Origin of the sequence: Altererythrobacter sp. Root672 (assembly GCF_001427865.1) — a bacterium.
Taxonomy (GTDB): domain Bacteria; phylum Pseudomonadota; class Alphaproteobacteria; order Sphingomonadales; family Sphingomonadaceae; genus Croceibacterium_A.
The window spans coordinates 1,063,457-1,120,146 of record NZ_LMHH01000001.1; the positions used below are offsets into that span (position 1 = coordinate 1,063,457).

The window sequence follows — 56,690 nt, forward strand, 5'->3', positions numbered from 1 at the left end:
GACGCCAGCGGCAACGCGCATGACATCGCCCTCGCCTACGCTTCAGGCGTCGGTGGCGGCCGTTCGGGCGTGATCGAGACCAACTTCAAGGAAGAGTGCGAGACCGACCTGTTCGGCGAACAGGCCGTACTCTGCGGTGGCATCACCCACCTGATCCAGGCCGGGTTCGAAACGCTGGTCGAAGCCGGCTACGCGCCCGAGATGGCCTATTTCGAGTGCCTCCACGAAACCAAGCTGATCGTCGACCTGCTCTATGAAGGCGGCATCGCCAACATGCGCTACTCGATCTCGAACACCGCCGAATACGGCGACATCACCACCGGCCCGCGTATCATCACCGATGAGACCAAGGCCGAGATGAAGCGCGTTCTGGCCGACATCACCTCGGGCCGGTTCGTGAAGAACTTCGTGCTCGACAACCGCGCTGGTCAGCCCGAGCTCAAGGCTGCTCGCAAGGCCGCTGCGGCTCACCCGATCGAGAAGACCGGTGCCCAGCTGCGTGCGATGATGCCGTGGATTGGCGCCAACAAGCTGGTCGACCAAGAGAAGAACTGAGCATCGGAAATCCTCCCTGTCGGCGTAGCCGATGGGGAGGTGGCAGGCGCCGAAGGCGACTGACGGAGGGGCAAGTGGCGCAACGCCAGCCCCTCCACTATGCTACGCATGGTCCCCCTCCCCATCGCTTCACGACAGGGAGGATCTTGGGAAAATCTATTCCACCCCCAGAAACTCAAACGGCGCGCTGTCCTTGAACTCGGCCGTCGCGTTGCCCGAGAAGGTGTGATCCTGGTTCGGCCCAAGGTCGAGCGTCTTCACCCGCCCGGTCGCCTCCGAAAAATCGATGCCGTTGAGGTCCACCCAGAAGGTATTGGGGGTCAGCGCTGACTCGAAGAAATAGAGCTTCCGCTTGTGATCGAACACCGTGCGCCAGCGTGTGGACGAGATGTTCGGCTCGTCCGGCGTAGTGAGCCCGTAGGGTACCGAAGTGTTGCGGATCACGCTGAACACACTCGCCAGTGCCTTGTTAGGATCCTCGTCCTTCGGGATGGCATTCACGTAGAAGGAAGCGCGGGCAAAGCGGTCCGCGGCCCGGTTGGTCCCCGGCAGCATCACTGTTCCGCCGATCAGTTCCCAGTAGCGGTTGATGGCCAGCTGCTCGTCGAACGTCGGGGAGTTGGTCATCACCTGGAACTGCCGGCCGTGGTGGATGACCTGCTTGCCGCCAATATACTCGACAATCGCGCTATCGCCGGTGGCATCGGACAGCGACAGGTGAACGGTCGTCAGCCGATCTTCGCCTGGAATATTGTCGGTGACGATGGTGAACGGCTCCTTCTCCAACGCCGCGACCGCCTCGGCAACGGTGGCGAAGTTATCGAGCGCGTACTGCGCCCAGGCTGCGATGGTGAGTCCAGGTTTGCCGGTGCCGTCGAAGTGCGGATATTCGGATTCGACCAGCCACAGCATATTGGCCTCTAGCCCTGCCTCATTGACGCCGTCGGTCGTCGAAACATCGTAGCCGCTGACAACGACGCTCCCGTATTTGGCCTTCCAGTGGATCGAGTTGGGCCCAGCCTGCCCATTTCGCTCGATCCCGCGCGGGAGGATCCACAGGTTGCTCAAGATGTCGCTCTTCCAGTCCATCGACCGGGCGGTGATCACGATGTCGTTGGCACCGTGATAGACCATGCGGGTGCAGGCGGCGGCAGGAATGGCCGATGATAGCAGTATGGTGGAGATGATACCGGCCTCGAACAGGCGGCTCGAGAATTCAGTCAGACCCATGGCTTGTCCCGTGTGAACACTTCGCCCGCAAGCGAAGCGCGTGGTCCCCATCGAAGGCTCAAGCCTCGGCCCGATGACTGGTTCCAGGCTGGAACCTCAGCGGTAAGAATTAGGCGAGGTCGATAGGCTCGAATGGATCATCCATAGGTGAAAATCTCAGATAGGTTCCCAGTGGACATTGCGAAGCAGTCACGCCAGATTGCGCGCAAGCAAACCCCCGGGGAGACTCTTCATGCGTAAACTGACACTTACCCTTGCCGCTGCCGGCGTCGCGGCGCTTACGATCGGCACACTGCAGGCTCAGGGTGGTCCTCCGGGAGCGCGCGATCCGGGCCGTGTCACCGCTGGCAGCTACAAGACCGACCCGGCGCACTCGCTGGTTGGCTGGCGCGTCAGCCACTTCGGGTTCAACGACTACTTCGGGCTCTTCGGCGATGTTGAGGGCACGCTGACACTCGATCCCGCCAACCTCGCGGGCGCGAAAGTCGACGTCACCATTCCGATCTCCAAGGTCGTGACTGCCAGTGCAGGCCTCACCGAACACCTCACCCGCGCGGGTCAGGATGGCAAGAAGCCGGACTTCTTTGGCCCGAACCCGGCCCCGGCACGCTTCGTTTCGACGGCCGTCGTCGTCAACGGCCAGGAAGCCAAGATCACCGGCGACCTGACCATGAACGGCGTGACCAAGCCGGTCACGCTCGACGCCGAATTCACCGGCGCCGGCAAGCACCCGTTCAACCAGAAGGAAACGGTCGGCTTCGAAGCCGAGGCAACGATCAAGCGTTCCGACTGGGGCGTCACCGGCGTGATCCCGTTCGTCTCGGACGAGGTCAAGCTCGACATCACCGTCGCGTTCGAAAAGCAGTAAGCCTTCGCAGGATACTTCGGCAGGTCCGGGGAGGCGGCAGGCGCCTTTCCTGGATCTGCCGGAGTGCCGAGGGTGGACATTTGGTAACCATTCGCGCATAGGCTCGCACTATGGAACGTCGCGAGCTCCTTTCGCTGCTTCGACTTACGCGCCCTTAGGCGCGTCGTTCCGCCTGCGCGTTTGGCGCGGGCACACGCCTAAGGGTTTTTCGAACCACCAACGGTCGAAACGACGCCGCGGCCTCTTGCCCAGTGGCGTTCACGCGATAAGGCACGAACATGAGCATGCTGAAGGAACCGGGCCGCAAGTACAGGCCCTTCCCCCAAATCAACCTGCCGGACCGGCAATGGCCGAACCGCACCATCACGCATCCCCCGCGTTGGCTCTCGACAGACCTGCGCGACGGCAACCAGGCAATCGTCGATCCGATGGACGCGGTGAAGAAGAACCGCTTCTTCGACCTGCTGGTCCAGGTCGGCGTCAAGGAGATCGAGATCGGCTTCCCCGCTGCCGGGCAGACCGAGTTCGACTTCATCCAGGAACTGGTCCGCTCGGGCCGCGTCCCCGATGACGTGACCGTTCAGGTGCTGACCCAGGCCCGCGAGGACCTGATCAAGCGCTCGTTCGAAAGCCTCGAGGGCGCGCAACGGGCCATCGTCCACGTCTACAACGCGGTCAGCCCGGCTTGGCGCGAGATCGTCTTCCGCATGAGCCGCGAAGAGGTGAAGCAGATCGCCATCAACGCGGCCAAGCTGCTGCGCGACGAAGCCGCCAAGCGACCCAATACCGACTGGCACTTCGAATACTCGCCCGAAACCTTCTCGACCGCCGAGATCGATTTCAGCCTCGAGGTTTGCGAAGCGGTGATGGACGTGATGCAGCCGACCAAGGAACGGCCGCTGATCCTCAACCTGCCGGCGACGGTCGAGGCGGCGACGCCCAACATCTACGCCGACCAGATCGAATACTTCTGTCGCAACCTGCCCAACCGCGAGGCGGCGGCGATCAGCCTGCACACGCACAACGATCGCGGCACCGGCGTCGCGGCGGCGGAGCTTGGCCTGATGGCCGGCGCTGACCGCGTCGAAGGCTGCCTGTTCGGCAACGGCGAGCGCACAGGCAACTGCTGCCTCGTGACGGTCGGGCTCAACATGTACACCCAGGGCATCGACCCAGGGCTCGACTTCTCGAACATCGACCAGATCATCGAGACGGTCGAATACTGCAACCAACTGCCCGTCCACCCGCGCCATCCTTACGGCGGCGAGCTGGTGTTCACGGCCTTTTCGGGCAGTCACCAGGACGCGATCAAGAAGGGCTTCGAAGCGCAGGAACAGCGCAACGACGAGCTGTGGCGCGTACCCTACCTGCCGATCGATCCCGCTGACCTTGGCCGAAATTACGAGGCGGTCATTCGGGTCAATTCGCAGTCCGGAAAAGGCGGCTTCGCCTGGGTACTTGAGCAAGGCCAGGGCCTGAAGCTGCCCAAGCGCCTGCAGGTCGATTTCTCACGCCACGTTCAGCGCATGGCGGATGAGTTGGGTCGTGAGCTCAACTCCGAAGATATCTGGCACAGCTTCCAGGACTCCTATTTCCTAGCCGACCAGCGAGCGACTTTCGAACTGGTCGATTACGAGGAATCGCGGGCACACGACGGCACGCGGCTGTTCAGCGGCACGATCACGGTCGGCGGCAAGAAGCAGAGCGTCAGCGGCCGCGGCAAGGGCCTGGTGTCATCGGTCCTGGCAACGCTGCAGCAGACTTTCGGGCTCGAGATCGAGGTGCTGGACTATACCGAACACGCGCTCGGCAAGGGCACGGACGCGCGCGCAGCCGCCTATCTCGAATGCGCCCTCCCCGACGGGAAGGTCGTCTGGGGCGTCGGCATCGATGAGGATGTGGCCACGGCCAGCGTCCGGGCCATCCTGAGCGCGGCCAACGCCGCAGTGGCAGCCGAAGCCTAGACCGGCACCAAGGGACTGAGTTCCTTGGGCAGGAACTGAATGGCGATCGTGTCTCCGGGGCGGACTTCACCTCCCTGGAGCACGATAGCCATGACGCCAACCTTGCGGATCAGTGTGCCGTCTGCCGCGCGGTCCAGGACCGCAGCCATAGCCCCGCGCGCAATGTTATCGTCGATCTGATGGCAAGGATTGCGCAAACCGGTCAGTCCCACGACGGCCTCTCCACCCACAAGCAATTGAGTGCCGGTTGGCAGCGACAATAGGTCGATCCCCCGCGTAGTCAGGTTCTCGCCCAAGACCCCAGGACCCACCTCGAAGCCGGCGGCTGCCAGCTCTACAAACAGCTCCGCGTGAATGAGATGGACCTGCCGCAAGTTCGGCGCCTGGGGAGTGGTCCGCCTGGAGCGATGCTGCACCGTCCGCCCACAATGGGCGTCCCCGGCAACCCCGAGGCCGGGGAGCAGTGTGATGAAGTCGCAGGGCTCCTTGGAGAAGCGGTGTTCGGCATCCCGTGCGACGGCGATCACCTGGCCAGTCATTCCGCTAAGCCTCCCGGAACGGTGGCGCTGCCCGACCACAACGCTTCAGCCAGGCCATCAAGCGCGGTGAAATCGACCAAGTTCTCCACCCGATCAAGTCGGTTGAGGCGTACCGCCGGGCGTTTGTCCTGCAACAACCGCCTGCGGAGCGCGCGTTGAAGCAGGTCGATCCGCATCAGCGCCTGGCTTCGCGCAGGCTCGGGAATACGAGGGCGCAGGCGCGACCATTCCGCTTCGATCTGGCCAACGCGCTCCATCACCATGGCATTGTAGCCGCGATGCGGCCCGCGATGGAGCGGGAGCCCAAGACGTAGCGCCGACTCGCTCGTCGCCGGGAGGAGTAACCCGTTTCGCCGGAAGTCATCGAACGAGTGCTGGTTGCGGCCAATGGCCTCGAAGAACCGCGCGAAACTGCGATTCGATAGGAGCTGGCGCGGGAGCAGATGATGGCGCTGCATGCCCGATGTGTAGCCTGGATGGCCGCGGCGATTGACTGCCCAGAATGGCAGGCGATGGCGAGGCATCGCTCACTCCCGTTCACTTCTGTGATCCAGGGGCGAGAATGGCTAGAGTTGTTCAGCATTTACAAGATGATAGTCAGAAGAAGGTGTAAGCCGTAGTGCACGACCATCGGGGCCGGTGACGACCTGTGTTTCAGTCAAGCGGCCGTGCTCGACCAGCCAATGCGCAAGTCGCAGCGCGATTTTCGGATCAGGGGCGCTTCCCCCTTCCGGATCCGAGCCCAAGCGCAATTCCTGGCTGGTGAACAGGGCGAGCCCTTCGCTCAGAATTCCACCGTCCGGCGTCGGGGCGAGCGCGGCGAGGCTGAACATCGGAAAGGGACCGCCTTCGGTCCAGTAAAGCACCGAGCTTCGAAACTGCCGCGGTACCGACCAGCAGCCAGCAGGGTGCCACGCGATCGCCTTGATCCCAGAAAGCGCGGCCAATTGCGCCGTGAGCCCGGCGAGCGAGCGCACGATCGGTAGAATCGGTCCGCCTGCGGCAAGGTGAGGTCCGGGCCGCAAGGTGACCCCTTCCAGTTCCTCGACATCCGAGGGCAGACCATAACTGTGGCGTAATGCAGGGACTGACGACGACGTTCCGGGCTCCAGGCCAGTAAGATCGAAAGTCAGCCCGTTGGCGAGCAATTCCAGCCAGCGCGCTGGATCTGCACACTCGTCGTCCGCTGCAGCCACCTCAACACCGACGTGGCCTCCCACCGGATCAAAGCTGATCGAGAACGCCTGGCAAGCGAGGGAAAGTTCGGCAATCGCGGATACATCGGGCCGTTCGCCCGGGGCAAACAACAAGGTCGCCGCGGTTTCCGGTCTCCGTGCATCAGTGTCTTGGGGGTTCGAAATGGATATGCCTCGTTGCAGGACCTTGGCGCTCTGTCTGGCGCGAAAGCGCGCGAAGATCGAGTCTCCCGCGAGGGGATGACTCGGTATCGGATCATTCCCTTCATTGCTCCTTGCAGTTTGCCCCCGCGCGGTGTCTGTCGATTGCCCTCCCCCAGTGCTTCCAAGCTATACCCCCCTCGTCTAGGCATCTTTCATGGCCACCCGTCCCGCAGTTTTCGGCGTCGAACGCTCACTCACCGGCAAAGCCTGGCGTTGGCGTGGCGGCAATATGGAACTCGGTGGCGGTGTCGCCGGGCTGGAAGACGATGTGGTGACCCAACTGCTGCTCGCCCGCGGCGTACCGCGCGACGATCTAGCCCGGCACCGCAGCCCCAACCTCCGCAGCTTCCTGCCCGATCCGTCCGTCTTCAACGACATGGACCTCGCGGCCGACAGAATTGCCGAAGCGGTGCTCGCGAGCGAATCGGTGACGGTCTACGGTGACTACGACGTTGACGGCGCCACGAGTGCGGCACTCCTGATCCGGCTGTTCCGCATGCTCGGCCACCAGGCCCGCCACTATATTCCCGATCGCCTGCTCGAAGGTTACGGCCCGAGCGGCGAGGCTCTGGTGCGCCTCGGCGCCGAGGGATCGAGCCTGGTGGTAACCGTCGATTGCGGCGCCATGGCCTTCGACGCGCTGGCTGCGGCCCATGAGGCGGGCATCGACGTGATCGTCGTGGACCACCACAAATGCGCGACGGAGCTTCCAAAGGCGCTGGCCCTCGTCAATCCCAATCGGCTCGACGAAAATGACACTGCAGCGGCTCATGGGCACCTGGCAGCGGTGGGCGTGGCGTTCCTCCTTGCTGTGGCTGTGGTGCGGACCCTGCGCCGGCGAGGCTTCTTCGAAGGGCGCGCCGAGCCTGACCTGATGTCGCTGCTCGATCTCGTCGCCCTGGGCACCGTGGCGGACGTGGCGGCGATCCATGGCCTCAACCGGGCGTTCGTCGCGCAGGGCCTCAAAGTCATGGCGCGACGGGCCAATGTCGGCCTGGCCGCCCTGATCGACGCGAGCAGGCTGAATAGAGCCCCAAGCTGCAGCGACTGCGGCTTCGCTTTGGGGCCGCGAATCAACGCCGGCGGACGTGTCGGAGAGGCAACGCTCGGCGTGCGCCTGTTGACCACGGAAGACCCGGAAGAGGCGCGCGCCATCTCCAGCCAGCTTTCGCAACTCAACGAGGAACGGCGCGGTATCGAATTCGCGGTGCAGGAGGCGGCTGAGGCGGCCTTGTCCGGCCAGCACAACCGCGCTGTCCTGACCCTTTCCGGCCAAGGCTGGCACCCGGGGGTGATCGGCATCGTTGCAGGCCGAATCAAGGAAAAGACCGGCAAGCCCGCCTTGGTGATCGCGCTCGATCCGGAAACCGGTCAGGGCAAAGGCTCCGGCCGATCGATTTCCGGTGTCGACCTCGGCGCAGCGATCATCGCCGCGCGCGATAGCGGGCTGCTCGTCGCGGGAGGTGGCCATGCGATGGCCGCGGGACTCACGGTGGAGGCAGACAAGGTCGAGGCGCTGGGCGAATGGCTCGACGAGCGACTCTCGGCCGCCGTGGCGGCCGCTTCGCTCGACCGCTCGACTCTACTCGACATTTCGGTCGCTCCACGCGGACTCACCCCTGAATTGGTTGAGACGCTAGAGAGCGCGGGCCCCTTTGGTGTGGGTTGGCCCGGCCCGCGTGTCGCGGTCGGGCCGGTACACCTGATCAAGGCCGATATCGTGGGTGACGACCATCTGCGTCTGGTCGCGGGCGGCCAGGATGGCGGATCGTTCAAGGCCATCGCCTTCCGCATGGCGAGCAGCGAACTTGGGCAGGCTCTGCTTCACGGTGCAAAGGGACGCCGCCTGTGGCTCGCAGGGAGAGCGAAGATCGACGATTGGGGCAACCGACCCCAAGCCGAACTGCATCTCGAGGACGCCGCCTGGGCAGATTAATTGCCAGAGTTGTTTTTTGCTTAGGAGCGGGCTTGACCGCGCCCGCAGCCCCAACTAAGTGCGCGCCTCGCCTCCGGGCGTGGCCCCTTCGTCTAGCGGTTAGGACGCGGCCCTTTCACGGCTGAAACACGGGTTCGATTCCCGTAGGGGTCACCAACGGAGGTGCGATGCCGATAGGCATGGCCCCTTCGTCTAGCGGTTAGGACGCGGCCCTCTCACGGCTGAAACACGGGTTCGATTCCCGTAGGGGTCACCAGCGCTACCCACCAAATCGCGAAGACTTTCGAATAATCCTCAGTGAGGATTATCCGCTCCGTCACGCCACTTCCATCCCGGCGGGACTGGCTCTATGGCGACGCCATGATCCTGGTCATCGACAACTACGACAGCTTTACTTTCAACCTGGTCCACTACCTGATGGAGTTGGGCGCAGAGGTTGAAGTCGTGCGCAACGACGCGCTCAGCGCCGGACAGGCACTGTCTAGCGGCGCCAAAGGCTTCCTGATCTCGCCCGGTCCCTGCACGCCGAACGAAGCGGGCATCAGCCTGGAACTCGTGGCGGCCTGCGCGGATGCGGGACGGCCTCTTCTCGGGGTGTGCCTCGGCCATCAGGCGATCGGCCAGCACTTCGGCGGCCGCGTGACCCGTGGTGGGTTGATGCATGGCAAGACTTCGCCCGTCACCCACGATGGGACCGGTCTCTTCGCCGGCCTGCCCTCGCCTTTCATCGCCACGCGCTATCACTCGCTGATCGTCGAAGACATTCCCGAGACCCTGGTGGTCAATGCGCAGAGCGAGACACCCGGGCTCGACGGTTCGGCCGTCATGGGCTTCCGCCACCGCGAGCTGCCGATCCACGGGGTGCAGTTCCATCCAGAGAGCATCGCCACGGAACACGGCCACGCGCTGCTCGCCAATTTCCTCGAGATCTGCGGCGTTAGGGCGAAAGTCCCGGCGTGAACGCACTGCCCCCGGTCGATAGCCCGCTCGACGAGAGCGAGGCCGAAGCAGCGTTTGGCGCCATGCTCGACGGCAAGCTGTCGGACGAGGACATCGCGCAGTTCCTGATCGCGCTGTCCGACCGTGGCGAGACAGCCGCCGAGATCGCCGGTGCGGCGCGAGCCATGCGGGCACGCCTGGTACCGATCGCCGCTCCCGCCAATGCGATCGACGTCTGCGGAACCGGTGGCGACGGCCATCACACGCTCAACGTCTCCACCGCCGTCTCGCTGGTCGTCGCGGCCTGCGGGGTACCTGTGGCGAAGCACGGCAACAGGGCTGCCAGCTCCAAGGCAGGCGCGGCCGACACGCTCGAGGCGCTCGGGCTCAACCTCGACCGGGCTATGGAAACGGCCGAGGAAACGCTTGCCGACCTTGGCATCTGCTTCCTCTTTGCCGGCAAGCACCACCCCTCGATGGGCCGAATCATGCCGATCCGCCGGCAACTAGGCCGCCGCACCATCTTCAACCTGATGGGGCCGCTGGCGAATCCGGCTAACGTGGGCCGACAGCTCGTCGGCATTGCCCGGCCGGCGTACGTGCCGATCTACGCTGAAGCGCTGGCCATGCTCGGCACCGAGCATTCGATGGTCATTTCCGGCGACGAGGGCCTCGACGAACTTAGCCTGGCAGGCGGCAACGAAGTGGCCGAAGTGCGCGGGGGCGAAGTGCGGATGAAACGGGTCGAGCCCGCAGAAGCTGGCCTGGCAATCGCACCGATCGATGCCATTCGTGGCGGTGATCCGGCGCACAACGCCGCCGAGCTAGGCAAGCTCCTGGCGGGCGAACCCGGCGCCTATCGCGATGCCGTGCTGTTCAACGCTGCCGGCGCGCTGATCGTCGCTGGTGAAGTGAAGACCTGGGCCGAAGGTGTCGAGGAAGCCGCCGAGGCGATCGACAAGGGCCTGGCCAAGACACTGCTCGATTGCTGGGTGGCCCACACGAAATGACCGACAAGCTGACCGAGATCTGCGCCACCAAGCGCGACGAAGTGGCCGTCCGCAAGACGCTGGCGACAGTGGATGACCTCGACCGCGCCGCAGCGTCTGCTTCGGCCCCGCGCGGCTTCCACGCCGCGCTTCAGGCGAAGGCTGAGACGGGCTTCGGCCTGATCGCAGAAATCAAGAAAGCTTCGCCCTCGAAGGGATTGATCCGGGCTGATTTCCGTCCCGCCGAACACGCCGTCGCTTACGAGCAGGGCGGGGCCGCGTGCCTGTCCGTGTTGACCGATGCGCCCTATTTCCAGGGTCACGAGGACTACCTGATGGACGCCCGCGCCGCGTGTGCCCTGCCGGTGCTGCGCAAGGACTTCATGGTCGATCCGTGGCAAGTGGCTGAAGCTCGCGCGATTGGAGCGGATGCGATCCTGATTATCGTCGCAGCGCTTGAGGATGCCGAGATGGCCGAGATCGAAGCCGCGGCTATCGAGCGTGGCATGGATGTCTTGGTCGAAGTCCACGACGAGGCCGAGATGGAACGCGCCGCCAGCCTGCGTTCGCGCCTGATCGGGGTCAACAACCGCGACTTGCGGACATTCCGCACCGACCTCGGCACTACCGAGCGCCTTGCGACTCTTGCTCCGGCTGGCACGCTGCTGGTCGCCGAGAGCGGCATCAACCACCACTCGGACCTCGAACGCCTCGCACAAAGCGGCGTGCGCTGCTTCCTGGTCGGCGAAAGCCTCATGCGCCAGCCCGACGTGAGGGCCGCCACCCACGAGTTGCTGGGGACCTGACTTGACCCGCGAGGTCGTCGTCAACGACCTGATGCAGCGCGGTTATCGCTATGTCCGCACACGCCCCATGGGCAAGGAATTCGATCCCGATTTCCTACCCGAACTGACTCCGGCCGAAATGCTCGAACTGGGAGTGTTCTGCGGGAAGTACATGCGCGATTGCCGGGCTGAGTTCCCCGCAGACTGGTTCGCCAAGGCCAAGCTTGCAGCCACCTTGCCCGACTGCTCCTTGAACTATTTCGGTGTCCGGGCCGGTAGCTCGCTTAGCGTGTGGCGGGACAAGGGCTGGCTCCATCCTGACGATCCGCGGGGGTGGTTCCAGTGGTATTGCCGCTACTACTCCGGTCGCCGTTTGGAAGGCGAAGACGGGCGCCAAATCGCCCGCTGGCGCGCGTTCCGCCGGCACGTCCGCCAGGTCGAGACAAACTGTGAGCCCGGTGATCCGTTCTGCCGGCCGCGGCAGCGCCAAGCCCTGTTGCAATGGGCCTACGACAGCCGCCGGATCTAGCCGTTCGCCCGCATGGCGTTTGTCCTCGGACTGGCGTAAGCTGGCCGCGGGTCATGGGGGAGAATGGTAATGGGCGGAGTGTTTCACTTGGCGATGAAGTCAGTCAGCACCCTGCTCGGCGTGCTGATGGTCTGCATGGGCGGCATCTGGGTACTTCAGGGCCTCAACATCGCCTTCCTCGACAGCTTCATGGCGAACGATCCGCAATGGGCGGTCTACGGCGCAATCCTCGCGCTGTTCGGCGTTGGCCAGGTGATCTGGAGCGCCACGCGCAAGCGTTGACGCCCGGGTCTGTCCTACTCGCCCCGGTTCTGTCATGGGCGTGAGCGGATGAACAAACTTACCCATCTGGATTCGCACGGCCAGGCGAGAATGGTCGACGTCGGCGGCAAGCCGGAAACCGCGCGCAGCGCGACTGCGGCCGGACGCATTCGTATGTCGGCAGAAGCGCTCTCGGCAATCCGCGACGGTAGTGGTCCGAAAGGCGATGTGCTCGCCGCCGCACGCATTGCCGGGATCATGGCCGCCAAGAAGACCGGCGAGCTCATTCCGCTGTGCCACCCGCTGGCGCTTGATGCGGTCACGGTGGACTTCACCTTCGAAGGCGACGGGATCCGCGTTACCACGCAGGCTTCGCTGACCGGCAAGACCGGGGTCGAGATGGAGGCCATGACCGCCGCTTCCATCGCCCTGCTCACGATTTACGACATGGCCAAAGCGATCGACAAAGGCATGGTCATCGGTGAGGTCCGCCTGCTCGAGAAAACCGGCGGCAAGAGCGGCACATGGAGGGCAGAGGGCGCGGGCGAATGACCCCGCCCCTACCCCTGATCGAGGCGCAGCAGCGGCTCCTGGACCTCGCCCGACCACTCGGCCCGGAAACCGTGACGGCGGAGCAATCGCTGGGGCGCTACCTGTGGAATGATCTGAGCGCCCGGCGGACGCAGCCCGCAGCCGATCTGTCGGCCATGGATGGCTACGCGGTTCAGGAGCCGAACGGCGGCCCCTGGCGCATAGTCGGCGAGAGCGCTGCTGGCCGGCCCTTTGCGGGGCTCCTGGAAGCCGGTGAGGCCATCCGGATCAGTACTGGCGCGCTCATGCCCGAGGGAGCCGTGGCCGTCCTGTTGCAGGAGGAAGCTCTCCGCGACGGCAGCGACCTGACCATCGCCCCCGATGGCGAAGCCTCCGCTCGACATATCCGCCGAAAGGGGTTCGACTTTGCGATCGGCGACACGATCCTTCAAGCCGGCACCCGAATGGGACCGGCACAACTCGCCCTCGTGGTTTCAGCCGGACTGGGCAGCACTGGCTTGGAAACCGGCAGCCTGCCTCGGGTCGCGGTAATCGACAACGGGGACGAGTTGGCGGTCGATCCCGCGGCGTGGGACGACCACCGCCTCCCCGCCAGCAACGGGGCGATGATCGCTGCCATGGTGCAACCGCTGTGCTCGTCGGTGGACCGACTCGGACCGGTGCCCGACAGCAGGGAAGCGCTGGCCAAGGCCCTGGGAACTGCGAGCGATGCCGATGTGATTGTCACCTCGGGCGGTGCTTCGGTTGGCGATCACGACCTGGTCAGGCCGGCGCTCGAAGAGTGGGGTGCGTCGATCGACTTTTGGCGAGTAGCGATGAAGCCGGGCAAGCCGCTTCTGGTTGCGCGGAAAGGGGACGCCCTCGTGCTCGGACTGCCGGGCAATCCGGTGTCCAGCTACGTCACGGCGTTCCTGTTCCTGCTCCCGCTCTTGCGCCGCCTTGCAGGAGCCAACAGTGCCTTGCCGGTCAAGTTCTCTGCACGAACGGCGACGGCCTTGCCTCCTGGTGGCCCCAGACTTGAGATGGTCCGGGCCCAACTCGCGGGCGGCATAGTCACCCCGCTTGGCCAGCAGGATTCGAGCGGCTTGCGCGCGCTTGCCATAGCCAATGCCCTGATCGAGCGGCCGATCGATGCCCCTTCCGCTGCGGCCGGAGACGAAGTCTCGATCTATTGGCTCCAAAATGGTGGGATGGGTTGACGAGTTCGCAAGAGTTGCTTAATTGTTCCTTGTTCGTTCCGAAGTGGAACATTTGAGGGAGAGCGCCTCCATGTTGACGGCCAAGCAGCACGAGCTTCTTCGTTACATCCAGGTAAAGCTGGAAGAGACCGGCATCTCTCCTTCGTTCGAGGAAATGAAGGAAGCGCTGGACTTGAAGAGCAAGTCGGGCGTCCACCGGCTGATCTCCGCGCTCGAAGAACGTGGCTTCATCAGGCGGCTTCCGAACCGCGCCCGTGCGCTCGAAGTTCTGCGTCAGCCTGAAAATGTGAGCCCTGCCTCGGCGCGGTCTGCACCGGCCAATGATTTGATTGGCAGAGCACCCCCACCGGCTTCCCGCCCCGAACCGGCGAACGACGTGATCGAGATTCCGCTCCACGGCCGAATTGCCGCCGGTGTCCCGATCGAAGCGCTCGAAGGCCAGGCCACGCTTCCGGTACCCGCTGCCCTCCTCGGAGCCGGCGAGCACTATGCGCTCGAGGTATCAGGGGATTCGATGATCGAAGCGGGCATCTTTGACGGCGACTTTGCGCTGGTGAAGCGGACCGATGTGGCGCGCGATGGCGACATCGTGGTGGCACTTGTGCGCAACGAGGAAGCGACGCTTAAGTACCTACGCCGCGAAAACGGCATGATCCGCCTCGATCCGGCCAACGGTGCCTACGATCCGCAGATCTATCCAGCTCATGAAGTCCAGGTTCAGGGCAAGCTGGCAGGGCTGCTGCGCCGCTATCACTGAGCCTATCGGCGGTCGGGTACTTTTCCCTGCCACCATCCATGGCTGCCTTGGCTCTGGGCGACAGTGTTCACGCGTTTGCTTTCAAAGGTGATCGCTAGTCCACCTGTCTCGCCAAGCGATCTTCGGTCGGCTTTGAACCAACGGGGACGGCAACTTGCCGGAAGCCAGCGGTCGGAGACCACAACGTCCACTCGTTCACATGCCGCAGCGAGCGCGCGTTCGGTGACGATCTCTCGGCTTCGGCTCATGAGAATTCGCCATTCGCGCGCACCACGCTGGATGGCAACGATGCAGAAATCACGGCTGCATTGCGCTCCGGGCCATTGTTCAAGCGGTACGGGCGAGCCTGAAACGCCAGCCAGTTCCATCAAGTTTTCGAGGGTGAAGTCGCTACGGGACTCGCGCAGCACCAGTAGCTGCTCGCCCTCGCCGGTTATCCCGACATGACGCCCGTCGCCGGAGATGAGCAGGTCGGGAATGGGGGTCGTCAACAACAGTCCAGTCGCGGCAAGCGCCGGCAATAGGCCTAAGAGGCGAACTCGACCTCGCCACAGCGCCAGCCATAGCCCTCCCACCACGAACAGCGCGAAAGCCAGGCCGCTCATCTGCGGCATCAGCTTGACTGCTCCGGGCTGCCCGGCGGTGAAGTGGGCGATCTGGAGCAAGAGTTCGAGCGACTGCCCGGCGAGCCACCAGGCTGGCGCCCCCGCCCCCACCAGGTCCAGAATCAACCCCAACGCAATCAGCGGCATCGACACGAAAGTCACGAGCGGGATCGCCACCACGTTAGCCACCGCGCCATAGATTCCCGCGCGATGGAAATGGAACAGCACGATCGGCGTCAGCACGATCTCGATCACTAGCCCGGTTGCCAGCAGCATCGCCGCCCGTCGCAAGCTCCAGGCGAGCCAGCCCTCCTCACGCGGCGCCAGAAAGGCCCGCACGGGCGCACAGCCGTGCAGCGCGACGATCGAAACCACGGCGGCAAAACTCATCTGAAAACTCGGCCCAGCCAGCGCTTCGGGCCAAACCAGCAGGACCGCGATCGCCGTTACGGCCACCATGCGCAGCGACAGCGGTTCGCGGCCGAGCGCCAGGGCCACGAGGACGAGCATGGCACCCACACAGCAGCGCACGGTGGGGACTTCCGCGCCCGTCAGCAGGGTATACCCAACCCCAACCAAGGCGCCCGAGCCCGCGGCGACCAATGGCAATCTCACCCGCAACGCCATCCATGGCCACAGCGCCAAAAGCTTGATCGAAACGAAGTAGGCCGCGGCGATCACTGCGCTGACATGCAACCCGCTGATCGAGAGCAAATGGGTCAGCCCCGCGTCGCGCATGGCCTCCTCGTCCGACGAGGCGATCGCGCCTCGATCTCCGCTGGCGAAGGCGGCGGCTATGGCACCCGCTGAACCGTCGAGACGGGACCGGACATGCTGGGACAGCGAACGTTGCACGCTCGCCAGCAGAGCCCCACCATGGGCCTTCTCGAGGAGTTCGATGTCGCCCTGCGCGCTTCCGGTTGCCGCCAGCCCCTGAAACCAGGCCGTGCGAGCAAAATCATAGCTTCCCGGCAGCATCGGTGGTTGCGGCGGCATCAGTCTCGCCTGCACGCGAATCCGCGCGCCTTCATCCAATCCCGGCAAATCGCGATCGATCGGAACATTGATCCGTACTTTGATCGCCCGCGTTCCTCCCGGCTCGCGCGTGGCCAGGACGAGACGGATTCGCCGCTCGGCGGGCTGTTCGATCCGCTCGAGTACGCGACCCTCGATCACGGTAGAGACCGGGCGCTCGAGCGGCTCCGCGCCGATCATCTCCGACCGTGCCCAGGCACAGGACAGTCCCACCGCATAGAACAGTCCCACACCGATCACCGCGGCGAGAACTTGCGTGCGTCGCTCCTTTCCCCGCCAAAGGGCCACTGCCCCAAGGGAGCTCATGACTCCCAAGACTGCCGCCAGAAGCCACTCAACCGCCTGGTCGAGCACGAACCACGAGGCTATTCTCGCCCCGAATGCAACGGCAAGCCACGGCCCCCTATCGAACCCCGCGCGAGCCAGAATAGCCTCGGCTGCATCGCCCACGCTGGACAAGTTTGCGCGTATTCGCCAAGGCGACCGCTGCAACGCAGCATCCTCAGGGCCGTCCTGTAGCGGCACCCATGGCGATGGCTGTGGCGAACCCATTGATTTCATTGAAGAGGAAGCGGTTGATCATGGCAAGCGGTAGCGACAACGGGACGCAGCCGAAACGGCCGATCGTCACCCGCTTCGCGCCTTCGCCGACCGGTTTTCTGCATATCGGCGGTGCGCGCACCGCGCTGTTCAACTGGCTCTTTGCCCGGCGTAACGGCGGCAAGTTCCTCCTGCGCATCGAAGACACTGACCGCGCCCGTTCGACCGACGCCGCAATTGCAGCGATTCTCGACGGAATGCACTGGCTCGGCCTCGATTGGGACGGGCACGAATACTACCAGTCGCAGTTCTGGGCGCGACACGCCGAAGTGGCGCATGAACTGCTGGCACGCGGCCATGCTTATCGCTGCTGGATGTCGCAGGAAGAGCTGGCAGCCCAACGCGAACGCGCTCAGGCCGAGCGTCGTCCGTTCCGTATCGAAAGCCCGTGGCGCGACGCTGATGGTCGCGAGGGCGACGGCGCGTTCGTCGTCCGCCTCAAGGCCCCGCGCGAGGGCGAGACCGTTATCCAGGATCTCGTGCAGGGCCGCGTCGCGGTCCAGAATGCCGAGCTCGACGACTTCATCCTGCTGCGGTCGGACGGCACGCCGACTTACATGCTCGCGGTGGTGGTCGACGACCACGACATGGGCGTGACTCACGTCGTCCGCGGCGACGATCACCTCAACAACGCTTTTCGCCAGCTCGCGATCATCCATGGCATGGGCTGGCCGGAACCGATCTATTCCCATGTTCCGCTGATCCACGGCCAGGACGGCGCAAAGCTGTCCAAGCGCCACGGGGCACTAGGCGTCGATGCCTACCGAGATGAGTTGGGAATCCTGCCCGAAGCGATGTTCAACTACCTGTTGCGGCTCGGTTGGGGGCACGGCGACCAGGAAGAGTTCACCGTCGAGGAAGCCACGCAGGTGTTCGACCTCAGCGGCGTGGGCAAGGCGCCCTCTCGCTTCGACATCAAGAAGCTGCTCAGCCTCAACGGGCATTACATCCGTCTCGCCGACGACCGGCGCCTCGCCGAAATCGTCGCCGCGAAGATCGGTCCGCAGGCTGACGTGGAGCTGCTGACCGAGGCGATGCCGGTGCTCAAGACCCGCGCGCGCGACGTGAACGAGCTGGCCGATGGGGCCGCCTTCCTGTTCAAGAGCCGCCCCTTGCCGATGACCGAGCAGGCGCAGGCCTTGCTGACCGACGAAGCACGGACGCTTTTGTCTCGGATTTCGGCGAATCTCAGCACTGAAGAAGGCTGGACAACCGACGCGTTGGAAGCCAATCTCAAGGCCTACGCGGAAGCACAGGGTCTCGGCTTGGGCAAGCTGGCGCAACCGCTTCGGGCGGCGTTGACGGGGCAAACCACGTCGCCGGGAATTTTCGATGTACTGGCCCTCCTCGGCAAGGAGGAAAGTCTCGCGCGGATCGACGCGCAGGCTGCCGGCTGACAGACAAGCGATCGCAAGGAGATAGAATTTGGCGGACAACCCAGCAAAGTTGGCGGTCGGGAACCAGGATTTCGATCTGCCGGTGCTGAAGGGCACTACCGGCCCTGACGTGCTCGATATCCGCAAGCTTTACGGTCAGACCGGGATGTTCACCTACGACCCGGGCTTCACCTCGACCGCCAGCTGCGAAAGCTCGTTGACCTATATCGACGGCGAAGAGGGCATCCTGCTCCACCGTGGCTACCCGATCGGGCAGCTGGCCGAGCATTCGAGCTTCATGGAAGTGTCCTACCTGATGCTCAACGGCGAACTGCCGAACGGCCAGGAACTCGACGAATTCTCCCGCACGATCACCCGTCACACCATGCTGCACGAGCAACTGGCGACGTTCTACCGCGGCTTCCGCCGTGACGCCCACCCGATGGCGATCATGTGCGGCGTGGTTGGCGCGCTGAGCGCGTTCTACCATGACAGCACCGACATCTCGGACCCGCATCACCGCAAGGTCAGCTCGCATCGCCTGATCGCCAAGATGCCGACCATCGCGGCGATGGCTTACAAGTACTCGGTGGGGCAGCCGTTCCTCTATCCGGACAACTCGCTCAGCTACACCGCCAACTTCCTGCGCATGACCTTCGGCGTACCGGCAGAGCCCTACGAGGTGCATCCGGCGGTCGAACGCGCGATGGACCGCATCTTCATCCTCCACGCCGACCACGAGCAGAACGCCTCGACTTCGACCGTGCGCCTGGCTGGTTCCTCGGGCGCCAATCCGTTCGCCTGCATCGCGGCCGGCATCGCCTGCCTGTGGGGCCCGGCCCACGGCGGGGCGAACGAAGCAGCGCTCAACATGCTGCGCGAAATCGGCACGCCCGACCGCATCAAGCATTACATCGAACGGGCGAAGGACAAGAACGACCCGTTCCGCCTGATGGGCTTCGGCCACCGCGTCTACAAGAACTACGACCCCCGTGCGGCGGTCATGCAGAAGACCGTGCGCGAGGTGTTCGAGGCGCTGAAGGTCACCGATCCGGTGTTCGAAACCGCGCTGCAGCTCGAGGAAATCGCGCTCAACGACGACTATTTCCACGAGAAGAAGCTGTTCCCGAACGTCGACTTCTATTCGGGCATCATCCTCTCGGCGATGGGCTTCCCGACCACGATGTTCACCGCGCTGTTCGCCCTCGCCCGCACCGTGGGTTGGGTCGCGCAGTGGAACGAGATGATCTCTGACCCCGGCCAGAAGATCGGCCGTCCGCGCCAGCTCTACACCGGCCCGACGGAACGCGATTACATCCCGCTCGATAAGCGCTGATCACCCTCACCCAACCCTCTCCCTCAGGGAGAGGGCTTTGGGGGTCAATCGACAGCGGCAGGCAAATCCGCGGGTAAATCCAGCACGAAGCGCGCGCCTTGCCCGGGCGCGCTTTCGACGCTCAATTCGCCGCCCATCGCCCGTGCCAACTTGCGCGAGATGTAGAGGCCAAGGCCTGTCCCACCATCGCCGCTGCGGCCGAGCCGTTCGAACTTGTTGAACACCCGCGCCTGATGCGCTTCCGACAGACCCTCTCCCTGGTCCGCCACCACGATGCGAGCGATCTCGCCTTCGGTCTCGACCCGCAGCCACACGACTGAACCTTCGGGTGTATAGCGGATCGCGTTGCCGATCAGGTTCAGCAGGATCTGCAGGACTCGCCTGAACTCCCCAATCGCCGGGACCTTCTCACCCTTCTGCGGCGCATCAATGCGAATGCCCCGCTCGCGAGCACGCATACCCAGTATCCCGGCAGCCCGCCGAGCGAGATCGGAGAGGTCCACATGATCCGGGGCGGTGGTGAACTGCTCGTCCTCGACGACTTCCAGATCGGTCAGATCGTCGATCAGCGCCAGCAGGTGCTCCCCCGCCGAAGAGATGTCGGCTGCGTAATTGCTGTATTCCTCGGCGAGTGGACCCGCGAGCTGCGAGCGAATGGTCTCCGCATTGGCGATGATGCGGGCGATCGGCTGTCGCAAGACCGGCGCAATCTCTCCGCCCATGGCCGCGCTGAAGGTAGCGGGCGCTTCAACGGGAGGGACGCTGACCGGTTCATCCCGTTCCTCGGCCACGAAATAGAGCTCGAACCCAGTGCTTCCAGGCTCGGGAGCACCCAAGGGGATGAGATGCGCCTTCCAGTGCCGCACCGAACCCTGAATGCGCAGGCGGGCGCCATCCAACAGCCGCCAGTGAAGCGGCTGTTCGTGCGAGTTGCCCTCGAGCTCGACAAACTCCGTCCACGGGCGGCCGAGGCCCTGGCGCATTTCCGCGACAATGGTTGCCAGCTCAGGCGATTGGCTCTCCACGGACAACAAGTCCTGCCGCGGCCCCAAGCGGGCGGTCAGCTCCGCTATCTGTCGCGCGATCCCATTGCGGCGCTGAGAGGCTTCGCGCCCGTCGGAGTCCTGCAACGGAAGGATTTGCCAGTTCGACACGCCAATAGTGCACCCCTCCCCTTCGGGATCGGGTGAAATCTCGACCCAGGCCGTCACTTGCTCGTGGTCGTCCTGGGCCCGGATCGGCCGGGCGAGCCGCAGGCCGTAGAGCCGTGCCTTGCGCACCAGTTCGAGCAACGAAGGCGTGGCAATGATGCCGGGCAGTTCCCCGCCGCTGCGAAGCTGCAGGGTCGCCAGCGGTTCTTCCGCTTCGAGCAGCCAGTCGCGCCCGTCAGTGCGGGCGCGAGCTACGAAAGAGGTGCGCCGTACAGTCACTTCAGAAGGCCGCGCTCGCCCTGGGTGCCGAGAGCAGAAGCGCGGCGATCTCGGCCGGCATGGTTTCCACGCCCGCCGGCATGGCTGCTTCCGGATGCAGCGACAGGAGTTGCATGCGCACTTCCCGCGCGCTGAGACCGGCTACCCGCAAGGCGAGGCTCAGTCGGGCGGGCTGCCTGTCGACCATCGAAACGACCGCCAGGCTACGGTCCTGGTCGGATCGATAGGCCAGCGCCGTGGCAAAGGCTGATACGCCGGCTTGATCGACCGCGAGGGCGCGATCGGCTTGCTCAGCCAATCCTACGAGCAACCGCGTGAGCAGGCTGAGGCGCCCAGCGCCCTCATCGTAAGCCGCGCGTAGCGTTCGTTCGCCGTCTCCGGTGACGTCAGGATTGATTCGGCCAAGCATGAGAGCCCGGTGAAACAGGTCACCCGGCAATTCTCCGATCGGCAACTCCATCCGCCGATACTGTTGCATGAAGCGCGCCTGCGCAGCGAGCACCGCCATGGCTAGCGCCGCCTTTTCGGGGTTGCCGGAGGCCATGAGGTCCTGGATCAACGCCGGAGTGACAGGATCGAGACCGCTGCGGAACTGTAGGCGCTCGGCCAATTGGGCTTCGAGAACCAGAGTGTGCACGTGGGCCAGGAATGCCGGATCCTGAACGAGCGCCAAGGCCAGCGCATCCTGCCGCAAGGGGTCATGCCCTGCCTCAGAGGTCTCGTCATGCTCGGCCGCCAGGACTTGCGCCGCCACATCGAGTGACATTCCCCGGATCCGCGCGACCACTTCGTCGCTGAACAGGTCTTGCCCCTCGATCTGCAAGAGGTTCAGCAACACCGATCGCGCCCGCACGAGCGTGGCATCGCCGCGCGCGAGTTCGTCACGCAACGCGTGCGCGTTCGAGTCATCGGTTTGCCCAGCGATGGGAGCGTCGCTCATTAGCTCGCCATATCCGCATAGGGTTAAGCCCGCGTTAGCCGTGCACTGCGCCTATTCGCGCGGCATTCAGCCCAATCACCGCCAACCCGGCCACCATGATCGCCGGCTCCGCATAGCCAAATACCGCAGCAATCGCGAAAACCCCGGCGAGCAGCGCACGGTCGCCTATCGCATGGACGATCCGTGGCATTCCTTCGGGAGGTCGCAAGTAGAGCGATGCCAGCAAGACCGCCGGCGGGAACAAGCGATGTAGCCAGGTTCCTTCGATAGCGAGCACCGAACATGCCACGAGAGCGGCATCGACGAGTGTGGGTAGTATCAGGCTCGCTCGGCGCTGAGGGGGCCGGAAGCGGCCGTCGAGCAGGGGCAGTAGTCCCAGGGCGAGCTGGATAACCAGCGCGCCAAGGACGACAAGCACGAGACCGAGCGGCGCATAGCCAAACCAACTTGCCGCCACGGCGCCCAACAAGAGGACCGTGGCACCACCGGCGAGGCTCGCAAACGATTGCTTCCGTTCGAGAAACCATGGCGCCAACGGGCGTAGCGCCTTCCCGGCAAGAAAAGCCGACAGGCCTTGAGACGCATTTGATTTCAGGCGGCGGTCCAACCACGCCTGGCCGACGGTCTCGGCGTCACCACCTTCTCCCACGATTACCCAAGATCCGTCTGTAATCGCTTGATCCGAAAGCCTTGCCTCAGGCACACGGGACTGCAGGGCCACTCGCAAGAGTGCCGAGGTCACTTCGATGTCCGCCGGTAATTCCGCCAGGCGCTCTACCAGCCCGCCAGGCACGACAGCCGCACCGGCCCAGGCCCGTTCGAGATCGATCCGCTCGAACCCTGCCGCAACCCCAGAGGAGGCCGGCAGGACGAGCACGACGTTGCTCTTGGCCAGCACCGGCAGCGCCGCGCGCTCGTCAGGCAGCAGGCCGGGCGCGATGACCATGAGTTCATCCGCGGCCCGAATCGTGCCAAGCAAGCCATGACTGTTGCCGACCGCCAGGAATTGGGCGCCGGCGTCTTCCGCGGCATGGCGGAGCGTGATGACGTCAGGCAGGCTGCCGATCGCGATGATCCGCTCGCAACCGGCTGCGAGCGCAAACTCAAGCTGCCGCTCGGCTACGGACTTGCCGGCGACCAGCAAGGCTGCGCCGCCTCGATCGCGCGGCTGTCCGGTAATCGAAATCAGGGCAGCGCGCACCCTCCACCTCCCCGCAACAGGCGAGTACGACCTACGCGGTCGTTCCGAACCTGCCAAGCGAGGAGACTATCAGGAAAGGCGTTCGGCCGTGAAGCGGTTCAATAGCAAGTTTAGTTTGCGGACCGCCATGGGGTCGCCAGGGGCGCTGTTGAGCGCCTCGTCGGCAAGGTCAACCAGTTCCGAGACATGAAAACTCGTACCGAGCCCTTTGATCCGCATGGCCGCGACTTCCCAGTTCCCATCGCAACGCGAACGGCCGAGCAAGTCGATCTGCTGTGCCAGGCTCTCCAGGAACGCAGCTCGGAGCTCTTCGCGCAAGGCGACGTCGTCCCCCGCAGCGGCGGCCAAATTCGAGTCAAAGTCTCCGGATGCGTAAGCCATCTGTCCTCCATGGTGGAAGATGGTTAAGGCGGGGTTTATCACTTAGGTCACTGTGGTAGTTTACCCAAATGGCAGGCAGGAAAAACCTCGTGGCGCTCGGTAGCGAAACCCAACTCGAAAACGAGGCCGAGATCGCGCAAGCCGCGCAGCCGGCAGAGAATGTTCGCGCGGACGACCTCGCGGGCGCATTCGACGAAGAGTGGGTGGAAGACCAACAGCCGGGGCGCTTCAGCCCGCTTGGTTGGCTGCTTCCAGCACTTGCGGGTCTGGCTGTCATGGGCTGGACCGGATTTTTCGGGTGGGTCCACCGAGAGACCCTGCTGAATGGCGCGAGCCCGGCGCAATGGGCTGACTGGATCGTCGACTGGTCCGTCCCCGTGCTGCTGGTCATTGGCGTGTGGCTGCTTGCCATGCGCAACAGCCGTCGCGAGGCCGTCCGTTTCGGCGAGGCGGCGCAAGCTTTGTCGCATGAGTCGGCACTCCTCGAACGACGCCTGGTGACCGTAAATCGCGAACTTAGCCTGGCTCGCGACTTCATCGCCGCCCAGTCACGCGACCTTGAATCGCTTGGCCGAGTGGCGAGCGATCGCCTGTCGCAGAATGCCGACCGGCTGCAGACGCTGATCCAGGACAACGGCGCCCAGGTCGAAGCGATCGGACGGGTCAGCACCACGGCGCTGGAGAACATGGACCGTCTGCGCGACGATCTGCCCGTCATCTCCAACTCCGCCCGCGACGTTGCCAGCCAGATCGGCCATGCCGGCGGCGTGGCGAAGGATCAGCTCGACGAGCTGGTAGCCGGCTTCAACCGGTTGAACGAATTTGGCGAAGCGAGCAGCCGGCAGGTTTCGAACTTGCGCGGAAAAGTCGACGAAGCCCTGCAGGCGTTCACCGCCCAGGCGGCCCAGCTCGACGAGATTGCAGCTAACCGTTTCGCCACCCTCGCAGAGCGTAGCGCCGCCTTCCGGGGCGAGCTCGACAGCCGCGAGGTCGAGGCGTTCGCCGCGATCCGCCGCCGGGCTGACACCCTGCGCGAAGAGCTGCAAGCGCGCCGCGATGATTACGACCTCGCTGAGGACGCCACGTTGACTGCCCTGCGCGAACGCATGAACGTGTTGCGCGACGAAGGCGCCCGCGTGGCGGAAACCTTGCGCAGTGGCGAGAACGAAGCCGCCGCGGCCTGGTCGAACGCGGTAACCGAGCTCGAACAACGCATGATCGAAGCGATCCAGCGCGTTCGTGACGTCGATGCCAAGGCGATGGAAAACGCCCAAGGCCGCCTCGCCGCGCTCAGCGCCGAAGCTGAACGCATTGATACCACCATCGTGGACCGCGTTCAGGCCTTCCAACAGCATCTCGAACAACGTCATGTCGAAGCGTCGGAACGCGAAACAGCAGCTCTGGCTTCGATGCAGGAACGCCTCTCTGCCTTCGACACCCAGATTTCGGAGCGGCAGGAAGAACACCTCGCCCATGTCGCCGGCCTCGCTGAACGAGGCGAAGCCCTCGCAGAGCGCCTTGCCGGCCTGAGTGCGGAAATGGAGCGCCTTGAGCGCCAGGGCCGCTTCACCCAGGATGGCCTGACCGAGGCCGCCGCCGGACTTGTCGAGCGACTGGTCGAAAGCCAGAACCTGATCGCGAACAGCGGTAAGGAACTGATCCGCCTGACCGACGACAGCGTTCGACTACTCGAACTGATCCGTTCTAGTGCCGAACACAGCGGTGAAAAGCTCCCACAGTCGCTCGGCGAAGCAGAGCGTCGACTGCAATCGTTCGAGAAGCAGGCAGCCGCGCTGACTGCGCTGATCAATGAAGCCGGTGACAAGGGTGCGGCCCTGGTCGACCATGTGGCAACCGCTCAAGAGCAAGGCTCGGCTACCCTGGTTCAGCTATCGACACTTGAGTCCCGCCTGTCCGACCTCGCTGGAGCCACCGAGAGCCTGGCCGACCATGCCCGCGGCGAGCTAGTGGCAGCGATCGAAACGCTTGAACAGGCGACGGGCGGCGTAGTCGCGAACCTGCAAGGCCAGCATTCGGAGGCCGTGCGGGCTCTGGCCGAGCGCATCGGAAGCGAAAGCAGCGCCGCGATCGACGAGGCCCTGCGCGTTCATGCGTCGGAAGCGATCGAAGAACTGCAGGCGGCAGCGAAGCAGGCCAGCGAGGCAGGCCGGGCGACGACGGTCCAGCTTCGCGATCAACTGTCAGCGGTCAACGAACTGGCGGGCAACCTCGAACGCCGGGTGGCTCATGCGCGACAGCGCGCCGAAGAGCAGGTCGACAACGACTTCGCCCGCCGCATGGCTTTGATAACCGAAAGCCTGAATTCGAGCGCCATCGATATCACTAAGTCGCTCGATACCGATGTCACGGATACGGCCTGGGCGAGCTATCTGCGTGGTGACCGCGGCATCTTCACCCGCCGCGCCGTTCGCCTGCTCAACACCCAGGAAGTCCGCGCAATTGCCGACATCTATCAGGAAGACGGGGACTTCCGCGAAACGGTCAATCGCTACATCCACGACTTCGAAGCCATGCTGCGCAACGTGCTTTCGACGCGGGATGGCCACGCGCTGGCGGTCACCCTGTTGTCGTCGGATATGGGCAAACTCTACGTGGCGCTGGCCCAAGCGATCGAACGCCTGAGGACCTGACGCCTAGCGCTGCTCGTCAGGCCGCTGCTCGTCGGGATAGCCAATCCACTCCCCGAAGAAATCCAGGTCCGCCGGTTCGATCCAGCCATAGACGTAATTGGCGACGTAGAGCCCGCACAGAACCACCGATAGCACGGTCGCCCGCAACGCGAGCTTGCCGGGTTGGAAGTTGGCCGGGGCGCTGTCTGCTTGCCCCGGAATCTTCTCTAGCCCGGCCTCGTCATGGGTCTTGATCCCGAACGGAAGCAGCAGGAATGCGCTCATGACCCAAAACAGCGCGTAGATCGCGACCACCGACGTCCAGTTCATCGCTTCACTCCGCCGGCAGCAGGACTTTGGTCTGCGGCTTCTTGCCCGACCATCGTTGGGCCGCGCGCCGCGCAGCAAGGCGGGCCGCTTCCGAGATTGACTCCGGGTCACGCGCCGCCGCGCCCTTCAGCCGCTTGAGAGCCTGAGCGACGTCCGCTTCGGCTTCAGAGACGAACTCGGCGTAATCCTCGTCCAAAGGCAAGCCGAGGCCATGGACCTGGGCCCCGCCCTTCCCGTCTAACGCCACGATCACCAGGCCGTCGCGCGCCAGGCGGCGGCGAGTAGTGATTGCATCCCCATCTGCCGGTACGACAATGTCGCCATCGAGCACGAGCCGGCCGGTATGTACCGACGCGAGCTTTCCCGGCCTGCCCGGAGCAAGGCGAACAATGTCGCCGTTCTTCTGGAACACCGTATCCGGAATCCCGCTGGCACTGCCCAGGCGCGCCTGTTCGTGCATGTGACGGATCTCACCGTGAACCGGCACCAGGATCTTCGGCTTCAACCAACTATACAGCGCTTCCAGTTCCGGGCGCCCGGGATGACCGGACACGTGGATCATGCTCTGGCGGTCCGAAACCATCTGGATGCCCCGCTCGGCCAGCTGGTTCTGGACCTTGCCGATGGCAAGCTCGTTGCCGGGGATCTGGCGGCTCGAGAACAGCACCACATCGCCTTCAGTCAGGCTGATCGGGTGGCTGTCGTCGGCAATGCGCGCAAGCGCCGCCCGGGGCTCTCCCTGGCCCCCGGTGGCGATGATAAGGACTTTGCCGCGCGGCAGGTCCATGGCGGTATCGAAATCGATCGGTTCGGGCAGGTCGCCCAAATAGCCGTTGGCCTGCGACACTTCGATCATCCGATCGAGCGACCGCCCGGCTACGCACAGTTGACGTCCAGTCTCTCGCGCCACGCGCCCGAGCGTCTGCAAGCGTGCGACGTTAGACGCGAACGTGGTGACCAGCACTCGCTTGCCGGCGTGCCGCTGCACTTCTTCCAGCAGCCCGCGATAGACTGCACCCTCAGAGCCGGACGGCAGCGGGTTGAAGACGTTAGTGGAATCGCAGACCATCGCCAGGATGCCCTCGTCTCCGAGCTGCGTCAGTTCCTCTTCGGTGGCGGGCTGTCCGATCAAGGGCTCTTCGTCGAGCTTCCAGTCACCAGTGTGGAACACGCGCCCAAAGGGGGTCTCGATCAGCAGGGCATTCCCCTCGGCGATCGAGTGGGCCAGCGGGATATAGGTGATCTCAAAGGGACCGAGGGCGATCGATCCATGGTCTTCCTCAACCACGATCAGTTCGACCTCGTCCGTGATCCCAGCTTCGTCGAGCTTGCGGCGCACCAGATCGGCGGTGAACGGCGTCGCGTAGAGCGGAACACCAAGGTCGGCAGCGAAGTAAGGCACCGCGCCGATGTGGTCTTCATGCGCGTGGGTGAGGACGATGCCTAGCAGATCCTCTCGCCGTTCCTCGATGAACTCGGGGTCGGCGAAGATGAGCTCGGTGCCCGGATACTCGGCCGCGCCGAAGCTCATGCCGAGGTCGACCATCAGCCATTTGCCGCGGCAACCGTAGAGATTGACGTTCATGCCGATCTCGCCCGACCCGCCAAGTGCAAGGAACAGCAGTTCGTCTTCTGGTGCAAAGTTTTTCTTCAACGCAATGCGGCCCTTTCGGCGAGAATGGCCATGCCCTTGAGTGTCAGGTCGGGGTCAACGGCTTCAAAAATTTGAGTGTGCTCATCGAACAGCAACGCCAGTCCACCGGTCGCGATCACTTTGGCTGGACGGCCGATTTCGGTCTGAAGGCGGGCGATCAACCCTTCCATCATCGCGACATAACCCCAGAACACCCCGATCAACATTTGGTCCTCGGTATTTCGTCCAATCACAGATTGGCCACGTGGGGCCTCGATGGCGATCCGGGGCAACTTGGCTGTGTTGTTGACCAAGGCGTCGAGCGAGAGGTTGATGCCGGGCGCGATGATGCCGCCCTTATAGGTGCCGTTGAAATCGATCACGTCGAAGGTCGTCGCAGTCCCGAAGTCGATGACGAGCAGGTCGCCTTCCCAGCCTGCGTGCGCGGCGATGGCATTCACCGCGCGGTCCGCCCCCAGCGTACGGGGATCGTCGACATCGATCTGGAAGTCCCACGCGGCCTGGCCCTCGCCAGCGATCAGCGGCGTTAGGCCGAAGTACTTCTCGCCCAGAACGTCGAGGTTATGCCGCGCCCGAGGGACGACAGTCGAGACGATCATCTGCGTCACCGCACTCCGATCGATCCCCTCGATGGCCATGAGTTGCAATAGCCAGACGGCATATTCGTCACCCGTCCGGCGAGGATCGGTCGCGATCCGCCAACGGGTGCGAATGTCGCGCCCTTCGAACAGGGCGAAAACCACGTTGGTATTACCGACATCGACCGCGAGCAGCATCGGTCAGCCTCCCTCGATCGTTACATCACCCGCATGAACCACACGCACGGTGCCATCGGCAAGGCGCAAGCGGAGCGCACCGTCGGGTTCGAGGCCGGCGAACTCTCCGGTCTCGCGAACACCATCTGCGTTATGGACCGCAAGCTGCGATCCAAGCGGATGTGCTGCGGCGAGCCAGCGCTTCAGCAACGGCTCGGTTCCATACTGGCGCCAACGCTCCAGTTCACGGTCGAATGAGATGGCGAGGTCGCGTGCGAAGGCATCCCTGTCAGGTGCCGGCCCTCGCTGGGCCAGATAGCCCGTCGTTCGATCCGAAAGCTGCGGTGCGACGCTCAAGTTCACGCCGATTCCGACGACCGCGACGCTGCCGGACCTCTCCAGCAGGATGCCCGCGATCTTGGCTCCCCCCAGCAGCAGGTCATTGGGCCATTTGAGCTGTAAGGCCTGAGGCGTCGCCACGTGATTGAGGACCGCCTCATAAGTGGCCAGCGCCGCCGCAAACGACAGGGTCGGCGCCGGCGGGTCCTGCGGATAGAGGTGGACCGTCGTCGAGCCCATAAAGTTGCCCGGACCATCAAGCCACGAGCGCCCTTGCCGTCCCCGCCCGGCAATCTGCCGTTCCGCTACCAGCCACATCCCTTCCTCGACAGGCTCGAGAGCCGAGAGGCGCTGGAGGAGATCGGCGCTGGTCGAGCCCGTCTTTTCGATGAGCTCGATGCGGATGGGTTTGTCAGGCAAGGAGGAACAGCGCAGCCGCCGCGCCGTCTGCCAGTTTGCCGAGCCAAGCCGTCAGCAGGTAGCCCAGCGGCGAGACCACGACCGCGCTGATCGCCAGCAGCGCCCAGTGCGCCCAGTCGCTCTTGCCCCGGATGGTGTCGGCAGGCTCGTCGAAGAACATGATCTTGACGATCTTGATGTAGTAGAACGCACCGATCACCGAAGCCGCAATGCCGATCGCGGCGAGCGCGATGAGGTTGGCCTGCACCGCGGCCTGGAACACCACGAACTTACCCCAGAAGCCGAACAGCGGCGGGATGCCGGCAAGACTGAACATCAGCATCGCGAGGCACCAGGCCAGCGCAGGGCGTGTCCTCGAGAGGCCCGCCAAGTCGGCGATCCCTTCGATCGGAGTGTCGTCCTCAGCGCGCATCATCAGCACGGCCACAAAGCTGCCCACCGTCATCGCGACGTAGATCGCAAGGTAGACGAGCAGGCCGCTCACACCCTTAGGCGTGGCGCAGGCCAGGCCGATGAGGATGAAGCCGACGTTGTTGATCGACGAATAGGCCAGCAGTCGCTTGATGTTCGACTGGCCGATGGCGCCAAGAGCACCGACGACGATCGAGGCGAGAGCGGCGAAGATCACCACCTGCCGCCAAGCGTCAGCCTGGCTACCGAAGGCTTCGATCGCCACACGGGTGGTCAGCGCGACTGCTGCGACCTTGGGGGCGCTGGCGAAGAAGGCCGTAACCGGCGTCGGCGCGCCTTCGTAGACGTCGGGCGTCCACATGTGGAACGGAACCGCGCTGATCTTGAAGGCGAGGCCGGCAAACACGAACACCAGGCCGAACAAAGTGCCGCCGCTAAGACCACCGCTCACCGCCGCGCTGATGCCTTGGAAGTTTATCGTGCCGGTGAAGCCATAAGTCAGGCTCATGCCGAACAGCAGGATGCCGCTGGCAAGCGCGCCAAGCACGAAATACTTGAGCCCCGCTTCCGAGGAACGGCTATCGCTGCGCAGGAAGGCAGCGAGGACATAAGCCGAGAGCGAGTTCATCTCGAGCCCGATGTACAGCGTCAGCAAGTCGCCGGCAGAGACCATCAAGCTCATGCCCACCGTGGCGAACAGGATGAGCACCGGGTACTCCGCCTTCATCGAGCCGGTCCGGCCGAAGAAGGCCGGTGCAACCACCAGCGCCGCGCCGCTCGCCGCGTAGATCAGGAGCTTGGCGAACCCGGCAAAGGCGTCCGCACGGAACTGCCCGAAGAAGGCTACCGTATCGGGTCCGGAAGCACCGGCACAGACGGCGGGCGCAACCAGGAAGAAGCAGGCACCCAGCGCCACGCAGGCCGCGATGCTGATAGCGCTCGACGCCTTGTCACCAACCCATGCCGCCACGAGCAGCAGCGCGAGGCCTGTGAGCGACAAGATCAGCTCGGGAAGGATCAGTCCAAGAGAGGCCACGAAATCCATTAGTGCGCCCCCTCGTGCGCTTCAGTTGTCGCTTCTGCTTTCGCCGGAGCGGCTTTGCTTATTACGAGGCGAGCATCGCCATCCGGTGCGGCGCGGGCGACCCGGGCGTTGAGCGCCTGGATGTCTGCCCGCATCGGCGCGAGGAAGCTCTCCGGATAGACACCCATCCACAGGACCGCTGCGGCGATCGGGCCGAGCATGAGCCACTCACGCCAGGAAAGGTCCGGCATGGCGGCAGCATCGGCGTTCTTCTGATCGCCGAATACCACGCGACGGTAGAGGTAGAGCATGTAGGCGGCACCAAGGATGATGCCGGTCGTGCACACGAACGCCACCCAACTCGACACCTGGTAGATGCCCGCAAGGCTCAGGAACTCGCCGACGAAGCCGCTCGTGCCCGGGAGCCCGATGCTGGCCATCGTGAACAGCATGAAGAACAGCGCGTACTTCGGCATGTTGATCGCAAGGCCGCCGTAACGGTCGATCTCGCGAGTGTGCAGGCGGTCGTAGATCACACCGACGCAGAGGAACAACGCGCCCGATACCAGGCCGTGGCTCAGCATCACGATCATCGAGCCTTCAAGGCCCTGCACGTTGAAGGAGAACAGGCCAACCGTCACGATCGCCATGTGGGCGACCGAGGAATAGGCGATGAGCTTCTTCATGTCGTGCTGGACCAGCGCGATGAGGCTGGTGACGACAACGGCGATCATCGACAGGGCGAAGATCACCCACATCAGCTGTGCGCTGGCTTCGGGGAACATCGGCAGGCTGAAACGGATGAAGCCATAGCCGCCCATCTTCAGCAACACGCCCGCCAGAATGACGGAACCCGCCGTCGGCGCCTGCACGTGGGCGTCAGGCAACCACGTATGGACCGGCCACATCGGCATCTTCACCGCGAAGCTGGCGAAGAAGGCCAGCCAGAGCCAGGTCTGCGCCTTCACCGGGAAGTCGTAGGCCATCAAGGTCGGGATGTCGGTCGTGCCGGCTTCGTTCGCCATCCACAGCATCGCGATCAGCATCAGCACCGAGCCGAGCAGTGTGTAGAGGAAGAACTTGTAGGCCGCGTAAATTCGGTTCGCGCCGCCCCAGATACCGATGATCAGGTACATCGGGATCAGGCCGGCTTCGAAGAAGATGTAGAACAGGTACAGGTCCTGCGCGGCGAACACGCCGATCATCAGCGTTTCCATGAACAGGAACGCGGCCATGTATTCGCCAACGCGCTTGTCGATCGACGCGCTTGCCAGGATGCAGATCGGCATCAGGAACACGCTCAGCACGATGAGCATGAGAGCGATACCGTCGATCCCAAGCGCCCAGCTGAAGCCGGCAAAGATCGGTGCCCGTTCCGTGAACTGCCACTGCGGCCCACCGATATCGAAGTTGGCCCACAGCACGATGCCAAACGCCAGATTGATCAGCGTGGCAGCGAGCGCGATCGTACGCGCCGCCTTGTCACCCACGAACAGGCAGGCAGCCGCACCGAGCATCGGGACCAGCAACATCAGCGAAAGAATGGGAAAACCCTCCATCAGACGAGTACCCAGCTGATCGCGGCGACAAGGCCAAGCAGCATGACCAGCGCATAAGTGGTCAGGTTGCCGGATTGGGCCAGACGAGCGCCAACAGCGCCCTTCTCGACCACCCAGGCGGCGCCATCGGGGCCGAAGCGGTCGATCAGACCCTCATCACCACGCTTCCAGAGCTGGCGGCCAAGCCAGAAGGCCGGACGGACGAACAGGAAGTCGTAGATCTCGTCGAAATACCACTTGTTGTACAGGAACCGGTAGACCGGGCCGAGCTGCTCGGCAGTCTTGCCGGGGAGCGAGCTCTTTCGGCCATAGGCCAGCCAGGCCAAGCTCAGGCCGATCAGCATCACCACAGAGGCGGTGAACTTCACCCAGGTCGGAACCTGATGCATCGCGTGCATGATGTGCTCGTTCCAGGCGATCGCCCCGTTCCAGAACTTGGGATCTTCGAGGAACGAGGTGTGGAACACGTAGCCCGCGAAGATCGCGCCGATCGATAGCAGCACCAGCGGAACGAGCATCGACCACGGGCTCTCGTGCGGATGATAACCCGCCGTGCCCTCGTGCGGGTGGACCTCGGCGTGCGCGGTGTCGCCATGCTCTTCGTCCGGGCTTTCGTGATGCCCGTGAACGGCGTGCTGGATGTGCTCGCTATCGGCCCAACGCGCCTTGCCCCAGAAGGTCAGGAACATCAGGCGCCAGGAATAGAAGCTCGTCAGCAGCGCCGCGAAGGCACCGAGCCAGAAAGCCGCGCGGCCGACGTCATTGCCGCTGGCATAGGCCGCCTCGATGATGGCGTCCTTGGAATAGAAGCCCGCAAAGCCGAACACGCCCGCAAAGCCCACGCCGGTGATCGCCAGCGTACCGGCCAGCATCGCCCAGAACGTAATCGGGATATGCTTACGCAGGTCGCCGTAATACCGCATGTCCTGCTCGTGGTGCATGGCATGGATGACCGAGCCTGCGCCCAGGAACAGCAGCGCCTTGAAGAAGGCGTGCGTGAACAGGTGGAACATCGCCGCGCCATAAGCGCCAACACCAGCAGCGAAGAACATGTAGCCGAGCTGCGAGCAGGTCGAATAAGCGATGACCCGCTTGATATCCCACTGCGTCGTGCCGACCGTTGCCGCGAACAGACAGGTGGCTGCGCCGATGAAGGTCACGAAGCCGAGCGCCACTGGCGCAGCCTCGAACATCGGCGAAAGGCGGCAGACCATGAACACGCCTGCTGTCACCATGGTCGCGGCGTGGATCAGCGCGGAGACCGGGGTCGGGCCTTCCATCGCGTCCGGCAACCAGGTGTGCAGGCCGAGCTGGGCCGACTTGCCCATGGCGCCGACGAAAAGCAGCAGGCACAGGATCGTCATCGTGTCGAACCGCGTGCCGAGGAAGGTGATGTGCGACACGCCCTTCATCGCCGGAGCGGCGGCCAGAATCTCGGGGATCGATGTCGTCTGGAACACCAGGAACGTGCCGAAGATGCCGAGCATGAAGCCAAGGTCGCCGACGCGGTTGACCACGAAGGCCTTGATCGCAGCAGCGTTGGCGCTCGGCTTCTTGAACCAGAAGCCGATCAGCAAGTAGCTGGCGAGGCCGACGCCTTCCCAACCGAAGAACATCTGCACCAGGTTGTCCGCCGTCACGAGCATGAGCATCGCGAAGGTGAACAAGCTGAGATAGGCGAAGAAGCGCGGCTGATCCGCGTCCTCGGCCATGTAACCCCAGGAATAGAGGTGCACGAGCGCCGAGACACTGGTGATCACAACCAGCATCACCGCCGTCAGCGCATCGACCCGCAGCGCCCAGTCGAACGTCAGTGTGCCAGAGGCGACCCACTTCATCACCGGAACCACAGTCGCGTCGGCATTGTGTCCGAGATAGCTGATAAAGATCGGCCAACTCAGCCCCGCGGCAATGAACAAGCCGGCCGTCGTGAGCGACTTGGCCACGACATTGCCGAGCATGCGGTTGCCGAGACCGGCAACGATAGCGGCCAGCAGCGGCAGGAATACGATAACCAGGATAGGGTGCACGTCTTAGCCCTTCAGCCGGTCGACGCTATCGACGGCAATCGTGCCGCGGCCGCGGAAGTAGATGACGAGGATCGCGAGACCGATTGCCGCTTCACCGGCGGCCACGGTCAGCACGAACATCGCAAAAATCTGGCCGGTCAGGTCGCCAAGGAAGGCGCTGAAAGCCACGAAGTTGATGTTCACAGACAGCAAGATCAGCTCGATCGCCATGAGGATGACGATGACGTTCTTGCGGTTGAGGAAGATGCCGAGGACGCCGAGCACGAACAGGATCGAGCTCACGACCACGAAATGTTCGATCCCGATCACAGCTCCACCCCCTGCCCGACTTCGGGCCTCGTGTTGACGGTTGCCTCGCTCGGCTTGCGCGCGACCTGCTTTGAGATGTTCTGCTGCCCGCGCGTCGCTCGAGCCGTGCGATGCGTCAGCACGATGGCGCCGATCATCGCCACGAGCAGGATGATGCCGGCGCTTTCGAACAGGAACAGGTAGCGGCCGTAGAGCAGCGCACCGATGCTCTCGATATTGCTGCGGTCGAGCAGCGGCGCAGCGCTGCCGTCAGGCGTGCCAAGCTGCAAGGCTCCCGCGCGATAGGCACCGATACCGAGCACCAGTTCTGCGAGCAGGGCCACGGCGATCAGGATGCCGAGCGGGAAGTTCTTCATGAAGCCTGCCCGAAGTTCAGAGAAATCGATGTCGAGCATCATCACGACGAACAGGAACAGCACCGCGATCGCGCCCACGTAGACGATGATCAGCAGCATGGCGATGAACTCGGCCCCGGCGATGACCATCAGACCCGCGGCGTTGAAGAACGCCAGGATCAGCCACAGCACCGAATGGACCGGGTTGCGCGCAAGGATGGTGAAGGCGCCAGAGGCGATCACCATGGCGGCGAAGAGGTAAAAGGCGATTGTCTGGATCATGGATCGCGGGCCGCCTAGCGATAGGGCGCGTCGGCTTCAAGGTTCGCGGCCAAAGCCCGCTCCCACTTGTCCCCGTTCGCCAGAAGTTTAGCCTTGTCGTAGAGCAGTTCTTCGCGCGTTTCGGTCGCGTATTCGAAGTTCGGCCCTTCGACGATCGCATCCACCGGACAGGCTTCCTGACAGAAGCCGCAGTAGATGCACTTGGTCATGTCGATGTCATAGCGCGTGGTCCGGCGGCTGCCGTCCTCGCGCGGTTCTGCCTCGATCGTGATCGCCTGCGCCGGACACACGGCCTCGCACAGCTTGCAGGCGATGCAGCGCTCTTCCCCATTGGGATAGCGGCGCAAGGCATGCTCGCCGCGGAAACGCGGGCTCAGCGGGTTCTTCTCGAACGGATAGTTGATCGTCGCCTTGGGCTTGAAGAAGTACTTCAGCGTGAGGGCATGCGCCTTCACGAACTCCCACAGGGTGAACGACTTGATGAGTTGCGCGACGGTCATGCGAAATGTCCGGTAGCCATGAGATAGCCGGAGATCAGCACCACGAAGATGAGGCTGAGCGGCAGGAACACCTTCCACCCGAGCCGCATCAGCTGATCGTAGCGGTAGCGCGGGACGGTCGCCTTCACCCAGGAGAAGACGAAGAAGAAGAAGAAGATCTTGGCGAAGAACCAGATCCAGCCCGGGATCACGTAGAGCGGAGCCCAGTCGAGCGGCGGCAGCCAGCCTCCGAAGAACAGGATCGCGTTGAGCGCGCACATTAGCAGCACGTTGGCGTACTCGCCGAGCCAGAACAGCGCGAAACTCATCGAGGAGTATTCGGTCTGGTAACCCGCCACGAGTTCGCTCTCCGCCTCGGTCAGGTCGAACGGCGCGCGCGCGGTTTCGGCCAGCGAGGAGATCAGGAACACCACCCACATCGGGAACAGCAGCAGGTTGAAGAAGAACCCGTTGACGATCCCCAGGCCATGGCCGCGCTGGGCTTCGATGATGGCGTTGAGGTTGAAGCTCCCCGCCCACAGGACCACGCAGATCAGCACGAAGCCGATCGAGACTTCATAAGAAATCATCTGAGCAGCGGCGCGCATAGCGCTGAAGAACGGGTATTTCGAGTTGGATGCCCAACCCGAGATCACCACCCCGTAAACGCCGAGCGAACTGATCGCGAGGATGTAGAGCAGGCCGACATTGATGTCCGCCAGTACCGCGCCCGAATTGAACGGGATCACCGCCCAGGCCATCAGCGCTACGGTGAAGGTGATGATCGGCGCGATCAGGAACAGGCCCTTGTTCGCTGCCGACGGTATGATGGTTTCCTGCAGGAATACCTTGAGGCCGTCTGCAAAGCTCTGCAGCAGGCCGAAGGGGCCGACCACGTTCGGCCCCCTGCGCAGCGCCATGGCCGCCCAGATCTTGCGGTCGACGTAGATGATCATGGCGACCGCCAGCATCAGTGGCAGCGCGATAAGCAGGATGCCCGCGATGGTCGCGACGAACCACGCCCACCCGTAAGTCATGCCGAGGGATTCGAAGAACGCGGTCATTCCGCCGCCTCCGCGAAATCCTCGCCGTGCAGCAGCTCGGCCGAGCAACGCTGCATGGTCGGGCTCGACCGGGCGATGGCGTTGGTCATGTAGAAGTCCTTGATCGGATAGGCGATTACGCCCGCGGCCTTCGCCTTGGCATCGCCCTTCGGCAAGGCGCCGTAGTCCGCCAAACCTTCGAAGCCAAGCGCCGAAACCTCGGCGGTCATGGCAGCGCGCAGTTCACCGAAACTGTCGAAGCCGACATTGACGCCGAGCGAATCAGCCAGGGCCCGCAGGATCGTCCAGTCTTCACGAGCGTCGCCCGGGGCGAACACTGCCTTGTCTGCGAACTGAACGCGGCCTTCGGTGTTGACGTAAGTGCCCGCCTTCTCGGTGTAGGCGCTGCCCGGCAGGATGATGTCGGCCGCGTGAGCGCCCTTATCACCGTGGTGGCCGATGTAGACCTTGAGCGAGCCTTCGAACTCGCTGAAGTCCACCTCATCGGCGCCCAGAGCAAGGACCACCTTGGGCTTTGCGGCAACGATGTCTGCCAGGCCGCCCTTCTGCGCGAAACCGAGCATCAGCGCGCCCATGCGAGCAGCGGCCATATGGAGGACGTTGAAGCCGTTCCATCCTTCACGGACGAGCTTCCATTCCGCAGCAAGAGCCAGCGCCGGTCCCAGAGCCCCAGCCACCAGACCGCCGGCGCCGACGATCACAGCGGGGCGTTCAGCCTTCGACATCACGTCGGCGACATGAGCCGGGAGCTTGCCGAGTACCGCAGCGTCATCGCCAAGGAATTCAGCGGCGTAAGTCGTATCCCAATGCGGACCGACGATGAACACCTTGGCCCCGCGCTTGACTGCCTTGCGCAACCGGACATTGACCAGCGGAGCTTCCCAGCGGACTTGGCTGCCGACGATCAGGATCGCATCGGCTTCCTCGATCCCGGCGAAGGTTGAGTTGAAGTTGACGGCAGTCAGGTTGTCGGCCGGATAGGCCATGCCACCCTGGCGGCTTTCGATCAGGGTCGAGCCGAGCGCGCCGAGCAGCTTCTTGGCCGCGAACATGGTCTCGCAATCAAGCAGGTCGCCGGCGATTGCGGCAATGCTGCTGCCCGCCTTGGCCTTGGCGATGGTCGAGAACGCCTCGTCCCAGCTCGCCTGTTCCAGCTTGCCTTTGCGGCGAATCCAGACCTTGTCGAGCCGGCGACGGGTCAGGCCTTCGACCTGATAGCGCGCCTTGTCGCTGATCCACTCTTCGTTGACGTCATCGTTGTTGCGCGGAAGCACGCGCAGCACTTCGCGCCCACGGCTATCGACGCGGATGTTCGAACCCACTGCGTCCGACACGTCGATCGAGAGCGTCTTGGTCAGTTCCCACGGCCGCGCCTCGTAGGCGTATGGCCGGCTCGTCAGCGCACCGACCGGGCAGAGGTCGATCACGTTAGCCGACAGCTCGTGCTTGGCCGCCTGCTCGAGGTAGGTGGTGATCTGCATGTCCTCGCCGCGATAAAGCGCGCCGATTTCGTCCACGCCGGCGATCTCTTCGGAGAAGCGCACGCAGCGGGTGCAATGGATGCAGCGGGTCATGATCGTCTTGATCAGCGGGCCCATGTACTTTTCGGTCACCGCGCGCTTGTTCTCGTCATAGCGCGAGGCACCGCGGCCGTAGGCAATTGACTGGTCCTGCAGGTCGCACTCGCCGCCCTGGTCGCAGATCGGGCAATCGAGCGGGTGGTTGATGAGAAGGAACTCCATCACCCCTTCGCGCGCGGTCTTGACCATCGGGCTGTCGGTTCGGATTTCCTGGCCTTCGGCAGCCGGCAAAGCACAGCTCGCTTGCGGCTTGGGCGGTCCAGGCTTCACTTCGACCAGGCACATGCGGCAGTTGCCGGCGATCGACAGGCGTTCGTGATAGCAGAAGCGCGGGATCTCCTTGCCGGCAAGCTCGCACGCCTGCAGCACGGTCGCCCCGTTGGGGACCTCGATCTCAACGCCGTCTACCGTGACTTTAGGCATTAGTGAGCACTCTCGGGACTTGCGACCGGCGCCGGAGAGGAATGCGTTGCCGCATGCCAAAGGCCTTCGCCGATCCAAATACGAAATAATGAAGGGTCGAGTTGGACTTGCCGACCCGACGGCAGACAAGAACTGAGCGCTGGCATCAGCTTCTCAAGCGCCTGCTTCTCCACATCCGATCCGGCTGCAGTCCGGAAAAGAAAATCGGAAGTGTAGGGGTCGGCCGCAACGACGCAGTCAGCAAGATCCATGGCCGCGACGACGCCGCCCATCTCGCCAGAAAGCGGATACTCACGTGCGGTAACCTCGTTGCCCGGCTGTATCCAAGCGGGACCATCGGCGTAACGGTCCATGTAGGCCTCTTGGACCAGCCACTGCCTAAGGGACGCCGCGCTGAAGCGAAGTTGCACTCCGGTTCCGTGGGTATTTGCGACACGGCCAAGGCAGTCCTTGAAGCCATAGACCCGCAACGCGCGTTCCTGGTCGTACCCGATCTGGTTAAAATCACCGAAGCCGTAGTCGGTCTTATCCAGCAACTCGACCGAGCCCGTACGGCTGCGCTGATAAACGCAGCGACTGAATTGGGTCATCATCGCCTTGCTGCGCGTGCGGGCCACCTCGGTCATCTGGTTGCCCCACGGGTTGTGCAAGTCCGTCGGGAACTGCCGCTTGCGCTTGATGCGCGAATTTAACGGGGTGTAGTCGTCATCGTTGCTTTGCGCGTAAACCGGCATGGCAACCGCGAACGCCGTCAACGCGGCGATGACCGTGATGAGGCGCTTCACTCCGCGGCCTCCTGGATCGCGCCCGTACGCTCCGTGATGCGGCGTTCGAGTTCGGGCCGGAAGTGGCGGATCAGACCCTGGATCGGCCACGCGGCCGCGTCACCCAAGGCGCAGATCGTGTGCCCTTCAACCTGTTTCGTTACCTGTTGCAACATGTCGATCTCCCCCAAGTCGGCATCACCGGTACGCAAGCGTTCCATCACGCGCCACATCCACCCGGTGCCTTCACGGCAAGGGGTGCACTGGCCGCATGACTCGTGCTTGTAGAAGTAGGAAATACGGCTGATCGCGCGGACGATGTCGGTGGACTTGTCCATCACGATCACCGCCGCGGTGCCGAGGCCCGAACCGACCTCACGCAGGCCGTCGAAATCCATCGGCGCGTCCATGATCTGCGCCGCCGGAACCAGCGGCACCGACGAACCGCCCGGGATCACCGCCAGCAGGTTGTCCCAACCGCCGCGGATACCACCGCAGTGCTTTTCGATCAGTTCACGGAAGGGGATGCTCATCGCCTCTTCCACCACGCAGGGCTTTTCCACGTGGCCGCTGATCTGGAACAGCTTGGTGCCCTTGTTGTTGTCGCGCCCGAAGCTCGAGAACCACGCCGCACCGCGACGCAGGATCGTCGGCACCACGGCGATCGATTCCACGTTGTTGACCGTGGTCGGGCAGCCATAGAGGCCCGCACCCGCCGGGAACGGTGGCTTGAGGCGCGGCTGGCCCTTCTTGCCTTCGAGGCTCTCGATCATCGCGGTCTCTTCACCGCAGATGTAGGCGCCGGCACCGCGGTGGACGAAGACGTCGAAGTCGTAGCCAGAACCGGCCGCGTTCTTGCCCAGCAGACCCGCGGCATAAGCCTCGGCCACGGCGGCGAACAGCGTCTCGGCCTCGCGGATGTATTCACCACGAATGTAGATGTACGCCGCCCTCGCCCGCATTGCGTAGCCGGCGATCAGCGCGCCTTCGATCAGCTTGTGCGGATCGTGGCGGATGATTTCGCGGTCCTTGCACGAACCGGGCTCAGATTCGTCGGCGTTGATGACCAGAAAGCTCGGACGGCCGTCCTTGCTCTCCTTGGGCATGAAGGACCACTTCATACCAGTCGGGAAACCCGCGCCGCCACGGCCGCGCAGGCCCGAGGCCTTCATCTCTTCGATGATCGAGTCCTGGCCGACTTCCATCAGCTTCTTGGTCGCGTCCCAGTCACCACGCCCCTGCGCGGCCTTCAGGCGCCAATCCTGGTAGCCGTAGAGGTTGGTGAAGATGCGATCCTTGTCGGCGAGCATCAGGCGAACCCTCCACCAAATGCGTAGAACCCGGCGAGTGTCAGGATCCCCAGCAGAGCAACTGTCTTCATCAGACCCTTGAACAGCTTCCAAGCGGCCACGACGGCCACCAGCGCGACAGCGATCGGAATGACGAGTTCCATCACCATTCGCTCCGGTAATCGTGGTTGGACTTGGCCATTTCCGTAAGCGTGCTCAGCGCACCGACCGGCTCCACCGTGTGGCGGGCCGGATCCTGCGTGCCTTCCTTCGGCGTTTCACCGCGAGCCAAGGCATCGAGCACGGCGTCAAAGCGTTCGACCGTGAGGTCTTCGTAATTGCCGTCGTTGATCTGGACCATCGGCGCACTCGAGCAGTTGCCCATGCATTCGACCTCGGTCAGCGTCCACAGGCCATCCTCGGTCGTGTGACCCTTGGCCATCCCGCGCTTCTTGCAAGCGGCCAGGATGTCGTCCGAGCCGCGCAGCATGCACGGCGTGGTGCCGCAGACCTGCACATGGAAGCGACCGACCGGCGCGACGTTGTACATGGTGTAGAAGGTGGCGACTTCGAGCACGCGGATCACCGGCATGTCGAGTTGTTGCGCTACGAACTCCATCACCGGAATCGGCAGCCAGCCCTGGGTATTGGTCTCCGCTCCAACCTGGCGCTGGGCGAGATCGAGCAACGGCATGACTGCGCTGCGCTGACGCCCTTCGGGGTAGCGCGCGACGATTTCCTTGGCCTTGGCGGCGTTCTCTGCCTTCCAAGTGAAATTGCCCCAACGCTCGCGCAGTTCAGGCGTGTCGGCTTCGATATGACGCTCAGCCATTCGAGCCTCCGCCCGCACGGCGGTCGCGGATGGCCTGGAAGACCATGAACAGCTCAAACCCGGCGATCGAGGCAACTACCATCGGCAGCCACTCGGGCGGCGGCGCGCCGAGCCATTCGGCGGCGAAGAAGATAGCCACGAGCGCGAGGCCCGAAATGCAGGCGAGCACGGACAGGCGGTCGAGTTGCGTCAGGTTCAACGGTCGCACTCCCCGAACACTACGTCGATGGCGCCGAGGATGGCGGTTGCGTCGGGCAGCATGTGGCCTCTGCTCATGAAATCCATTGCCTGGAGGTGGCTGAAAGCGGTCGGGCGGATCTTGCAGCGGTACGGCTTGTTGCTGCCATCGCTGACCAGGTAGACGCCGAATTCGCCCTTGGGGCTCTCGGTCGCCACGTAGACTTCGCCCGCCGGTACGTGGAAGCCTTCGGTGTAGAGCTTGAAGTGATGGATCAGCGCTTCCATCGACTGCTTCATCTCCGCGCGCTTGGGCGGGACGACTTTGCGGTCGCTGCTGGCGATCGGACCCTCGGGCATCTCGCGCAGGCACTGCTTCATGATCTTGGCCGACTGGCGCACTTCCTCGACGCGGACCATGAAACGGTCATAGCAGTCGGAGTTGGTGCCAACCGGCACTTCGAAGTCCATCCGGTCGTAGACGTCGTAAGGCTGGCTCTTGCGCAAGTCCCACGGGATGCCGGCGGCGCGGATCATGGGGCCGGAGAAGCCCCAGGCGACAGCGTCTTCCTTGCTCACCACGGCGATATCGACGTTGCGCTGCTTGAAAATGCGGTTGTCGATGACCAGGCTCATCGCGTCTTCGAACAGCTCCGGTAGGCGGGTGTCGAGCCAGTCGGCAATGTCGGTCAGCAGCTTGAGCGGCACGTCCTGGTGCACGCCGCCCGGACGGTACCAGGCCATGTGCATGCGCGCGCCAGAGGCTCGCTCGAAGAAGTTGAGGCAATCCTCGCGGATTTCGAACAGCCACAGGTTCGGCGTCATCGCGCCCACATCCATCACGTGGCTGCCCATATTGAGCATGTGGTTGCAGATACGGGTCAGCTCCGCGAACAGCACCCGCAGGTACTGGGCGCGGACCGGCACTTCGAGGTTGAGCAGCTTCTCGATGGCGAGGACGTAGCTGTGCTCCATCGCCAGTGGGCTGCAGTAGTCGAGCCGGTCGAAGTACGGCAGCGCCTGCAAATAGGTCTTGTATTCTATCAGCTTCTCGGTGCCGCGGTGGAGCAGGCCGACGTGCGGATCGATGCGTTCGATAATCTCGCCGTCGAGCTCCATCACCATGCGCAGCACACCGTGCGCGGCCGGGTGCTGCGGGCCAAAGTTGATCGTGTAGTTGGTAATGACCTCGTCACCCGTGGTGGGAGACTGGTCGAAAGTCAGACCGCTGGTCATGCGCAAATCCATTTGCCGCCGATGGTCCTCACCTGGCCGGCGGAGTCGGTAACGGTCAGGATCGCCGATTGATCGTTGCCGGCAACGTCGACCGTGATCCCTTCCCCACTGAAGCGAGTGCCCTTGCGGATGGCCGGAAAGCCGCCGGAGGAGGCCAGTTGATAGAGCTTGCCGTTAACCCGCACCACGGCGGTTCCTGCACTTGCCGGGTCAGCCGGAGCTCCGGCCGTCAGGCTCTCCGCGCCCTCGTTGCTGGCGAACGTGCATGTACCGGCGCGCGCACCCAGGTCGACGCCACTGATGTTACCCAGCTGGTCCAGCGTGCGCACATCGGTCCCGGCCGTTGGCGGTCCGACGACTGCGGTGGTCGCAACCGGTCCCGCAGGGGTAGCCTTTCCGTCAGCACCGACGCGCGAGGCGAAGTCGTCGTCGCTGTCGCTTTTCTGCGAGCAGCCAGCGAGGGCCAGCGCAGCGATCACGGCAAGGAAGAGCGGCTTGCTCATTCGGCGTCCTTCTTCGGCTTGCGCGCGGCGCGCGGCTTGGCCGGTGCCTTGGCCTTCGCGGGGCGATCGGAAGTCGCAGCCGGAGCGTCGGGCTCCTTCTTGCGCGTGCGCTTCTGCGCCGGCGCGCCGCTGTCGACCTTCTCTGCCGCCTTGTCGTTGGCTGCCTTGCCGGCGCCCGTGTCGGCGGGCTTCTCGGTCGTCTTCGGCTGAGCAACGGGCGGCGGAGGCGGCGCTACGGCGGCCTTCTCGTCACCCGGCAACACGTAGTCGGCGCCTTCCCACGGGCTCATGAACTCGAACTTGCGGAAGTCCTGTGCCAGCTCGACCGGTTCGTATACCACGCGCTTCTCTTCTTCGGAGTAGCGCAGTTCCTGATAGCCGGTGAGCGGGAAGTCCTTGCGGAAAGGATGCCCCTCGAACCCATAGTCGGTGAGGATGCGACGAAGGTCAGTGTTACCGTCGAAGATCACGCCGTAGAGGTCGAACACCTCGCGCTCGAGCCAACCGGCGTTCGGCCACAGCGTGGTGACGGTGGGCACGGGAGTGTTCTCGGCCGCGCGGACCTTGACCAGGATACGATGGTTCTTGGTCAGCGAGAGCAGCATGTAGACCACATCGAAGCGCTCATCGCGCTGCGGGTAGTCGACGCCGGCGATCTCCATCAACTGCTGGTAGCCATGCTCGTCACGCAGCAGACGGAGGGCATCCTCGATCCGCTCGCGCTGGACGCCGAGCACGATCTCGCCATGCTCTTCCTTCGAGGCGAGCAGCATGCCGCCCAGGGCAGCGCCGAGAGTGTCCTTCACGCCTTCGTTGGAAGCGAAGCGTGGGGCCGAATGCAGAACAGTCGCCATATTACCGTTCGATCGTTCCTTCGCGGCGGATCTTCCGCTGCAATTGCATCACGCCATAGAGCAACGCCTCGGCAGTCGGCGGGCAACCGGGGACGTAGATGTCCACCGGCACGATCCGGTCGCAGCCGCGCACGACGCTGTAGCTGTAGTGGTAATAGCCGCCGCCATTGGCGCAGCTGCCCATGGAAATGACGTACTTGGGGTCCGACATCTGGTCGTAGACCTTGCGCAGCGCCGGAGCCATCTTGTTGCACAGCGTGCCCGCCACGATCATCACGTCCGACTGGCGCGGAGAGGCGCGCGGGGCGACTCCGAAGCGCTCCATGTCATAGCGCGGCATGTTGACGTGGATCATCTCGACCGCGCAGCAGGCGAGGCCGAAGGTCATCCACCACAGCGAGCCGGTACGGGCCCACTGGAACAGCTCCTCGGTCGAGGTGACGAGGAAACCCTTGTCGTTGACCTCGGAATGCAGCGACTGGAAGAAATCTGCATCCGGTGTGCGGATCTCGCCGGGCTGCGCCGCTGGCACGGGCTGGTTCACTCCCATTCCAGGGCTCCCTTCTTCCACGCATAAGCAAGGCCCACCGCGAGTTCGAACAGGAACACCATCATGGTGATCCAGCCCGGCCATCCGGTGAGATCGAGGCTGACCGCCCAGGGAAACAGGAACGCGGCTTCGAGGTCGAACACGATGAACAGGATCGCGATCAGGTAGAACCTGACGTCGAACTGGCTGCGCGGATCTTCGAACGCGGGGAAGCCGCACTCGTATTCGCTGAGCTTTTCTGCCGAGGGATTATGCGCACCTGTCAGGCGCGCGACCCCCATCGGGAGAAACACGAAAGCGGCCGACAAGCCTCCTGCGATGAGCAGGAAGATCAGGATCGGCAGATATTGTTCGAGGTCGACCACAAACGCCTCTGAAGATGAATCGAAGGGCGGAATTCGGTTGGGCCTCTAGGCCTAGCCCCATGATACTGCAAGGCCCGGACTCCGCCAAAATTCGTTCGCTCTCGACGCTTCTCACTCGTTCGAAAAACCAAGGAATTTCTTTGGTTGCGAATGCCTCGCACTAGCAGACGTGTTGACGTCATTTGCGGCCTTCATGTCGCTCTAAGCGAAGCCCCTGATTGCCATGGCCGGAGGGCGTCACTACCTATCGAGGCATCATCAGCAGAAGGCCCCATCCATGCCCTCATTCAATGATTCCGATCCGATCGTTATTCTCTCCTATGCGCGCACGCCGATGGGCGGGATGCAAGGCGTGTTCGCCGATGTGCAGGCGACCGACCTCGGGGCCACGGCGGTCAAGGCGGCCGTCGAGCGGGCCGGAGTAAACGGCGACGACATCGACCGGATCTACATGGGCTGCGTTCTTCCCGCTGGGCTCGGTCAGGCCCCTGCCCGCCAGGCCGCGCTCAAGGCCGGATTGCCCAAGTCCGTCGAAGCCACCACGGTCAACAAAGTCTGCGGAAGCGGCATGCAGACTGTCATCATGGGCGCCGAAGCGCTCGCCTCCGGCACCGTCGACCTCGTCGTCGCGGGTGGCATGGAGAGCATGACCAACGCCCCCTACCTGCTCAAGAAGCACCGCTCCGGTGCCCGCTTCGGCCACGACACGATTTACGACCACATGGCGCTCGACGGACTGGAAGACGCCTACGAGGCCGGCAAGGCGATGGGCTCCTTCGCCCAATGCACGGCCGATGAGTACCAGCTCACCCGCCAAGACATGGACAACTACGCCATCGAGTCGCTCGCCCGGGCAAACAGCGCGATCCAGAACGGCGCCTTTGCCGACGAGGTCGTCCCCGTTACCGTCAAGACCCGTAAGGGCGACGTGACTGTCGACACCGATGAGCAGCCCGGCAAGGGCAACCCGGCCAAGATCCCGGAGCTTCGCGCTGCCTTCGCCAAGGACGGCACGATCACCGCTGCCACGTCGAGCTCGATCTCCGATGGCGCCGCCGCCGTCGTCATCACCCGCGAAAGTCAGGCGAAAGCGCAAGGCAAGACCCCTGTCGCCCGCATCGTTGCCATGGGCGCGCATGCGCAAGAGCCGAAGGACTTCACCACCGCCCCGGTCGGTGCGATCCGCAAAGTGCTCGACCAGGCCGGTTGGTCGGTCGACGACGTGGACCTGTGGGAGGTGAACGAGGCGTTTGCTTGCGTCGCCATGTTCGCCATGCGCGACATCGGCATCCCGCATGAGAAGATCAACATCCACGGCGGCGCCACTGCTCTGGGCCACCCGATCGGCGCCAGCGGGACTCGGATCATCGTTACCCTCCTCAACGCCCTCAAGCAGAAGGGCCTCAAGCGGGGCGTGGCCAGCCTGTGCATCGGCGGCGGCGAAGGCACTGCGGTGGCGGTGGAGCTGGTTTAGCGCCTCGCTTCAACGGGATACGAAATCGTTCCATCCGGAACTTAAAGCATGTTAATTGTGGCTCCCTCCCAAAACAGGAGGGATGCCATGAAAAAGCTCGTGCTCGTTAGCGTGCTCGCTGCCCTAGCCGCTTGCTCGCAATCCAATACTCCCGCTGAACCCGAAGCCACCGAGACTGCGGCAGCCGCAGCGGCCACCACGACGGCCGCGGCCTTTGCACTGCAGCCGGGTGTCTATGACTACAAACGGTCTGATGGGTTATCCGGCATCAACACGGTCAACGCAGACGGCACATTCTCCAATGCCCGCTCGACTGGCGACGTGGAGACCGGCAAGTGGGCCCAGGAAGGCGGCCTCAGCTGCCTGACTCCCGATGGTGAAGGCGCGACCAAGCGTTGCTATACTTTCACGCAACCCGATGCCGACGGCAAGTTCACTGGAACAACCGCTGAAGGCGTTACCGTCGAAGTCCGCAAGGTCGGCTGATCTTCGAACAATATCCCGGTCATAAGTACTGCTCGATCCCGTTGGCGCCGAGGCGCGCCGCGGGATCGTTTGCGTTCTATTCCCGCCAACTTCGCAGCAAAGTAACGAAAACGCTCTTTTTGTGGGCGGATTTGTGATAAGAGCGCCGCTCTCCAAGAAGGAGGCAAGCCATGAAGAAGATCGCACTGATCTGCGTGCTGGCTGCCTTGGTTGCTTGCTCCAGAAGCGAGACTGCGGCGGAGCGTGAAGCTGCAGAAGCGGCCGCGGTGGTGGTGGTACCGAACGGGCCATATCAGCTCGAGGCAGGAACTTACTCGTACACGCGTTCGGATGGCGTATCCGGCATCAACACCCTAGCAGCCGACGGCACTTTCTCGAATGCCGTCACTGGCGGCGCAGTCGAAAAAGGCAAATGGGCGCAGGAAGGCGAACTCGGTTGCCTGATTCCCGACGGTGGCGCTGAGAAGCGCTGCTACAGGTTCAGTCACCCGGACCACGAAGGCCTGTTCACCGGCGTAATGGCCGACGGCCTGACGGTGGAGGTACGTAAGGTCACCTGATCTCGGATAGTGACCGCCCGTTTCCCGCCTTCCCGATCGCGTGCTAGGCACGCCCTGGATCGCATCCTTGGGAAAGGCCGAACCGTGAAGAGACTTGTTCTCGTCGCCCTCCTCGCGGGGACTTTGACCGCTTGCGATAAAGCCGCGGACGAATCCAACGAACCTGAAGCCATCACCGCGGATATCCCGCCGTCCGAGACTTCTACGGTTGGAACTTACCAGGTGACGCTAGCCGACGGGACCAAGGGGACCTCAACCCTGACGGAAGACGGCCGCTACGTGGATCGCTTCTCCGGTCAAACTGAGGAGGGAAACTGGGCCGAAGTCGACGGCAAGACCTGCTTCGATCCTGACGAGGGCGACACGGCAACTCGCTGTTACGTCCTGGGCGAAACAGCGGCTGACGGCACATTTGTCGCCACCCCCGATGAAGGTGATCCGGTGACGGTGCGGAAGCTAAGCTAAGCGCCAGGCGAGTGTCAGGGCTCGCCGTCGCCCCACAGGCGATCCTCGCGGATCCAGCCCTTGTGGCCAGCGATGTCGATCCGGCACCAACCCGAATCGCAATCGCCCAATGAGCCGACGTTGCCCGGTTCGACCTTCCACAGCAGCTTGGCGTCGGCCTCGGCACTGGCGCGAATGTCCGCCAGCCCGTCGCCGATCACGATGGCACCTCGCTTGGGGTTAAGTAGCCGCGCGACGATCCATCCCTGAGCGCCGTCCGGATCTTCGACCAGACGCCACCCTTCCCTGAGGCGGATCACTTTTACGGGCAGGCCTTCGCGTTGATAGACCCACTCGATCGGAAAGGCCTCGCTCGGCCCCACCCGCATGTTCACTTCCTCGGATCGCAGCGTGGCCCAATAGGGCACCTCCCGATCCTGCGCGGACGCGGGGACGGCAATCAAGGTAAGCAGGAGAGGGATAGCCGAGACGGCGAAGGGACGCATCGAGCCTCCCTAACAGGGACGGGGGGCGGCCTTCAACCAGGGACTATCCTTAATAGCCCCCGGCTGGCCGCCCTTCCCCAGATCACTCAATCCCCGGTCAGGATACGATCCACCAATTGCTTCACCGTGGGGGTGAAGTTGTTCGAGTAGAATGGGTCCTGCTTGAACCGGAATGCGGCGTGGCCAGCAAACATCAGGTTCTGCTCGGTGTCTCCGCCATGCGCGATGTCCTGCAGGGTCTTCTGGATGCAGAAGCTGCGCGGATCGGCAAGGCGGCCGGTGGTGTAGTCGTCGTGGTCTTTCCAGGACGAGAAGCCGCAGTGCGAGAGGCAACCCATGCAGGCAGCCTGGTCCTCGCGGATAACGGCGCGTTCCGCCGGCGTGACGAAGACGACGGTATCATCGGGCGTCTTGAGCGCTTCGGTGTAACCCTGGGCAACCCATTCGCGAGCGTGGGTTAGATCCTGGGGGGCCACCCAGAAGTTCTTGCCCTTGACCCCGGCGTCGAGCTGCACGGTGTGCTCACCGGCCTGGACACGGGAGTAAGGTATCTGCCGGGCACTACGCGCCTCGAGCGAACGCAGGAACGGGTTGCGCACGGCCGAGCTGTAAAAGCCGGTCGGCGAGAAGCGGTGCAGCAGCACGTCGCCTTCGTCGAGTGTCCGCAGACGGTCCTTCCAACCCTGCGGGATCGGGCTCTCTTCGGTCAGCAGCGGACGGGTGCCGTACTGGAACGCGATCTGACCGAGTTCCGGATTGCCGATCCAGTGCTCCCATTCGCGCAGGTACCAGACGCCACCAGCCATGATGATCGGCACGTCATCGGAGATACCTTCCGCCCGCATCGTGTCGCGCACAGCCTTCACACGCGGAAACGGATCTTCGGGCTTCAGCGGATCTTCGGCGTTGGAGAGACCATTGTGCCCTCCGGCGAGCCACGGATCTTCGTAGACCACTGCGCCCATCAGTTCGTGGACCTTGTGGTAGGCGCGCTTCCACAAGGCGCGGAACGCACGAGCCGAGCTAATGATCGGCAGGTAGTTGACGTTGTAGCGCGCCGCGATCTCGGACAGCTTGTAAGGCATGCCCGCGCCGCACGTGACACCGGCGACGAGACCTTTGGTCCGTTCGAGAACGCCTTCCAGCACTTGCTGGGCACCGCCCATTTCCCACAGCACGTTGATGTTGATCGCGCCCTTGCCGCCGGCGACGTCGTAGGCGCGACGCACCTGCTCCACGGCACCGTCGATCGCGTAGCGGATAAGCTGGTCGTGCCGTTCGGTACGGGTCAGCTGATCGTAGATCTGCGGGATGATCCGGCCTTCGGCGTCGTAGCTGTCGGCGTTAACCGCGCTCACCGTGCCGATTCCGCCCGCGGCCGCCCAGGCGCCGGAGCTCATATGGTTGGTCGCGGAAACGCCCTTGCCGCCTTCAATCAGCGGCCAGACTTCCCGGCCGGCGTACATAATGGGTCTCAAACCCTTAAAACTCATTGTCAAATCCTACCGTCGTCCGTCAGGACGATGCTTCCCCGTTGATGCCTTGCCCCTTGCAAGGCTGAATTTCGCCCGGTTCCGGCCGCGGGCCCACGGCTTCAAATCGCGCATAATAGCCGGCAAGCTCCGGCTTGCGAACAAATTCCACCAATCGGAACCCAACTTGCTGGAATTCGCAGAATAACAATTCCGGGGTTACGCCGTGCTGGGCAGATGGCCTGCCGACGTCAACCACGATCACTTGTCCGCCCTCGGCCAGAGCCGGGCGCAAGCGCCATAAGAATGCGTATGGCTCCTCCACCTCGTGGTACATGTCCACCAGGAAGATGCGATCAAAGCTGTTGGGCGGCAGCCTCGGATCGTCAGGAGCCCCGAGCTTGATCGAAACATTGTCGAGCCGCTCGTCTTCCACGCGCCGGCCAAGCCGGGCGAGCGCGTCGCGGTCGATATCTTGCGCCAACACGCGCCCATCGGGCCCAACTCGTTCTGCGAGGCGAACAGTGTAGTAGCCGTCGCCAGCGCCAATATCCGCCACGGTCATGCCTGGCTCAATATTCGCCAGGTCCATTACCGTGACGGCCTCGTTCCGGTTGTCGCGCGCCTCTTCGGTAGTGATCGTCGCCTTGCCCGCCTCGGATACCGGGCGATAGGCACGCGGGAACTCACGCGAGGTCTCCGGCCGGTCGCTATCGTCGGCTGTGCGGTCGCAGGCGGTACCGCCAACGAGCAACAAGGTGGCCAAGGCCAGTCGGGCGAATGCGATACCCATCCCGTGTGGCGTCAGTCGACGTCCTCCACTTCGACAGCCTCGCCAGTGACCCGCTGAGCCAGCGCGGCAGCGATGAAATCGTCGATCTCACCGTCGAGCACGTCGCCAGGGGCCGTCGAGGTCACGCCGGTGCGCAGGTCCTTCACCATCTGGTACGGCTGAAGCACATAGCTGCGGATCTGGTGACCCCAACCGATCTCGGTCTTGGCCTGGTATTGACCCAGGGCATCCGCCTCGCGCTTGGCCAGTTCAGCCTCGTACATACGCGCCTTCAGCATGTTCATCGCGGTAGCGCGGTTCTTGTGCTGGCTGCGGTCGTTCTGGCTGGCGACCACGATCCCGGTGGGAATGTGGGTGATGCGCACCGCGCTGTCGGTGGTGTTGATGTGCTGACCGCCCGCGCCGCTGGAGCGATAGGTGTCGATCCGCAGGTCGCTATCGTTGATCTCGATCTCGATGTCGTCATCGATCACCGGATAGACCCAGACCGAGCTAAACGATGTGTGCCGCCGCGCCGAGCTGTCGTAGGGGCTGATGCGGACCAGGCGATGCACGCCGCTTTCGGTCTTGGCATAGCCGTAGGCGTTCTCGCCCTTGATCTGCAGCGTGGCGGACTTGATCCCGGCCTGCTCGCCAGCACCGTATTCGACCACTTCGACCTTGTAGCCTTTGCGTTCGGCCCAGCGGCTGTACATGCGCAGCAGCATCTCGGCCCAGTCCTGGCTCTCGGTGCCGCCTGCGCCGGCGTGAATTTCGATATAGGTGTCGTTGCTGTCTGCCTCGCCCGCGAGCAAGGCCTGGACCTTGTCGGCATCGGCCCGCTCGGCAAGGCGCTTCAACGAGGCGAGCCCTTCGGCCACCACGGCTTCGTCGCCTTCCATTTCGCCGAGTTCTACGAACTCGACGGCGTCGGCCATCTCCGACGTGATTTCGTTTACCGTTCCAATCGACGCGTCGAGTCGGCGGCGTTCGCGCATGACTTCTTCGGCCCGCTTGGGGTTGTCCCACAGCGTCGGGTCCTCGACCCGGGCGTTGAGTTCGTCGAGGCGGCGAACTGCACGATCCCAGTCGAGCGAGCGCCGAACGAGCGCCAAAGCCGCTTCGATCCGGTCGATATGGGCCTGCCCTTCGGCACGCATTTCAGTTGGTCTCCATCAGAAAGCGGCCCGCCTAGCCGAGGCGGGCGCTCAGGGAAAGGGCGCGATGCGTCCCGCTCCCCGGAAGCGACCCGGAGACGCCTAGGTTCCGCCTGGCAAAACCAGTCTGACCGCGGGAATTAGCCCTTCAGCGCCCGGACCGCGGCGAGCGTCGAGCTGACGTGTTCGCGCCAATCCATGTCCGAATGGACCATGACGATCTTGCCATCAGGCGCGATCACATAGGACGTGCGGCTGGTCAGATTGTCGTTCTTCTGGCCGTTCATGGTCAACGCCACGTCGAACGCCTGAATGCTCGACGGAGTGGCACGCGCAACGGGGAACGCCCCAGCGCATTCCTTCTCCGAGAACTTGGCCAGATCCTCCACGGAGTCTCCCGACATGCCGAACACTTGCGCGCCGGCCGCCTTGAAGTCGCCGATCGCGGCGGCGAAGGCCTGCGCTTCCTGGCTGCAACCCGGGGTGAAGGCCTTCGGGAAGAAGTAGAGCACCACCGGTCCCTTGCGCAGTTCCTGCTGCAAGTTGAACGAGAAGGCCTTCCCGTTGAGCGCCCCTTGGGTGATCAACGAGGGCACGTGTGCGCCTTCCTGCAAGGTCGCAGATGCGGGGGCCGCAGCGAGCATCGCAGCGGCAACGGCGGCGAAAAGCATAGGTCGCTTGGTCATGGCTTAATTGGCTTCCTCTACCGGACTGAGTCCATCGGCTCTCTCAATCGCGCATGCTGCCCCTAAGGGCATGCCGAAGCAACCGAATATTACCGCGCGGACAAAGTCCACGGGCGGGTCAATAGAGCCCGCCGCTGTCCTCGACGAAATCGCTCTGCTCCTGGTTCTGCGACCGGCCGCGATCATCGCCGCCGCCCTGCGCCGAACCATTGCCGCGCCGAAGCTGTGCAAGGATCATCTCCCGCAGCGCATCGGCATCGTCCTGGCGGCTCGAACGGCGCGGTTCAGTGTCGGGTTTGAAAGCTTCCCAGATCACCGAGGCCTTGGGATCTTCAGACGTCGGCCAGCCAGCGAAGACGCGCTTGCCGCTCTGCCGGTCGATGCGCACCATCCTAACGCCCGCTGGTGCGAGGAACGGCCGGCCCTGCCACTTGTCGCGGGTTTCCTGCACGAAATCCTTGAAGATCGGCGCTGCCACGCGGCCACCCTGCGCCCAACCGCCAAGGCTGCGCGGCTTGTCATAGCCGATATAGACGCCTGCAACGATGTCCGGAGACCCTCCGACGAACCACACGTCCGTCGGGCCGCTGGTGGTGCCGGTTTTACCGAACAGAGGCATGTTCAAATCGCGCAGCACGGTCGCGGTGCCGCGTTGGACCACACCTTCAAGCATGTGCACGACCTGATAGGCGGTACGCGCGTCGAGGACCTGGCGGCCCTGCTCGCGAATGCGTGGCATGGCCTTGCCGTCCCACTTCGCCATATTGCACCCGGTACAGTCGCGCTCGTCGGCACGCCAGATGACCTTGCCGTTCCGGTCCTGCACGTAGTCGATCACCGAAGAGCTGTGTTGCAGCCCATGATTGACCAGCGCGGAGTAGGCATTGACCATCTTCTCGACAGTCGTCTCGCCCGCGCCCAGCGCGAACGAGGGATAGTTGCCATACTTGCCGATACCCACGCGTTCGAAGGTGCGGGTGACGTTTTCCATCCCGGCATCCATCGCGATATGGACGGTCATCAGGTTGCGGGACTGTTCGAGGCCCCAGCGCATCGTATGCTCGCCACCGCCTTCGCCACCGAAGTTGCGGAAGCACTTCTCGCCCAGGTTTGCGCCCTGGTAATAGCAATAAGTCTGGTCCGGAATCATCGTTGCCGGAGTCATGCCGTTATCGAGGCCAGTCGCATAAACGAACGGCTTGATCGTCGAGCCAGGCTGCCGCTGGGCTTGGGTGGAACGGTTGAAATCGCTCAGACGGAAATCGAACCCGCCTTGCATGGCCATGATCCGGCCCGTGTTGGGGTCCTGGGCGAGGAAACCGCCCGACACCTCCGGCACGGTCCTCACGGCCCAGGCGTTGCCGCTTGGGGAGACCGCCGTCACGTCGCCTACTTTGATCGCGTCGGGTGACCCAATCAACGGAGCTTCCTCTCCGTTGGCGAAGCCAATCCGCCCCGGAGCGGTCACCACACCGACGCGCCAATTCTGGTAATTGATGCCGAGGTTGCTGCTGGCGAGCTGCTCGGTCAAATCGCCGTCACCCGGATCGAGCGTGGCGACCGGACCGTGCCATGCACGACCACCGCCAAAACGCATCAGGCCCTTGCGCAAGGCGTCGCTTGCCGCCCCCTGCATCTCGGTATCGAGCGAAGTGCGCACCCAGAGCCCGCCAGCATAGACACTGTGCGGCCCGTCCTCGGCCTTCTCACCGTACTTCTCGATCAGCTGGCGCCGCACTTCCTCAAGGAAATAACCGGCGTCGGCCGACTTCGCTTCAGGTCGCTGGCGAATGAGCCCGAGCGGCTGAGCCTTGGCTGCAGCCGCTTGGGCCGCGGTGATGTGGCCGTTCTCGGCCATGACATCGAGCACGAAGTTGCGCCGCTCAAGGGCATGCTCGCGGTATTTCTCTCGGCCGTACTGCTCAGGCGCCTTGGGCAGGATCGCCAGGAAGGCCATCTCATGTAGATCGAGATCGCCGACATCCTTGTCGAAGTAGGCCCGGCTCGCCGCTTGCACGCCGAAGCTGCGGCGGCCTAGCGGGATCTCGTTGAGATAGAGCTCCATGATCTCGCGCTTGGTCAGCACCGATTCGATGCGCCGGGCGAGAATCATCTCCTTGAGCTTGCGAGTGATCGAATACTCGTTGCCGATCAGGATGTTCTTGGCGACCTGCTGGGTGATCGTCGAACCGCCCTTGGCGCGCTCGCCGCTACCCATTTTGCTGACGTAGTCGAATACGGCGCCAGCAAAGCCAGGGTAGTCGATGCCACCATGGGTCCAAAAGGTCTCGTCCTCCGCAGAGGTGTAGGCGTTGACCAGCTGCGCCGGAAAATCCTTGTACTGGAGCTGCACCCGGCGCTCACGCGCGAACGAGTGGACCACCTCGCCGTCGACGCCTCGCACCACTGACGGCAGCGGCGGCTCGTAATCGAGCAAGGTTTCAGCGTCGGGGAGGTTGCGTGCGACCAGCAGCCAGGCCGCGAACCACAGCACCGCGAGACCGATAAGGCCATATCCGGCCAAGCGGAACCAACGCTTCTCGCGCCAATTCTCGCGAAACCACGTGATCACTCCACCGGCTTCGCGGCGGATGCGGTAGTGGAAGGGCTCTGCGGTCTGATCGGTTTCGGCCATTGGCCGGCCCCTTAGCATGCGGATTCTGTCGGGCGCCAGAACGATGCGATGGCTTGTGCGCGTCTACGCACCCGCCTCACGGGCAAAATAGATGCGGATGGCCCGCGCCATGGCCTCGGCAAAGCGGGCCCGCCCCTCAGGAGATGCCAGGCGCCCAGCATCCTCGGGATTGGAAACGAATCCCGCTTCGAACAGCGCCGAAGGCACATCTGGCGACTTGAGCACCACCAACGCGGCCGAACGCAGCGGCTGCGGGTTGAACTTCAGGTTGTCCGCCCCTTCCCGAACGATCAGCCGGGAAAATTCGTCAGACCCTTTCTGCGAGCGCCTTTGTGCAAGGTCGATGAGGATCGCGTTTACGTCCGCATCCTGATTGGCGAGCTCGACGCCGTTGACCATGTCGGCACTGTTCTCCCGCGCGGCGAAGCGTGCTGCGGCCTCGCTCGATGCACGGTCGGAAAGGGTATAGACACTGGCGCCAGTGACCCCCGCCTTGTCTCCGGCGGAATCAGCATGGATCGAGAGGAACAGGTCGGCGCTGAGCCGACGGGCAATCTCGGCCCGCTCCTCAAGCACCAGATAGCTATCGTCGTCACGCGTCATTGCCACGCGGATGCCGCCTTCGCGCAGCAGTTCGTCCCGAAGCGCGAGCGCCAGGTTAAGCGCGATAGCCTTCTCCTGCAGCCCTTCCGCACTCGCCCCCGGATCATGGCCCCCATGACCGGCATCGATCACCACCAAAGGCCGGCTGGCGTCCTCCGGTCCGAGTATCTCCGGCAACCCCACAGCCCCTCCGGGCTCGGGCAAGATCATGCGGACAACGTAGTTGCGTCCCAGCAGCGGCGCATCCACCCCAAGCAGGGCGCCAGCGCCGAGCAGCCCCGCCAGCAGGAGCAA

57 protein-coding genes and 2 tRNA genes (2 of these 59 running past the window's edge) are annotated in these 56,690 nt (G+C 63.7%); 21 read left to right on the forward strand and 38 right to left on the reverse strand.

The genetic code is table 11. From position 1 onward, the window contains the following. Positions 1–555, forward strand: partial view of a ketol-acid reductoisomerase gene (gene ilvC / locus ASD76_RS05160; RefSeq protein ID WP_268760325.1) — the 3' portion only. The gene continues 504 nt to the left of window position 1, outside the view; 555 of the gene's 1,059 nt are visible here — the last part of the coding sequence; its start codon lies beyond the left edge, outside the window; the stop codon is at positions 553–555. A gap of 156 nt (positions 556–711) precedes the next feature. Here the strand turns inward: ilvC and ASD76_RS05165 are convergent, their stop codons facing one another. Further along, entirely contained in the window at positions 712–1,785 is a 1,074-nt protein-coding gene (locus ASD76_RS05165) for a linear amide C-N hydrolase (protein ID WP_055919425.1), read from the reverse strand. Positions 1,786–2,017: 232 nt separating this feature from the next. Here ASD76_RS05165 and ASD76_RS05170 point away from each other — a divergent pair, with 232 nt between their 5' ends. Both ASD76_RS05170 and leuA read left to right on the forward strand, forming a co-directional pair. Beyond that, positions 2,018–2,653: a YceI family protein gene (locus ASD76_RS05170; protein ID WP_055919428.1), complete on the forward strand. Its 636-nt coding sequence runs from the start codon at positions 2,018–2,020 to the stop codon at positions 2,651–2,653. 278 nt (positions 2,654–2,931) lie between these two features. After that, complete coding sequence (leuA, locus tag ASD76_RS05175; protein ID WP_055919431.1) at positions 2,932–4,617, forward strand: 2-isopropylmalate synthase; 1,686 nt, start codon at positions 2,932–2,934, stop codon at positions 4,615–4,617. Here leuA and ASD76_RS05180 read toward each other — a convergent pair. Genes ASD76_RS05180 through ASD76_RS05190 form a run of 3 tightly spaced genes read right to left on the reverse strand, consistent with a single transcriptional unit; the run spans position 4,614 to position 6,466 of the window. Further along, on the reverse strand, positions 4,614–5,156 hold the full coding sequence (locus tag ASD76_RS05180; protein WP_055919434.1) for an MOSC domain-containing protein: 543 nt from the start codon (positions 5,154–5,156) through the stop codon (positions 4,614–4,616). The two genes, leuA and ASD76_RS05180, sit on opposite strands and share 4 nt — an antisense overlap. After that, positions 5,153–5,680, reverse strand: coding sequence for an AHH domain-containing protein (locus ASD76_RS05185; protein WP_082553611.1), 528 nt, complete (start codon positions 5,678–5,680; stop codon positions 5,153–5,155). The genes ASD76_RS05180 and ASD76_RS05185 overlap by 4 nt, the downstream gene beginning before the upstream one ends. A gap of 42 nt (positions 5,681–5,722) precedes the next feature. Then, complete coding sequence (locus ASD76_RS05190) at positions 5,723–6,466, reverse strand: hypothetical protein (protein WP_055919437.1); 744 nt, start codon at positions 6,464–6,466, stop codon at positions 5,723–5,725. Positions 6,467–6,710: 244 nt separating this feature from the next. Between ASD76_RS05190 and recJ the strand changes: the two genes are divergently transcribed. From recJ to lexA, 11 genes are all read left to right on the forward strand, one after another. Beyond that, complete coding sequence (recJ, locus tag ASD76_RS05195; RefSeq protein ID WP_055919440.1) at positions 6,711–8,492, forward strand: single-stranded-DNA-specific exonuclease RecJ; 1,782 nt, start codon at positions 6,711–6,713, stop codon at positions 8,490–8,492. A gap of 81 nt (positions 8,493–8,573) precedes the next feature. After that, positions 8,574–8,648 (forward strand) — tRNA-Glu (locus tag ASD76_RS05200). A 25-nt stretch (positions 8,649–8,673) separates the two neighbouring features. Further along, positions 8,674–8,748, forward strand: a tRNA-Glu gene (locus ASD76_RS05205). 104 nt (positions 8,749–8,852) lie between these two features. Further along, positions 8,853–9,452, forward strand: a complete 600-nt coding sequence (locus tag ASD76_RS05210) for an anthranilate synthase component II (RefSeq protein WP_055919443.1) — start codon at positions 8,853–8,855, stop codon at positions 9,450–9,452. Further along, positions 9,449–10,441: an anthranilate phosphoribosyltransferase gene (gene trpD / locus ASD76_RS05215; RefSeq protein ID WP_055919446.1), complete on the forward strand. Its 993-nt coding sequence runs from the start codon at positions 9,449–9,451 to the stop codon at positions 10,439–10,441. The genes ASD76_RS05210 and trpD overlap by 4 nt, the downstream gene beginning before the upstream one ends. Beyond that, positions 10,438–11,226: an indole-3-glycerol phosphate synthase TrpC gene (gene trpC, locus ASD76_RS05220; RefSeq protein WP_055919449.1), complete on the forward strand. Its 789-nt coding sequence runs from the start codon at positions 10,438–10,440 to the stop codon at positions 11,224–11,226. The genes trpD and trpC overlap by 4 nt, the downstream gene beginning before the upstream one ends. A gap of 1 nt (position 11,227) precedes the next feature. Next, entirely contained in the window at positions 11,228–11,734 is a 507-nt protein-coding gene (locus tag ASD76_RS05225) for a hypothetical protein (protein ID WP_200943044.1), read from the forward strand. Between the two features lie 69 nt (positions 11,735–11,803). Next, positions 11,804–12,016, forward strand: coding sequence for a hypothetical protein (locus tag ASD76_RS05230; RefSeq protein WP_235506515.1), 213 nt, complete (start codon positions 11,804–11,806; stop codon positions 12,014–12,016). A 48-nt stretch (positions 12,017–12,064) separates the two neighbouring features. Beyond that, the gene (gene moaC / locus ASD76_RS05235; RefSeq protein WP_055919455.1) at positions 12,065–12,547 is read left to right on the forward strand and encodes a cyclic pyranopterin monophosphate synthase MoaC; all 483 of its coding nucleotides are present in this window, start codon (positions 12,065–12,067) and stop codon (positions 12,545–12,547) included. Next, positions 12,544–13,746, forward strand: coding sequence for a molybdopterin molybdotransferase MoeA (locus ASD76_RS05240; RefSeq protein WP_055919458.1), 1,203 nt, complete (start codon positions 12,544–12,546; stop codon positions 13,744–13,746). Before moaC ends, ASD76_RS05240 begins: the two co-directional genes overlap by 4 nt. A gap of 70 nt (positions 13,747–13,816) precedes the next feature. Continuing rightward, positions 13,817–14,503, forward strand: coding sequence for a transcriptional repressor LexA (gene lexA, locus ASD76_RS05245; protein ID WP_055919461.1), 687 nt, complete (start codon positions 13,817–13,819; stop codon positions 14,501–14,503). Positions 14,504–14,505: 2 nt separating this feature from the next. On the opposite strand, the gene ASD76_RS05250 is transcribed toward lexA, so the two are convergent. After that, positions 14,506–16,704: a ComEC/Rec2 family competence protein gene (locus ASD76_RS05250; RefSeq protein ID WP_321164418.1), complete on the reverse strand. Its 2,199-nt coding sequence runs from the start codon at positions 16,702–16,704 to the stop codon at positions 14,506–14,508. 20 nt (positions 16,705–16,724) lie between these two features. Between ASD76_RS05250 and gltX the strand changes: the two genes are divergently transcribed. Together gltX and ASD76_RS05260 are read left to right on the forward strand one after the other, a co-directional pair. Continuing rightward, positions 16,725–18,140, forward strand: a complete 1,416-nt coding sequence (gene gltX / locus ASD76_RS05255) for a glutamate--tRNA ligase (RefSeq protein ID WP_055919467.1) — start codon at positions 16,725–16,727, stop codon at positions 18,138–18,140. A gap of 28 nt (positions 18,141–18,168) precedes the next feature. Continuing rightward, entirely contained in the window at positions 18,169–19,455 is a 1,287-nt protein-coding gene (locus ASD76_RS05260) for a citrate synthase (RefSeq protein WP_055919470.1), read from the forward strand. A gap of 44 nt (positions 19,456–19,499) precedes the next feature. Here the strand turns inward: ASD76_RS05260 and ASD76_RS05265 are convergent, their stop codons facing one another. The 4 genes from ASD76_RS05265 to ASD76_RS05280 all read right to left on the reverse strand — a co-directional run bounded on the left by ASD76_RS05265 (position 19,500) and on the right by ASD76_RS05280 (position 23,407). Next, positions 19,500–20,885: a sensor histidine kinase gene (locus ASD76_RS05265; protein ID WP_055919473.1), complete on the reverse strand. Its 1,386-nt coding sequence runs from the start codon at positions 20,883–20,885 to the stop codon at positions 19,500–19,502. A 1-nt stretch (position 20,886) separates the two neighbouring features. Next, positions 20,887–21,825 carry a hypothetical protein gene (locus tag ASD76_RS05270; RefSeq protein ID WP_055919477.1) on the reverse strand — a complete coding sequence of 313 codons (939 nt, stop codon included), beginning with the start codon at positions 21,823–21,825 and terminating at the stop codon, positions 20,887–20,889. 34 nt (positions 21,826–21,859) lie between these two features. Continuing rightward, positions 21,860–23,026 carry a hypothetical protein gene (locus ASD76_RS05275; RefSeq protein ID WP_055919480.1) on the reverse strand — a complete coding sequence of 389 codons (1,167 nt, stop codon included), beginning with the start codon at positions 23,024–23,026 and terminating at the stop codon, positions 21,860–21,862. Between the two features lie 69 nt (positions 23,027–23,095). Then, on the reverse strand, positions 23,096–23,407 hold the full coding sequence (locus ASD76_RS05280) for a hypothetical protein (RefSeq protein ID WP_055919482.1): 312 nt from the start codon (positions 23,405–23,407) through the stop codon (positions 23,096–23,098). A gap of 89 nt (positions 23,408–23,496) precedes the next feature. On the opposite strand from ASD76_RS05280, the gene ASD76_RS05285 reads away from it, so the two are divergent. Continuing rightward, positions 23,497–26,058, forward strand: coding sequence for an ATPase (locus tag ASD76_RS05285; RefSeq protein ID WP_156457546.1), 2,562 nt, complete (start codon positions 23,497–23,499; stop codon positions 26,056–26,058). A gap of 3 nt (positions 26,059–26,061) precedes the next feature. On the opposite strand, the gene ASD76_RS05290 is transcribed toward ASD76_RS05285, so the two are convergent. From ASD76_RS05290 to ndhC, 22 genes are read right to left on the reverse strand one after another with little or no spacing between them, the layout of a single operon-like run. Beyond that, positions 26,062–26,367: a DUF1467 family protein gene (locus ASD76_RS05290; RefSeq protein WP_055919487.1), complete on the reverse strand. Its 306-nt coding sequence runs from the start codon at positions 26,365–26,367 to the stop codon at positions 26,062–26,064. A 4-nt stretch (positions 26,368–26,371) separates the two neighbouring features. After that, a complete protein-coding gene (locus ASD76_RS05295) occupies positions 26,372–28,021 on the reverse strand; it encodes a ribonuclease J (RefSeq protein WP_235506517.1) in 1,650 nt (549 codons plus the stop codon). Next, positions 28,018–28,797 (reverse strand): type III pantothenate kinase, encoded by a 780-nt coding sequence (locus ASD76_RS05300; RefSeq protein ID WP_055919490.1) that lies wholly within the window; start codon positions 28,795–28,797, stop codon positions 28,018–28,020. The genes ASD76_RS05295 and ASD76_RS05300 overlap by 4 nt, the downstream gene beginning before the upstream one ends. A 3-nt stretch (positions 28,798–28,800) precedes the next feature. Continuing rightward, complete coding sequence (locus ASD76_RS05305) at positions 28,801–29,535, reverse strand: biotin--[acetyl-CoA-carboxylase] ligase (protein ID WP_235506518.1); 735 nt, start codon at positions 29,533–29,535, stop codon at positions 28,801–28,803. Then, the gene (nuoN, locus tag ASD76_RS05310) at positions 29,528–30,991 is read right to left on the reverse strand and encodes an NADH-quinone oxidoreductase subunit NuoN (RefSeq protein WP_055919493.1); all 1,464 of its coding nucleotides are present in this window, start codon (positions 30,989–30,991) and stop codon (positions 29,528–29,530) included. The genes ASD76_RS05305 and nuoN overlap by 8 nt, the downstream gene beginning before the upstream one ends. Beyond that, positions 30,991–32,529, reverse strand: a complete 1,539-nt coding sequence (locus tag ASD76_RS05315; RefSeq protein ID WP_055919496.1) for an NADH-quinone oxidoreductase subunit M — start codon at positions 32,527–32,529, stop codon at positions 30,991–30,993. Before ASD76_RS05315 ends, nuoN begins: the two co-directional genes overlap by 1 nt. Next, positions 32,529–34,559 (reverse strand): NADH-quinone oxidoreductase subunit L, encoded by a 2,031-nt coding sequence (nuoL, locus tag ASD76_RS05320; RefSeq protein ID WP_055919499.1) that lies wholly within the window; start codon positions 34,557–34,559, stop codon positions 32,529–32,531. Before nuoL ends, ASD76_RS05315 begins: the two co-directional genes overlap by 1 nt. Before the next feature lie 3 nt (positions 34,560–34,562). Then, positions 34,563–34,868 carry an NADH-quinone oxidoreductase subunit NuoK gene (gene nuoK / locus ASD76_RS05325; protein ID WP_055919502.1) on the reverse strand — a complete coding sequence of 102 codons (306 nt, stop codon included), beginning with the start codon at positions 34,866–34,868 and terminating at the stop codon, positions 34,563–34,565. After that, the gene (locus ASD76_RS05330; RefSeq protein WP_055919505.1) at positions 34,865–35,485 is read right to left on the reverse strand and encodes an NADH-quinone oxidoreductase subunit J; all 621 of its coding nucleotides are present in this window, start codon (positions 35,483–35,485) and stop codon (positions 34,865–34,867) included. Before ASD76_RS05330 ends, nuoK begins: the two co-directional genes overlap by 4 nt. Positions 35,486–35,499: 14 nt before the next feature. Continuing rightward, positions 35,500–35,985, reverse strand: coding sequence for an NADH-quinone oxidoreductase subunit NuoI (nuoI, locus tag ASD76_RS05335; RefSeq protein WP_055919508.1), 486 nt, complete (start codon positions 35,983–35,985; stop codon positions 35,500–35,502). Next, complete coding sequence (gene nuoH / locus ASD76_RS05340) at positions 35,982–37,028, reverse strand: NADH-quinone oxidoreductase subunit NuoH (protein WP_055919511.1); 1,047 nt, start codon at positions 37,026–37,028, stop codon at positions 35,982–35,984. The genes nuoI and nuoH overlap by 4 nt, the downstream gene beginning before the upstream one ends. Next, positions 37,025–39,031, reverse strand: coding sequence for an NADH-quinone oxidoreductase subunit NuoG (gene nuoG / locus ASD76_RS05345; RefSeq protein WP_055919513.1), 2,007 nt, complete (start codon positions 39,029–39,031; stop codon positions 37,025–37,027). The genes nuoH and nuoG overlap by 4 nt, the downstream gene beginning before the upstream one ends. Next, the gene (locus ASD76_RS05350; RefSeq protein ID WP_055919515.1) at positions 39,031–39,816 is read right to left on the reverse strand and encodes a hypothetical protein; all 786 of its coding nucleotides are present in this window, start codon (positions 39,814–39,816) and stop codon (positions 39,031–39,033) included. The genes nuoG and ASD76_RS05350 overlap by 1 nt, the downstream gene beginning before the upstream one ends. Further along, positions 39,813–41,105, reverse strand: a complete 1,293-nt coding sequence (gene nuoF, locus ASD76_RS05355; protein WP_055919518.1) for an NADH-quinone oxidoreductase subunit NuoF — start codon at positions 41,103–41,105, stop codon at positions 39,813–39,815. The genes ASD76_RS05350 and nuoF overlap by 4 nt, the downstream gene beginning before the upstream one ends. Continuing rightward, positions 41,105–41,248: a hypothetical protein gene (locus ASD76_RS18525; protein WP_200943045.1), complete on the reverse strand. Its 144-nt coding sequence runs from the start codon at positions 41,246–41,248 to the stop codon at positions 41,105–41,107. Before ASD76_RS18525 ends, nuoF begins: the two co-directional genes overlap by 1 nt. Further along, entirely contained in the window at positions 41,248–41,916 is a 669-nt protein-coding gene (locus ASD76_RS05360; protein WP_055919522.1) for a complex I 24 kDa subunit family protein, read from the reverse strand. The genes ASD76_RS18525 and ASD76_RS05360 overlap by 1 nt, the downstream gene beginning before the upstream one ends. Further along, positions 41,909–42,115 carry a hypothetical protein gene (locus ASD76_RS05365; protein WP_055919525.1) on the reverse strand — a complete coding sequence of 69 codons (207 nt, stop codon included), beginning with the start codon at positions 42,113–42,115 and terminating at the stop codon, positions 41,909–41,911. Before ASD76_RS05365 ends, ASD76_RS05360 begins: the two co-directional genes overlap by 8 nt. After that, positions 42,112–43,329, reverse strand: a complete 1,218-nt coding sequence (locus ASD76_RS05370; RefSeq protein WP_055919528.1) for an NADH-quinone oxidoreductase subunit D — start codon at positions 43,327–43,329, stop codon at positions 42,112–42,114. The genes ASD76_RS05365 and ASD76_RS05370 overlap by 4 nt, the downstream gene beginning before the upstream one ends. Beyond that, positions 43,326–43,832, reverse strand: coding sequence for a hypothetical protein (locus ASD76_RS05375; protein ID WP_055919531.1), 507 nt, complete (start codon positions 43,830–43,832; stop codon positions 43,326–43,328). The genes ASD76_RS05370 and ASD76_RS05375 overlap by 4 nt, the downstream gene beginning before the upstream one ends. After that, positions 43,829–44,686, reverse strand: a complete 858-nt coding sequence (locus ASD76_RS05380; protein ID WP_055919533.1) for an NADH-quinone oxidoreductase subunit C — start codon at positions 44,684–44,686, stop codon at positions 43,829–43,831. Before ASD76_RS05380 ends, ASD76_RS05375 begins: the two co-directional genes overlap by 4 nt. A 1-nt stretch (position 44,687) precedes the next feature. Continuing rightward, a complete protein-coding gene (locus tag ASD76_RS05385) occupies positions 44,688–45,236 on the reverse strand; it encodes a NuoB/complex I 20 kDa subunit family protein (protein WP_055919536.1) in 549 nt (182 codons plus the stop codon). Then, positions 45,227–45,601, reverse strand: a complete 375-nt coding sequence (ndhC, locus tag ASD76_RS05390; RefSeq protein WP_055919539.1) for an NADH-quinone oxidoreductase subunit A — start codon at positions 45,599–45,601, stop codon at positions 45,227–45,229. The genes ASD76_RS05385 and ndhC overlap by 10 nt, the downstream gene beginning before the upstream one ends. Positions 45,602–45,878: 277 nt before the next feature. Here ndhC and ASD76_RS05395 point away from each other — a divergent pair, with 277 nt between their 5' ends. The 4 genes from ASD76_RS05395 to ASD76_RS05410 all read left to right on the forward strand — a co-directional run bounded on the left by ASD76_RS05395 (position 45,879) and on the right by ASD76_RS05410 (position 48,586). Then, entirely contained in the window at positions 45,879–47,075 is a 1,197-nt protein-coding gene (locus tag ASD76_RS05395; protein ID WP_055919540.1) for a thiolase family protein, read from the forward strand. Positions 47,076–47,162: 87 nt separating this feature from the next. Beyond that, positions 47,163–47,561, forward strand: a complete 399-nt coding sequence (locus tag ASD76_RS05400) for a hypothetical protein (RefSeq protein ID WP_055919543.1) — start codon at positions 47,163–47,165, stop codon at positions 47,559–47,561. A gap of 170 nt (positions 47,562–47,731) precedes the next feature. After that, positions 47,732–48,121 (forward strand): hypothetical protein, encoded by a 390-nt coding sequence (locus ASD76_RS05405; RefSeq protein WP_055919546.1) that lies wholly within the window; start codon positions 47,732–47,734, stop codon positions 48,119–48,121. Between the two features lie 84 nt (positions 48,122–48,205). Next, on the forward strand, positions 48,206–48,586 hold the full coding sequence (locus ASD76_RS05410; protein ID WP_156457547.1) for a hypothetical protein: 381 nt from the start codon (positions 48,206–48,208) through the stop codon (positions 48,584–48,586). Positions 48,587–48,600: 14 nt separating this feature from the next. On the opposite strand, the gene ASD76_RS05415 is transcribed toward ASD76_RS05410, so the two are convergent. From ASD76_RS05415 to ASD76_RS05445, 7 genes are all read right to left on the reverse strand, one after another. Next, positions 48,601–49,071, reverse strand: a complete 471-nt coding sequence (locus ASD76_RS05415) for an SH3 domain-containing protein (protein WP_055919551.1) — start codon at positions 49,069–49,071, stop codon at positions 48,601–48,603. A gap of 86 nt (positions 49,072–49,157) precedes the next feature. Further along, positions 49,158–50,564, reverse strand: a complete 1,407-nt coding sequence (locus tag ASD76_RS05420; RefSeq protein ID WP_055919554.1) for an NAD(P)H-dependent flavin oxidoreductase — start codon at positions 50,562–50,564, stop codon at positions 49,158–49,160. Between the two features lie 22 nt (positions 50,565–50,586). Next, the gene (locus ASD76_RS05425) at positions 50,587–51,336 is read right to left on the reverse strand and encodes a class I SAM-dependent methyltransferase (protein WP_055919556.1); all 750 of its coding nucleotides are present in this window, start codon (positions 51,334–51,336) and stop codon (positions 50,587–50,589) included. 11 nt (positions 51,337–51,347) lie between these two features. Beyond that, on the reverse strand, positions 51,348–52,475 hold the full coding sequence (gene prfB, locus ASD76_RS05430; protein WP_055919559.1) for a peptide chain release factor 2: 1,128 nt from the start codon (positions 52,473–52,475) through the stop codon (positions 51,348–51,350). A gap of 137 nt (positions 52,476–52,612) precedes the next feature. Then, positions 52,613–53,158, reverse strand: coding sequence for a peroxiredoxin (locus ASD76_RS05435; protein WP_055919562.1), 546 nt, complete (start codon positions 53,156–53,158; stop codon positions 52,613–52,615). Between the two features lie 118 nt (positions 53,159–53,276). Next, positions 53,277–55,793: a penicillin-binding protein 1A gene (locus ASD76_RS05440; protein WP_055919565.1), complete on the reverse strand. Its 2,517-nt coding sequence runs from the start codon at positions 55,791–55,793 to the stop codon at positions 53,277–53,279. 63 nt (positions 55,794–55,856) lie between these two features. Continuing rightward, positions 55,857–56,690, reverse strand: partial view of an N-acetylmuramoyl-L-alanine amidase family protein gene (locus tag ASD76_RS05445; RefSeq protein WP_055919568.1) — the 3' portion only. 42 nt of this gene lie beyond the right edge of the window; 834 of the gene's 876 nt are visible here — the last part of the coding sequence; the start codon falls outside the window, past its right edge; its stop codon occupies positions 55,857–55,859.

Coding starts and splice junctions, on each gene's coding strand:
- ASD76_RS05185 (WP_082553611.1), bottom strand. CDS start 5,680: ATGCCTCGCCATCGCCTGCCATTCTGGGCAGTCAATCGCCGCGGCCAT.
- ASD76_RS05420 (WP_055919554.1), bottom strand. CDS start 50,564: ATGAGTTTTAAGGGTTTGAGACCCATTATGTACGCCGGCCGGGAAGTC.
- ASD76_RS05280 (WP_055919482.1), bottom strand. CDS start 23,407: ATGGCTTACGCATCCGGAGACTTTGACTCGAATTTGGCCGCCGCTGCG.
- ASD76_RS05165 (WP_055919425.1), bottom strand. CDS start 1,785: ATGGGTCTGACTGAATTCTCGAGCCGCCTGTTCGAGGCCGGTATCATC.
- ASD76_RS05375 (WP_055919531.1), bottom strand. CDS start 43,832: ATGAGCAAGCCGCTCTTCCTTGCCGTGATCGCTGCGCTGGCCCTCGCT.
- nuoG (WP_055919513.1), bottom strand. CDS start 39,031: ATGCCTAAAGTCACGGTAGACGGCGTTGAGATCGAGGTCCCCAACGGG.
- ASD76_RS05400 (WP_055919543.1), top strand. CDS start 47,163: ATGAAAAAGCTCGTGCTCGTTAGCGTGCTCGCTGCCCTAGCCGCTTGC.
- nuoN (WP_055919493.1), bottom strand. CDS start 30,991: ATGGATTTCGTGGCCTCTCTTGGACTGATCCTTCCCGAGCTGATCTTG.
- ASD76_RS05380 (WP_055919533.1), bottom strand. CDS start 44,686: ATGGCGACTGTTCTGCATTCGGCCCCACGCTTCGCTTCCAACGAAGGC.
- moaC (WP_055919455.1), top strand. CDS start 12,065: ATGAACAAACTTACCCATCTGGATTCGCACGGCCAGGCGAGAATGGTC.
- ASD76_RS05395 (WP_055919540.1), top strand. CDS start 45,879: ATGCCCTCATTCAATGATTCCGATCCGATCGTTATTCTCTCCTATGCG.
- ASD76_RS05385 (WP_055919536.1), bottom strand. CDS start 45,236: ATGGGAGTGAACCAGCCCGTGCCAGCGGCGCAGCCCGGCGAGATCCGC.
- ASD76_RS05415 (WP_055919551.1), bottom strand. CDS start 49,071: ATGCGTCCCTTCGCCGTCTCGGCTATCCCTCTCCTGCTTACCTTGATT.
- ASD76_RS05360 (WP_055919522.1), bottom strand. CDS start 41,916: ATGGCTGAGCGTCATATCGAAGCCGACACGCCTGAACTGCGCGAGCGT.
- nuoF (WP_055919518.1), bottom strand. CDS start 41,105: ATGCTCGCCGACAAGGATCGCATCTTCACCAACCTCTACGGCTACCAG.
- ASD76_RS05315 (WP_055919496.1), bottom strand. CDS start 32,529: ATGGAGGGTTTTCCCATTCTTTCGCTGATGTTGCTGGTCCCGATGCTC.
- lexA (WP_055919461.1), top strand. CDS start 13,817: ATGTTGACGGCCAAGCAGCACGAGCTTCTTCGTTACATCCAGGTAAAG.
- ASD76_RS05210 (WP_055919443.1), top strand. CDS start 8,853: ATGATCCTGGTCATCGACAACTACGACAGCTTTACTTTCAACCTGGTC.
- ASD76_RS05300 (WP_055919490.1), bottom strand. CDS start 28,797: ATGCTGCTCGCGGTCGATGTCGGTAATACCAACGTGGTTTTCGCCCTG.
- prfB (WP_055919559.1), bottom strand. CDS start 52,475: ATGCGTGCCGAAGGGCAGGCCCATATCGACCGGATCGAAGCGGCTTTG.
- ASD76_RS05330 (WP_055919505.1), bottom strand. CDS start 35,485: ATGATCCAGACAATCGCCTTTTACCTCTTCGCCGCCATGGTGATCGCC.
- ASD76_RS05180 (WP_055919434.1), bottom strand. CDS start 5,156: ATGACTGGCCAGGTGATCGCCGTCGCACGGGATGCCGAACACCGCTTC.
- ASD76_RS05440 (WP_055919565.1), bottom strand. CDS start 55,793: ATGGCCGAAACCGATCAGACCGCAGAGCCCTTCCACTACCGCATCCGC.
- ASD76_RS18525 (WP_200943045.1), bottom strand. CDS start 41,248: ATGGAACTCGTCATTCCGATCGCTGTCGCGCTGGTGGCCGTCGTGGCC.
- nuoH (WP_055919511.1), bottom strand. CDS start 37,028: ATGACCGCGTTCTTCGAATCCCTCGGCATGACTTACGGGTGGGCGTGG.
- ASD76_RS05240 (WP_055919458.1), top strand. CDS start 12,544: ATGACCCCGCCCCTACCCCTGATCGAGGCGCAGCAGCGGCTCCTGGAC.
- gltX (WP_055919467.1), top strand. CDS start 16,725: ATGGCAAGCGGTAGCGACAACGGGACGCAGCCGAAACGGCCGATCGTC.
- ASD76_RS05370 (WP_055919528.1), bottom strand. CDS start 43,329: ATGACCAGCGGTCTGACTTTCGACCAGTCTCCCACCACGGGTGACGAG.
- ASD76_RS05290 (WP_055919487.1), bottom strand. CDS start 26,367: ATGAACTGGACGTCGGTGGTCGCGATCTACGCGCTGTTTTGGGTCATG.
- ASD76_RS05435 (WP_055919562.1), bottom strand. CDS start 53,158: ATGACCAAGCGACCTATGCTTTTCGCCGCCGTTGCCGCTGCGATGCTC.
- ASD76_RS05405 (WP_055919546.1), top strand. CDS start 47,732: ATGAAGAAGATCGCACTGATCTGCGTGCTGGCTGCCTTGGTTGCTTGC.
- nuoI (WP_055919508.1), bottom strand. CDS start 35,985: ATGACCGTCGCGCAACTCATCAAGTCGTTCACCCTGTGGGAGTTCGTG.
- ASD76_RS05250 (WP_321164418.1), bottom strand. CDS start 16,704: ATGAAATCAATGGGTTCGCCACAGCCATCGCCATGGGTGCCGCTACAG.
- trpC (WP_055919449.1), top strand. CDS start 10,438: ATGACCGACAAGCTGACCGAGATCTGCGCCACCAAGCGCGACGAAGTG.
- ASD76_RS05270 (WP_055919477.1), bottom strand. CDS start 21,825: ATGAGCGACGCTCCCATCGCTGGGCAAACCGATGACTCGAACGCGCAC.
- recJ (WP_055919440.1), top strand. CDS start 6,711: ATGGCCACCCGTCCCGCAGTTTTCGGCGTCGAACGCTCACTCACCGGC.
- leuA (WP_055919431.1), top strand. CDS start 2,932: ATGAGCATGCTGAAGGAACCGGGCCGCAAGTACAGGCCCTTCCCCCAA.
- ASD76_RS05170 (WP_055919428.1), top strand. CDS start 2,018: ATGCGTAAACTGACACTTACCCTTGCCGCTGCCGGCGTCGCGGCGCTT.
- ASD76_RS05230 (WP_235506515.1), top strand. CDS start 11,804: ATGGGCGGAGTGTTTCACTTGGCGATGAAGTCAGTCAGCACCCTGCTC.
- ASD76_RS05425 (WP_055919556.1), bottom strand. CDS start 51,336: ATGGGTATCGCATTCGCCCGACTGGCCTTGGCCACCTTGTTGCTCGTT.